We start from the raw sequence: 40,893 nt of genomic DNA on the forward strand, positions 1-40,893 counted from the left end.
AATGCCAACACTGCCGCCTGTATCATGCCAACAAAATCATCCTGCCCCGCAGCAGACTTGACTGCCTGGAAAAGCGCATTGCCGATCATGCCTCCGACGACCGCGCCTGCCGCCAGGAAACTGCCGATCCGCATTTCCACAAGGCGGTTCTTTCTCTGGCGAAATACGGAGATCAACGACATAGAAAGCACTGTCAGGCCCGACAGAAAGCTGATCGTGCTGACGCTCATAATGCCCATGGCGTCCAATGTCGGTTTTATGATGACGCCGCCGCCAATCCCACAAATGCCCCCTACCATGGAGGCAAACAGACAAACCAAAAAAATCAACACTTGCATAGTAACCGACCTCGATTCAAATCATGCCGCGGCCAGCCTTGCTGTCCGCGGTCCGGAGCCAGGGTGCCGCTGCGCGGGCAACAATGCAGCCAATATCGGAGATGCGCTTCGCAGTTGCCTTTCGCAGCCTACATATTTGTACTATTTGTTGTAAACATAGAACACTTTTAGGTCCATGTCAATACGAAATAGTCTCCGCCGCTCAATTTGCCGGCAGCACAGCAGCCTTACAGCTTTTTTATATGGGTCCCTGCGGATTTCAACATCAGTTTTTTCTTTCCCGCCTGGTCGAAGGCCACCTCCACCAGCGCGTCGCCGCCCATGGGGCGGACGGACAGAACCGTGCCCCTGCCAAAGGCAGTATGCTCGATCACATCCCCCTGGCTCAGCTGCATCAGAGGCGCGGAGGGTGCGGCGTTCTTCCGCACAGACTGCAGGGGCCGTTGGACCGAGGGCTTCGTCGCCGTATCCCGGTAGCTGCGAATGGTGCCGCTGCTCCAAGAGCCGCCTGAATCGGGTCTGGCGGTGCGCTGCCGGCCGCCAAAGCCGCCGTAGGACGCGCCGCCCTCCCAGCGGTCGCCGCCGAAAGTGCTGTCTCCCTCCATGCCGCCGAAATGTGGCTCCGGCTTGCTCTCCCAGCGCATGTTGTCTTCCGGGATCTCATCCAGGAACCGGGATGCCTTGTTGGCGCTGGTACGGCCATACAGCATCCGCTGGCGGCAGTTGGTCAATGTCAGCTTCTCCTTGGCCCGGGTCATGGCCACGTAGCACAGGCGGCGCTCCTCCTCCAGTTCCTCCTGGTCGTACTGCGCGGAGGAGCCGGGGAAGATGCCCTCCTCCATACCCACCACGTAAACCACGGGGAATTCCAGGCCCTTGGCAGAATGGATGGTCATCATGGTGACGCAGTTGTCATCGGCCTCCATACTGTCCAGATCCGTGTACAGGGCGATCTCGTTGAGGAATCCAGAGAGGGTCGCGTCCTCTGGATCCTGCTCCAAAAAGCCCAGGATATTGGATTTCAGCTCCTGGACGTTTTCAATGCGGCCCCGGCTCTCCATATCGTTCTTGTCCTCCAGGGCCTTCACATAACCGCTCTGGCCGCACACAGCGTCGTAGAACTCCGGCAGGGCCAGGGATGCCCCCGCCTTTCGCAGTCCGTCGATCAGGTCCGCAAATTTCAGCAGCTTGGCGCTGGCGGCCTTCAGCTCCGGGAAGAGGTCCGCATTGCGGATGATCTCATACAGGGACGCGCCCTGGCTCTCCGCAATGGCCGCCACCCTGTCCAGGGTGGTGGCGCCGATGCCCCGGGGCGGGTTGTTGATGATCCGCCGCAGCCGCAGGTCATCCAGGGGATTGTTCAGCACGCACAGGTAGGCCAGCATGTCCTTCACCTCGGCCCGGTCGAAGAACTTCATGCCGCCCACCACCTTATAGGGGATGCCGTTGCGCTTCAGGGCGTATTCCAGAGCGTTGGACTGGGCGTTCATGCGGTACAGCACGGCGGTTTCCCGGAAGCTCCGCCCCCGGTTGACCCCCATCAGGATATCCCCCACCACATAGTTGGCCTCGTCGCTCTCGTTGAAGGTGGTCTTGACTGTCACCACATCGCCGCTGCCGTTGTCCGTCCACAACGTCTTGCCCTTGCGGCCCAGGTTATTTTTGATGACAGCGTTGGCAGCGTCCAGGATATTCTGGGTGGAACGGTAATTCTGCTCCAAACGGATGACCCGGGCGTTCTTGTACTGCTGCTCAAAGCTCAGGATGTTCTCGATATTGGCGCCCCGAAAGCGGTAAATGGACTGGTCGTCGTCGCCCACCACGCAAAGATTTTTCCTCCCCCCCGCCAGGAGGCTGGTCAGCAGATACTGCAAATGGTTGGTGTCCTGATACTCGTCCACCAGCACGTAGCGGAATTTGTTCTGGTAATAGGCCAGCACCTCTGGCTCCTGCTGGAGCAAGGTCACAGTGTGGTAGATGATATCGTCAAAGTCCAGGGCGTTGGCGGCCCGGAGTTTTTTGGCGTAGGCGGCATAGACCTTAGCAATGCGGGACATCTTCCAGTCCATCTCATTGCTGTGCTTGGCCGCAAACGCCTCCGGGCTTTCGTACTGGTCCTTGGAGCTGCTGATGACGCTGAGGATGCTCTTGGGCTGGAAGGTCTTTTCATCCAGATTCTGCTCTTTCAGGATGTCCTTGATGACCCGTTTGGAATCGTCAGTATCGTAAATGGTGAAATCCTTGTCAAAACCGATGCGGTCGATGTCCCGCCGCAGAATGCGGACACAGGCGGAGTGGAAGGTGGAGGCCCAGATGTCGTTGGCCTGGGGACCCAGGCGGGCTGCCAGACGGTCCTTCAGCTCCCCTGCCGCCTTGTTGGTGAAGGTGATGGCAATGATCTCCCAGGGGCGGGGCACATCCACGGCGCACAGGCGGCGGGCCCGGTCGATCTCAAAGCTTTCCGGGTGTTCCGGAAATGCCTCCAAAAAGGCCAGGTCGTCCTCTGTGGCCCACCCAGGGACCTCCTCGGAGTCGCTGCCCCGGCCATAGGTCAGCAGGTTATACACCCGCTGAATCAGGACCGTGGTCTTGCCGCTGCCCGCCCCCGCCAGCAGCAGCAGCGGTCCCTCAGTGGTCATGGCCGCCTTGCGCTGCATGGGGTTCAGTCTGGACAAATCCCGGGCGATGACCGCCCTTCTGGCGGCGATGTAGCGTTGGTTAAAATCTGTCATATGTTCACCAGTTTTCTCTAGTCTTGCCGTCTATTTTAGGACAAAATCCCGGCGGGGTCAAGGGGCGTTCCCACTATTGCCATTTCCCGGATTTTGTGGTATAGTCAATAAACTCGAAAACAACTTTGCTGTTTTTCAGCAGGCATTGTCCGCTGCGCAGAAAGCGCATGATCCCTGACTATGGGTCCCTGATCAAGGCTGCTAAACGTCCGTCACAGTGCATTTGCGCTGTGATACTTGAAAAACAATTTTACTACTCGGATTATTTGATGATACAGTGTAAAAAAATTGCAAGGAGGCGCTTCTATGTATGAGCTGATCCAGACGGCCCCGCGCACCTATTACATCCTGTGCCCCGCTAAAATGGGCATCTGGAAGCTGAACGACACTGATGTGGTCCTCATCGACAGCGGCAGCGACAAAGACGCGGGCCGCAAGGTCCAGAAGCTTCTGGACGCCCAGGGCTGGACGCTGAAGGCCATTCTGAACACCCACGCCAACGCCGACCACAACGGCGGCAACGCCCTGCTCCAGCAGCGGCTGGGAGCTCCGGCCTTCGCGCCGGGCATCGACGCCGCCATCACCTCCCATCCCATTCTGGAGCCGGCATTTTTGTATGGCGGCTACCCCTGCAAGGCCCTGCGGAACAAATTCCTCCTTGCCCAGCCCAGCGACTGCCGGCCCCTGACGGCAGAAAACCTGCCGGATGGCCTCACTATGCTGCCCCTTCCCGGCCACTTCTTTGATATGTGCGGCTTCCAGACCGCTGACGGCGTGTGGTTTTTGGCGGACTGCCTGTCCGGGGCCAACATCGTGGAAAAGTACCATGTAAACTTCATCTACGACGTAGCGGCCTATCTGGACACCCTGGACAAAGTGTGTGCGCTGGAAGGGAAAATGTTCATCCCCGCCCACGCTGAACCCACGGATGACATCCGCCCCCTGGCAAAGCTGAACCGGGCCAAAGTACTGGAGATTACGTCCCTTCTGTTGGATCTCTGCCGGGAGCCGCTGTGCTTTGAGGATGTTCTGCAAAGGGTCTTTCAGCACTATCAGCTGACCATAGACTTTAATCAGTATGTGCTGGTAGGCAGCACCATCCGCTCCTACCTCTCCTATCTGCTGGACCAGAACGCGCTGGCGGCGGAATTTTCCGACAGCCGTCTGCTCTGGCGCACGGTCTGATGTAAAAAATGACAGAAGCTCACGCTTCTGTCATTTTTTTGTAACTCTTTTGTGGTTGACAAACGTCTACCAATATGATATGGTGTAGGTAGACAGATGTATACCGAAGGAGTACTTTCATGAAGATCAATTTATCCGACAGCGAATGGAAGCTGATGAACCGCCTGTGGGCGCGCAACCCTATGACCATCACAGAACTGACCGCCGCTCTGCGGGATGACACCGGCTGGAGCAAAAACACCATCATCACCATGCTGTCCCGGCTGGAGGCCAAGGAGGCCGTCCGCCACCGAGATGGCGTCCGGGCCAAGCAGTACTTTCCCGTCATGGCCCGGGAGGACGCCGCTCTGGCGGAGACAGAGAGCTTTTTAGACAAAGTATACAACGGCAGCCTGGGGCTGATGATGAGCGCCATGGTGGAGACCCATGCCCTGACAGCGGCAGACATCGCGGAGCTGTCCGCCATTTTGGAAAAGGCAGGAGGTGCTGAGGGATGAAAGAGGTCCTGTTGACATCCTCGGTTTTGATCCTGGCCCTGCTGATGCTGCGGCGGGTATTCCGCAGGACCATCTCCCGCCGGATGCAGTACGCCCTGTGGGGGCTGGTGCTGCTGCGGCTGCTGGTGCCGGTGAACCTCCCTGCCATAGAGCACAACGTGCTGACGGCGGCAGAGCCCGCCCAAGCCCAGGTGGCTCAGCAATTGGAGCAGCCGCAGGTCTATGTGCCAGTGGCCCGGGAACCGCTGTCCCAGCACCCCACCGCTCCGGACACGATCCCTGAAAAAGCAAACACGCCGGAGGCTCCCAGCGTCTGGGTCGCATCCACCGATGAAACGGCGGTGCGGTATCTAAAACTAACCACCAGCGATATCCTGACTTACATCTGGTACGCGGGGGTCGCCGTGATGTCCGTGTGGCTGCTGCTCTCCAACCTGCGCTTCCGCCGCAGGCTGCAGAAGAACAGAACGCCTTACACTGTGGAAGGCTGCAAATACCCCGTCTATCTCTGCGCCGGACTGCCCTCCCCCTGCCTATTCGGGCTGTTTCGGCCCGCCATCTATCTGACCCCCGCCGCCGCGGCCTCGCCGGAGAGTCTGCGGCATGTGCTGGCCCATGAATCGACCCACGCCCGCCACTGGGACCCCCTGTGGTCCGCCCTGCGGTGCGTGTGTCTGGCGGTGTACTGGTTCGACCCCCTGGTGTGGGCGGCAGCCTACGCCAGCAAGACCGACGGCGAGCTGGCCTGCGACGAAGGCGCCATGAAGTTGCTGGGCGAAACGGAGCGCATCCCCTACGGACGGACGCTGCTGTCCTTGATCCCGGTGCGGCGGGTCTCCGACCCCCTGCTGTCCGCCACCACCATGACGGCGGGCAAGCGGCAGCTGAAGGACCGCATCGCCCGCATCGCAGAGAACCGGCAGACCACGGCCGCCGCCCTGTTTTTGGTGCTGGCTCTGGCGGCGGTGGTGTGCGCAGTGACCTTCACCGGGGCCAAAAAAACGGCGGAGCCAACGCCGCTGACCCAGGAGGAGCTGGCGGGTTTCAATGACCGCTTCTTCGGCGACGAAGAAAACGCCGGTTTCCGTTGCCAGTTCCTTACTTCCCTGTACGAAAAGCCGGAGGACATCGACCTCTATGAGCTTCTGTACAACGGCACCGGCCTGCCTGAGGAAACAGACGAGGCGGCGATCCGGCAGGCCATTGCCGCCAAACATCCAGCGTATACCGACATGGGGATCGACATGACCTATTTCAGCACCTCCGTTCTCAATACGGTCCTGGAGCGGTATTTGGACCTGTCCCTGATGGAGACCAGCCAGACCGGGATGATCTCTTTCTCATATCTGCCGGACTACGATGTCTACTATCACTTCCACGGCGATACCAACGCCATTTCCCCAGCCCTCTACTCCTTTGCCGCCGGGGAGCGGGAGGGCGACCTGGTCAAACTCTACTACGAAGCCGATGGAATGTATTGGAACGGCGATTTTGCGGAGGGCTGGGCCTGTCTGACCCTGCGGGAGGTCCCCGGAGAATTTGAGGATGGCTTCCCCTACCGCTTCGTCTCCCACCAGCTCTGTGAGCGGCCGGAGCACCTGCTGGGCCAGCTGCGGGTCCTCACCGGCCAGGAACTGAAGTTTTTCAACGAGGAATTTTTCAACAACGACACTGTGAACGGCACGGTGGGCATGAACATCCGCAACCAGTTTCTCACCTCCCTGTATACGAAGCCGGAGGACATCAACCTCTTTGAGCTGTTCTACTGCGGCACCGGGCTGCATGACAGTATGACCGAGGAGGAATGGCGGCAGGTGGGCAGCTTTGGCTCAGATGGCGAGGAGATCTGCCCCACCGACAAGCTGTCTGTGGAGAGCATGGACCGGGTCCTGCTGGAAAATACCGGATTGACCCTGACGGAGACCCAGCAGACTGGCCTGGAGTACTTCCAATACCTGCCGGAATACAACGCCTACTACAATACCCACGGGGACACCAACTACTTCTACGGCGTTCAGATTACTGCCGGAACCCGGGAGAACAACACTATTCGCCTCTACTATCCTGACAGCAGCGCCCGTTATGACTGCGACTGGCTGTGTGTCACCCTGCAAGAGCAGGAGGATGGAACGTATTGGTTCCTCTCCAACCAGCCCAGCGAGAAACCCGCCATTCCCACAGTCCTACCGGAGGGGGAACCGGTGCTGACCATTCCTCTGACGGACCTGGCCCCCTATGAGCCGGAGGCTGTGGCTGTGGAGCGCCGCAGTAATGACTGCGCCGCCCGGGGCGGCGGCTGGAGCATCGACGCTGAGGACGGCAGCTCTGTGAGCCTCCGCCCCTACCTCTCCACCGACGGGAATCTCTACGCTGCCATCCTCTTTGACGAGGCGGCGGGGCGGGACGGCCCCAGCGTCTGGGAGGCGGGCTGCTTCTTCACCTTCCCGGAGGGCAACTCCATCGCGGACGGTGAGAGCACTGTCAATACCTCCTTTTTCAGTGACCTCTTCGGCCACAACGGCTGGCAGGTCAGCTACCATGGTCAGCTGGATGAACACACCGGCACCACCTTCACAGACTACTACTATTTCCAGGATGAAGCAACGCCAGTGCTGCTGGCCCGGACCCACGGTTTGGATCCCACCATCATGGACCTGGACGGCGACGGCGCCAACGAATTGGTCAACGCAGACAACCAGCTGTTCTTCCAGCGGGATGGCAAGCTCTATGAGGCGGACATCACCGCGCTGCTGGAAGAGCACTGGCCGGAGATGACCTGGTGGGATTACACCATCCTGGACACCGACAGCCGGTGCCTGATACTCCGGGGCTTTGTGGAGATGCCGGAGTGGGGCGAAAACGGACAGGCGGATTTCACCCGCTACGTCTACTTCGACGGCGAAAACCTACTGTTGTACAGCGGCCTGGAGGAGACGGAGGACCACGCGGCCCTCAGCGTGCTGCGGGGCAGCGTCCCGGAGCAGGTGCTGGCCGACGGCAAGGCGGCGGCCCAGGCGGACTATGACTATGTGAAAGGGAACAAGGCGTATGTAGACGGCCTACAGAGCATCGACGACTGGCGGGTCTCCTATTTGAAGCAAGAATGCGTTTTCACAGAGTTCTCCTGCGGCCCCATCGAGGTCTACAGCCTGGGCTACCAATTCCACGCGGCGGAGCCGGGCAAGGTCGTTCTGGCCGGCGGGATGTACGTCCAGGAAGACGGTTGGGTCGGCGGCTTCACCGGCTTTTTGAAGGATTCCACATACATGGCGTATCAGGTCCGGGAGGACGGCTCCCGGGTCCGGCTGGAGAGCAACCTGGCCTTCGATACCAGTGTGGACAGCGTCGGCTTCCGGGCAGACCTGTGCCGGACACTGCTGAACAACGGGCTGATCCAGCTCTCAGAGCTCTCTGACCAGGACCTGCTGTATCTGTTCTGCTGCTGGTCTCCCGCCAGCTTCCTCAACGAGATGGGCGAAAGCCCGGCGGCACAGCAGGACGCGGTATATGCCGCGCTGGCCGGTTTCCAGGAAAGCGGCACTCAGGAGGAGCAGAGCTATTTGAAGGATGCCCTACAGACCCTGGGCTGGACGCAGCGAAATCTGACGGAGGCGGGCCAGGCGGCCTATCAGCGGTTCCAGGACATCCTGTACGCCGGCCAGGACTGGGGCGTTCCCTCGGAGGAGCTGCTCCATCAGACCATCCTGGACTACCGCAGCAGCCGGACCGCCCGCCGGTTCGACTTCTACGCCGAGGCCCATGAGGTCCTGGATACCAGCGTCTCTGAAAACAGACGGCAGTACACCTTCTACACCCTGGTATACTACAACGCCTACTCCATCACGGACGGCGCATGGAAGGCAGAGACGGGCGGGTGCTTCCCCGCCGCCATCACCTTCGCCGTCCAGACGGACGGCAGCTGGACCCTCAGCGATTACCAGGAGGAAACACAGGGCGGCGATATCGACCGGCTCTTTCCCGCCGGTGTGGCGGATGTGATCCGGGATGACAGGCACATCACGCAGAACCTGGCGGCTCTGTGCGACGAGGCGGCGGAAACCTTTGCCGCCACAGAAAAAGCGAAGGTCCAGTTCTCCTGGCAGCCCCTGGAGACCACCGCCGATCCCATGACCTATACGGAGCGCTGGAACTGGTGCAAGGCTGGCGGCGACACGGAGGGCAGCCCCCGCTTTGCCGTCAGCACCGCGCAGGCAGACGAGGCCCGACATATGGTCTACGCTGGAAACCTGACCGGCGTATCCCCCCTTGCCTCCGCCTGGAAGCAGCTCTTCCTCCGCTTCCCGGACGGCGCTCTGGCGGAGCTGCCGCTGCCCAGAGCGGATTTTGCGGGGACCTCCTTCATGGATACCGCCGTCTTTGCCGATGGGAAATTTATTTACAGCGTCAGCTTCCCCTCGGAGCAGCGGGGAGACGGTGACGCCCTGATCCATCTGAAGGGCACCTACCGGTATGAAGTTGATCTGGAAAACCGGCGGGTCACACTGACGGTGCTAGACACCTGAAAGAATCGCGGAATTTCCTCTTCCCTTTTCCTCCTGTTTCGGGTATACTTGTACCATCCGAAACAGGAGGAATCTTTTTATGCAGCAGCTTTTTCTTGTGGCCGCCATCATCTGCTTCGGCATGGCCGCCATCAAATTTGTCACCGCCCGCATGACGCCCAACCGTGCCCTCGCCCAGCAAACGGAGGAAAACGCCCCAGGCACCCTCTCCCCTGACGCGGCCAAGGCCCGAATGGAGGAAAATCCAGGTCTGCTCTTACTGGATGTGCGGACCCAAGAGGAATACGACCAGGGCCATATCCCCGGCGCGGTGTGCTTCCCCAATGAGGAGATCACAGCGGACATGCCCGTCGTATTCGACAAGGACGCGGAGATCATCGTTTACTGCCGCTCCGGCCGCCGCAGTGCGGAGGCCCTGGAAAAGCTGCGGGACATGGGCTATACCAACGTGTCCGACCTGGGCGGCATTCTGGACTGGCCCTATGAGACCACCACGGACTGAATCCGAGATCCCACCCTGTAACAAATTTATTTAGGAGGCTCTATAACATGGACATCAACATCAAGGAAAAAATCGAAGAACTGGTGGAGCGCATCACCGCGGACAAGAACCTGACGGCACAGTTCCAACGGGACCCTGTCAAGGCGGTGGAGGGCCTGATCGGTGTGGACCTGCCTGACGACGTGGTGGAAAAGCTGGTGGCCGGCGTCAAAGGCAAGATCTCCCTGGACAAGGCGTCCGGCGCGGTGGATATGCTGAAAAAGCTGTTTTAAGCTGCGGGATACGTACATGAAAAAGCGTCTGCCGAAATCAATCGGCAGGCGCTTTTTATAGTGGGAAACTTTCCGGTCACGGCTGGGTCAATAGGACCAAATTGCGCTCAAAAATGAAATTCTGAACGCTGTACAGCACCACGATCTGATCGATGCCGTTCTCTGCCGCGTACCGGGCGGCGGAGGCCCGGTACTGCCGCAGGTCCAGCAGGTGGACCTCCGCAAAGCGCTGGGCCAGGAAGGGGGCCAGGGAGTCGGCGTAGCTGTCCCGGATCAGCAGGAGCCTTCCGGCGCTGTCCGGCAGGCTTTCGTTTCTGATGACGCACAAGGGCTGGTTGCCTCCTAAAAAGGCGGAGTATTTGTCCTTGGCGCTGAGATAGGAGGTATCATACAGGGGCGCTTCCTCCGCCTTGCCCGTTTTCCAGGAGGTGACGGCAAGACCCTCCTCCGGAGCCCAGAACTCCATGGTGTCCGGGGCAAGCCAGTGGATGCCGGACTGGGAGTACAAGGTCCCGTTGAAGTCCGTGCTGGCGGTTTTCGGTGTAAAGTTATTTTCCTTGAACGGTTCTCTGCCCAAAGCCTCCAGCAAGGCGTTGGCCCCATAAAAGGCCCCCAGCGTGGTCCAGTGATGGTCGGTGTTGTAGAAGATCTGCTGACCGGCATGCACCGTCAGGACCGTTTGAAAGTCGATATCGCTTTCCGTCAGCAGGGCTGTCTGGTCCCAACTCTCTGCGCCCTCCGGCAGCTTGTCCTTCCACACCTCCGCCGCCGAGGGGATCAGGCCCAGCGTCACGGGGACCTCTGCCATCTCCTCCAGGCGCTGGATGTAGGAGAGGTTCCTCTCCACCAGCTCCGGGTCCGGCGTCTCCACTTTGGAGATCAGGGTATCGCCGCAGAGGTACACACCGTTGAATTCCCGCTTGCCCAGGAGGTATTCGCTCCGGGCCTTCAGGCCCGTCCAGCCGTCCCGCAGGGGGAACTGGTCGGCGAAGTACTCCTCCACCGCCTCCGTGTAGCTGCCGTCCTTCAGCGTTTCCCAGGAAAAGGCGGGCCTTTGGGCCAGGGTGCGGTTCTCCGTCTCCGACTTGGCCCGGTCCGGCAGCGCGATGTGCCACGCCAGCAATCCGCCCAGGAACAGGCAGAAAAATGCCGTCAGGAAGCGGCTGTATGCTTTTGTCATGATGCCTCTTCCCCTTTCAGAACCGAAAATACAGGAACGGGTTGTAGCTGCCGTCCACCAGGTAGGCGGTGCAGAGCACCAGGCTCAGGGCCATCAACAGCGGCGTCAGGACCTTCCGCGCCCGGTCCGGCAGCTTCCGCCAGCCGTCCCGCCCCAGGGTCGTGGACGCCAGGAGCAGCGCCAGGAAGGTAACGGCATAGCTGCGGAGCCGGAAACCGTCCGCTCCGCTCCAGAGAGGCGCGCCGCCGAAGCAGGCGGCCAGATACCGTCCGCAGACGCCCAGGTCCTCTATGGCGAAAATGCCCCAGCCCACAAACACCACGCTCAGAGTGTACAGGTGCTTGAGCCAGACAGGCGTTTTGACCAGGACGCTTTTCAGCACATATTTCTCCAGGATCAGCCATGCGGCGAAATACAGGCCCCACAGGATGAAGTTCCAGCTGGCGCCATGCCAGAAGCCGGTGCAGAACCAGACGATCAGGATGTTCCGCAGGGTTTTGGCCGTGCCGCCCCGGTTGCCACCCAGGGGGATATACAGGTACTCCCGGAACCAGCTGGTCAGGGACATATGCCACCGCCGCCAGAACTCCGTGACGGAGGCGGAGAGATAGGGATAGTCAAAGTTCTCATTGAACCGGAAGCCAAAAATTTGGCCCAGGCCGATGGCCATATCGGAATAGCCGGAAAAGTCGAAATAGATCTGGAAGCCGAATGCCAGCAGGCCCATCCAGCCTCCCAGGACCGACAGGGTCCCGGCAGATTGGGCCGCCAGCTGCTCGTCCCACAGCGCGCCGATGGAGTTGGCCAGCAGCACCTTTTTGGCAAGGCCCACGCAGAATCGGCGGACCCCCAGGGCAAAATTTTCCGTGGTGTGGACCCGGCGCTCCAGATCTGCCGCCACGGTCTTGTATTTTACGATAGGGCCAGCGATGAGCTGGGGAAACATGGTAACAAATGCGCCGAAGCTGATGATGTTCCGCTGCACCGGTGCGTCTCTTCGGTAGACGTCGATGGTGTAGCTCATGGTCTGGAAGGTGAAGAAAGAGATGCCGATGGGCAGTGGGATGCCCAGCAGAGGGATGCTGATACCGGGGAGCAGGCTGAGGTTCGCCGCCAGAAAGTCCCAATATTTGAAAAAGCCCAGGAGCAGCAGGTTGAATATCACGCTCTGGCCCACGAACCAGCGGGCCTTTTTGTCGTCGGCCCGGTATTTCTCCACCAGCAGGCCGTGGGTATAGTCGATGGCGATGGAGAGAAACATGATGAGGATGTAGACCGGCTCTCCCCAGCCATAGAAAAACAGGCTCACCAGCAGCAGGACCAGATTCCGCCACCGCAAGGGCGCCAGGAAATAGACTGCCAGTGTCAGCGGCAGATAGACAAATAAAAATGTCAGGCTGCTGAAGATCACCCATTCTCCCCCTTTTCAAACGTCAGAAAGACAGCCGCAGTTTCCCGCGGCTGTCCGCTCAATTCTTACTGAAACTGCTGTTCAAAGCTCTCCGCGATCTCGCTCTGATGCTCGGCGGAGGCGATCATGGCCACATAGTTCCCCTTCCGGATCACCTGGGCGTCCTTCCAGGACTCGATGGATTCCGGATACCAGGCGCCGCCGGGGTTATTTTCGTCGCCCACCTGATAGTCGATGCGGGCCTGGAATATCTCTTCTGCCTTATCCGCGTCCTCCTCCGTCTCACACTCCACAAAGGCCAGTTCGTTGACGATAGCGCTCATCATAGGCATTTTCAGCACCATCTGTTTTGCGGCAAGGTCGCTGATGCCGGGATAGTAACTCTCCAGCATCTCCCCCTCGATGTCCACCATATATTCATCATCCCACGCATACTTCTCCGCCAGACCGGCGTAAAAGCTGTTCAGCGCTACATCGGCGGTCTCGGACGTGTTGTCATCGCCGGCTCCGCAGGCGGTGAGACTCAGCAGCGCCAGGGCCGCTAGCAGCAGGATCGTTGTTTTTTTCATGTCAGGCTCCTCTTTCTTTTTGATTCATTGACCTTCAGACGCAGCGAAAGGCCGAAAAGTTTCCCTACGCCCAGTATCTCCGAAAATCTTTCTTTCATAAACTCTCTCTTGCATTTATACAGGAACCGCGGTATGATTTCAACAACAGATTGTTACTTTTTCAAGAAAGCAGGTAATTTTTTATGTACAGCTTCCGAAACGATTACAGCGAGGGCGCTCATCCCAAGGTCCTGCAGGCCCTGACCGATACCAACCTGGAGCAGACGGTGGGCTATGGCACGGACCCCCGCTGTGAGGCCGTCCGTGTCCTGATCCGCCGCCTGTGCCAAGCACCTGATGCCGATATCCATTTCCTCGTGGGCGGGACCCAGACCAATCTGCTGGCCATCGCCTCCCTGCTGCGGCCCCACGAAGCAGTCATCGCCGCCCACACTGGCCACGTCAACGTTCATGAGACCGGCTCCATCGAGGCCACTGGACACAAGGTCTGCACCGCCTTCTCCCCCGACGGCAAGCTGACGCCGGAGCTGGTGGAGTCTGTGGTCAGCGGCCACGGCGGCGAGCACATGGTCCTTCCCCGTCTGGTATATATCTCCGACACCACGGAAATCGGCACGATCTACACCAAGGCAGAATTGCAGGCCCTGCGGGCCTGCTGCGACAAGCATGGCCTGTTCCTCTTCCTGGACGGCGCCCGCCTGGGTTGCGCCCTCACCGCCCCGGGCAACGATCTGACCCTGCCGGACCTGGCCGTCCTGACCGACGCCTTCTACATCGGCGGCACCAAAAATGGCCTTCTCTTCGGTGAGGCGCTGGTGATGAACACCCCCAATCCGTATTTCCGCTGGCACATGAAGCAGCGGGGCGCCATGCTGGCCAAGGGCCGGCTGCTGGGCGTCCAGTTTCAGGCTCTGCTGGAGGATGGGCTGTATTTCGATATCGCCCGCCACGCCAACGAGATGGCCCTCCGCCTGCGGGACGGCGTAACCGCCCTGGGATATCCCTTCCCAGTACCTTCTCCCTCCAACCAGCAGTTCCCCGTACTGCCCAACCGGGTCGTGGACGCCCTGCGGGAAAAGGGCTACGAGTTCGAGACCGACCACGCGGTGGACGTGGATCACACCTGTGTCCGCTTCGTCACCAGCTGGGCCACGCCGGAGAGCGCCGTGGATACATTTTTAAAGGACCTGGCGGACTGCCAGTGAACACAGTCCCCGGCGGTAAAATACCGCCGGGGATTTTTGTGTGTTTTTCCATTTTCCGTTGTACAATAGAGTAGAGAAGAAAGGAGGGGACGACATGACCGACACGGAGCTGCTGGCAAAGTGGCAGACTGACCACGACGCCGGTATGGAAGCCCTGCTGGCGCAGTATGCCCCCCTCCTGCGTTATGTCATCGGCGGCGTCCTCCGGGACCGGCAGGACGCGGAGGACTGCTTCTCCGAAGTATCCCTGACCCTGTGGCAGAAGCTGGACAGCTACGAACCGGCAAAGGGCGGCTTGGCCGCCTGGCTTACTGCCGTGGCCCGGAACACCGCCCTGAACCATCTGAAAGCCCGCCTCCGCCGGGAAAAACACCAGCCGGACCCACCGCCGGAGGTCCCCTCGCCGGAGGAAGCCCTTCTGCGCCGGGAGCGGGCGGAGCTGCTGCGGCGGACGGTGGACGCGCTGCCGGAGCTGGACCGAATGGTCTTTTACCGCCGCTACTACTATTTGCAGCCTGTGGGCCGGATCGCCGCGGAGCTGGGCCTGTCCCAGCGTGCGGTGGAAGGACGTCTCTACCGTCTCCGCCAACGGCTGCGGGAAACGCTGGGAGGTGACGACGCATGAATCCTTGGGACGATTTTGACTGCACCCTGGCCAATGCGCTCAGCGATCTGCCGCCCTCCCAGGAAACCATCCGGGACGTGACCCCCTGGCGGACCGCCATCGACCGGATCGTTTTGGGCCTGTGCCTGACCTGCTTCTCCCTGAATTTTCTGTACCTGCAATACCTGCTGCCCGCTGTGGGCGTCATCCAAACCTACTTGGGCTTCCGGACCCTGCGGAACGCCAACCGATGGTTCCGATTGGCTTGGTACGCCAGTATCTGTAAAGCTGTTTCACTTTATGCAAATCTCATACTGGCCGCCACACCATGGGAACCCGCCTCTGCCCTGCTCAAGACTGTTCTCTCCATTGCCTGCATGCTGTTGCTGCTGTTGGGGCTGCGGCAGGGCCTCCGCCAGATCGCCCGTCCCTTCGGGGCGCGGCGAGACCCGGTGCTATGGGCGCTGGTATGGTATCTGGTCCTGATGGCACTGGCGCTCCTGCGGCCAGAACCGGGCTGGCCCACCTTCATCCTGCTGATTGCTGCATTCGTCCTCATTATCCGCTCCCTGTGCAAGGTCCGTGACCAACTGGAGACCTGCGGCTATACCATGGAAGCCGCGCCGGTCCGCCTCAGCGCGGAGCGGGTCCTGGCAGCCTATCTTGGCTCTCTGGCCTTGGCGGTGCTTCTGGCGGCTGTCCTCTCCTGCCGCGCTCCCCTAGCTGGAGCACCTGTCGAACAAAATTTCGACTCTCATGAAACCGCCGCCATCCGTCAGGAGCTGACGGATCTGCACCTTCCCGAGGCTGTGGTAAACGCCCTGCCGCCGGAGGACCTGGCCCGCCTCTCCGGCGCGGTGGAATCCACGGAGGCTGTGGGCGGTCTCCCCCTTGGGAACGTGGGCGAGGATGAACACCAGAACCAAGTGTTCGCCCTGCTCTTCCCCGACGGCAGCGTACAGCTCCTCCACGTCTTTTCCGCTGAACCGGATGGCACGATCTGGCAGAACAAGCTATCTCTCCGCTGCGACGCCAGCTTGTCGGAAGTCACTGGACGTTTGTTCTATACCCACGGCGGATCGGCCATGACCGCTCCTCTGGCCTTTGAAGAACCCGATGACATCAGCGGCATCGACTTCTTTGGGGAGACTTATCAGCAGTTTCGGGCGGAATCAGCTCTGTTCAGCTGGCCTGCCGCCAGCCAGGACCGCTGGGGCTATGTCATCGCCCGGGTCGATCAGGCGGCTAACCCCAAAACGACCTTTTCGGAGATCTTGACGGTCTCTTCCGCCTCCATGCCCCGTTATCCCTATCAGCAACCCACGGGCAAGGAATGGCGCTATGGCCGCCAATTCTACTATGGCAACGGCGCAAGCCTGCTCTGGAAGGCTGATGAAGAACGTTCCTAAAAAATATCCGCCTCTCTGGAGGCGGATATTTTTTATCGAATTTTTGTTCGATTTTCTCTTGACAAAAACATTTGTTCGATATATAGTGTGAATAGAACAAAAGTTCCACGAAGGAGGAAATGACAATGACTGGCTGGACTCTGTTTTTCATGTTGGTGGGCGTGGCATTTTTGACCGCTCAGCTGTTTCGTATCGTTGAGGCCATCGAGCGTCCCGCCCGGCGGCCCCGCCGCCGCGCCGTGGCCCGGTAAGCTGACAGTCTATGGATGTTCTGGAAAAGCTGACGATCCTGACGGACGCCGCAAAATATGACGCCGCCTGCACCTCCAGCGGCGGAAACCGCAGGGCCAAGCCCGGATACATCGGCAATACCTCCGCTTCTGTGGCAGGCTGCTGCCATACCTTTTCTGCAGATGGACGGTGTGTAACGCTGCTGAAGGTTCTGATGACCAACCGCTGCGTGTACGACTGCAAATACTGCGTCAACCGGCGCAGCAATGACACCAGGCGGGCGGCCTTTACTCCAAAAGAGCTGGCGGACCTGACCATTCAGTTTTACCGCCGGAATTACATTGAGGGGCTGTTCCTCTCCTCCGGCGTGTTCCGCAGCCCGGACTACACCACGGAGCTGATGATCCAGTCCCTGCGGCTGCTGCGGGAGCAGTACCGCTTCAATGGCTATATCCACGCCAAGGCCATTCCCGGCACGGCTCCGGAGCTGGTGGAGCAGCTTGGCCTACTGGCGGACCGTTTGAGCGTCAATATCGAGCTGCCCTCGGAAGCGGGCCTGCGGGCGTTGGCTCCGGATAAGACCAAGCATGCTATTCTGGCGCCTATGCGGCAGATCCAAGCCCGAAACCAGCAAAACAAGGAAGAGCTGGTGAAGTACCGTCACGCGCCAAAATTCGCTCCCGCCGGACAGAGCACCCAGCTGATCGTCGGGGCTACCCAGGACTCCGACCGCCACATCCTGCGGCTGACGCAGGGACTGTATGACCGCTACCGGTTAAAACGCGTGTTCTACTCCGCCTATGTGCCGGTGGTGGAACACGCATTATTGCCCTCTAAGGATATAAAGCCGCCCCTGCTGCGGGAGCACCGGCTGTATCAGGCGGATTGGCTGCTGCGGTTTTACGGCTTCCGGGCCGAGGAGCTTCTGGATGCGGACCATCCGGACTTTGACCCTCGTGTGGACCCCAAATGCAGCTGGGCACTGGCCCACCTGGACTTTTTCCCCGTAGAGGTCAACACGGCGGACTATGAAACGCTGCTGCGCATCCCCGGCGTGGGCGTCACCTCTGCCCGCCGCATCCTGTCCGCCCGCCGGGCTGGGCGGCTGCATATCGACGATCTGAAAAAGCTGGGAGTCGTCATGAAGCGGGCGCAATACTTTCTCACTGCATCCGGCAAGATACCAGATGGCCTTCGTTTTACGCCGGACAGCCTGCTGCGGGGGCTGATCGCCGCAGAGCGGCCTCTCCTGCCGCAGCAGGAGCTTGTGCAGATGTCCCTGTTCGATCCAGCTGGATAAGGAGCTTCCCATGACGGAAATGGTGTATTATTATGACGGCAGCTTTGATGGCTTTCTCTGCTGCATCTTTGACAGCTATGCCAATCACGAGCCTCTCACCGCCATATTTCCAGAGGAGGATTCCGCTCCCACACTGTTTGCATCCAGGTACATTCTCACCGATCCGAGCCACGCAAATCGAGTGCTTAGAAAAATTGTAAAGTGTTCTCCCTATACAGCTGATCTGCTACGAAAGGGCTTTCTCTCCTGCCTGCCGGAAAAGGAGCTGTATCTGTACCGCCTGGTGGTAAAGCTTCTGCGGGAGGGGCCTGGCTTCCTGAGAAATTTTTCTGACGAGACCCTGTATCCCGTGGCCAAGGCCGTGCGCCATCTGATGGGTGAGGCGCATCTATTGAAGGGCTTTGTGCGCTTTTCCGACCTGGGCGGTGTTCTGGGCAGCGAGATCGAGCCGAAAAACCGGGTCCTGCCGTTGCTTCGCTGTCACTTCTGCTCTCGTTATCAGGGAGAGAAATTTTTCATCTACGACCGCACCCATCGAGAGGTGCTGCTCTATGCCTCCGGCAAAGCGGTCATCTGTCCCCTGGCAGATTTTCAAATGGCGCCGCCGGATGAGACCGAAGCCGCCTACCGGATCCTCTGGAAGCGGTTCTACGACACCATCGCCATCAAGGAGCGGTACAATCCCAAATGCCGCATGACCAACATGCCCAAGCGGTACTGGGGGACTATGACGGAGTTCCAGGACGCAAGCTACTTCAAGGCTCAACGCTCTCCCGCAGATGCTGCAATCCCCGGCGCTCCAGCCGGGATATCTGTACCTGGGATACCTGGAGAACACGGGCCGTCTGCTCCTGCGTCAGCCCCTTGAAATAGCGGAGCAAGATCGTCATCCGCTCTTTTTCCGGCAATTGGTCGATGGCCTCCCGCAGGGCGATCTTTTCCACCAGGGCCTCCTCCGGGGCCTCCGTGCCCAGCATGCCCTCCAGTGTGAGGCCGTCCGCTGTCTCTTGCTGCAGAGATTCTGGTGCGCCAGTGGCCAGATCGATCTTGGCGATTTCCTCCGCGGCCAGTCCTGAGGCCTCTGCCAGCTCCGACAGGGCTGGCTCCCGGCCCAATTCATGGCGCAGGCGCTCCCGCAGCATGTAAAGTGTTTGTGCTTGCTCGCGCATGCTGCGTCCCACTTTTACTGCTCCGTCATCTCTCAGAAAACGCCGTATCTCCCCGGCGATTTTCGGCACGGCATATGTGGAAAAGCAGGTGCCATAGTGAAAATCGAAGCCTTGCACCGCCTTTAAAAATCCCAGGCAGCCCAGCTGATACAGGTCGTCTGGTTCCACGCCCCGACCATAATACCGCCGTACCACGCTCCAGATCAGGCCGTTGTTTTCAAGCACCGCTTGCTGACAGGCATCCCGGTCCCCCGCCTGGGCCGCCCGCAGCAGCTCCAGTGCGGCGCTCATTTTCCGGCTTTCATCCGGGGGGCCAGCTTCTTCTTCATCGTCACCGTGGTTCCCCGGCCCAACGCGGAACGCACTGTCAGCTGATCCATAAAGCTCTCCATAATGGTAAAGCCCATGCCGCTGCGCTCCTCTCCACCAGTAGTGAACATGGGCTGTCGGGCCTTGTCCACATCCGGGATGCCCCGTCCCCGGTCCTTCACCGTCAATTCCAGCACATTTCCCGGGCAGATCCTGGCCTTGACCAGCACCTTGCCGATGGACTCCGGGTAGCCGTGGACAATGGCATTGGTCACTGCCTCGCTGACGGCTGTTTTGATGTCCTCCAATTCGTTCAGCGTGGGGTCCATCTGGGCTGCGAAACAGGCCACTGCCGCCCGGGCAAAGCCCTCGTTGCTGCTTCGGCTTGGGAATTCCAGTGTGACCTCATTGGATGCCTTTGTTTTCATTATGTAAACCTCCTCATTTAATTGTAACCAGCCGCCCGATGGCCGCCGCATCCAACACGCGCCGGGCCTGGGCCGGTACATTGCACACACATACGTTTCCATCCAGCAGCTGCATCCGCTGCTGCGCCCGCAGGATCAGGGCGATCCCTGAGCTGTCCATAAAGGTGACGCCGGACATGTCCAAGACCAGATTTTTCGGCAGCGCAGCATCCACCGCCTGCTCCAGCTCCCGCAGCGCATTCCGGGCGCCATGGTGGTCCAAATCTCCGATGAAGGTGAGCATCAGATTCCTGTCCGCGCTCTTGGCCTGTATTTCCATAAGTTTCGCCTCTTTTGTCAAAATTTTCGCTGTCAGAACGGCCTCGCGGCCTATGCTGCTGAAACAAAAACGCCGCAAGGCAGTTTGCCTTACGGTGATGATAGCATGTCTCACGCCGGCTTTCTGTCGAAAGCCAGCGGATGGCTTGTATAAATTTCCATTTACGTAGGGCGTAATCCTTTCCGCAGGCGCTTGTGACCAGTAGCTTGCATGTCCCGCCCCCTCATATGATACTTTCTTTCCAGATCCCGCACTTTTCACATCACTGCTTTTCCATCCCCAAAACGCAAAAAGCGCCTGCTTTGTGCAGGCGTTTTTTCTACTTCATCAATTCCGTGGCACAGTTCTGTCCGTGGGCCATCTCCCAGATGCCCCGGATCCCACAGCGCACCATGCTGGCCACCGCCGCGTCGGTATAGAAAGCCATATGCTGGGTCATGATGACATTGCGGAACTGATGGAGATAAAACCAGTTTCGATTTGGCAGGATGTCCACTCTGTGGTCGCCGTGGATGATCCCCTCCTCCCCCTCGGAGGTGTCCATACCCAGGGTGCCGATCTTCTGGCTCTCGACGCCCTCCACCAGCGCCTCGATGTCCATCAGCTCGCCCCGGGAGCAGTTGATGAGCACCACGCTGTCCTTCATGCGGGCGATCGTCTCCCGATCGATCATATGACGGTTGCTGTCCAACAGAGGCATGTGGAGGGAGATCACGTCGGACTGCTCCAGCAGTTCTTCAAAGGTCACATACTCTGCCATGCCCTCCACCTCCGGATTCCGGCGCAGGTCGTAGGCCAGGATGCGGCAGCCAAAGCCGGACAGGTTGCGAATCACCTGCGCACCGATCCTGCCGGAGCCGATGATGCCGATGGTCAGATCCTTCATCTCCCGGCCTTGGAGGCCGTTCAGAGAAAAATCGTTGACCTGTCCCCGCCACAGCGCCTGCTTGTAATGGCGCAGGCACATGAGGATCATCATCACCGTGAAATCCGCCACGCCGTTAGGGTCATAAGCGGCATTGCAGACCCGGATGCCCAGCTTTTTCGCATGTTCCAGGTCAATGTGGTCATACCCCACCGTGCGTGTTGAGAGATATCGCACCCCCAGAGCGTACCACGCGTCCAGCAGCGCCCCATTGATGCGGCCCTGGCCCAAAATAGACACGCCCTGACATCCCTCCGCCAGTTGGGCGGTATCCAAAGAGGGAACTTCCTCTGCTAATGTCAGCTCGACCCCCAGGGTCCTGCCATGGGCCTCCAGCTCCGCCAGTTCGTCCTGCCGGGCCTCATAAACCATGATCTTCATGTACGCCATCCTCTCTTTTTATTCTTTTTGATTGTAGATCCAAAAATCAGGGATTGCAACCGCTGATTTTTCATATTAAAATAAGACTAGCTTATGCAGGGAGGCGTGAAATGAACATCAATCAATTGAAATATTTTGTGGCGGTGGCGGAGCAGCGAAGCTTCACCAAGGCGGCGAACCAGTACTATCTCTCTCAGACCGCCATAACCCAGCAGATCCACGCCCTGGAAAGTACCCTGGAGGTCCAGCTGCTGGACCGCAACACCCGGCCTGTGGCCTTGACCCCTGCCGGGACCATCTTTTTGCAGGAGGCCAAGGCGATCCTGACCCGGATGGACACCGCTGTCAGCCGAACAAAAGACGCCTCCACCGGACTGGTCGGCTCCATCCGCATCGGCTATGCCAAGGGCTATGAGCGCAGCGACCTCTCCAACAAGCTGCGGGCCTTTCACCGGGCCTACCCCAACATCCTGCTGACCTGCTTCCGCTGTGACACGGACCGGCTGGCGGCAGGGCTGCTGAACAGCGAGTTCGACATCATCTTCGGCTGGGACAGCACCAATCTCCGCCAGGATCCCCAGGTGGAGACCCGCCTGATGGAGCGGGCACGCCTGGTGGCGGCGCTCTACGGCGGCCATGCCCTGGCCCAGCGGACCAGCCTGCGGCGGACTGAGCTGAAAAACGAGCGCATTTTGTACATGACCCCTTCCAGCACCGGAGATTCCTTCGGCGACGCCTATTTTATGCAGCTGTACCAGCGAGCCGGATACCAGCCCAATATCCTGCTGCGCTCCAACGACACGGAGAGCATCCTGATGATGGTGGCGGCAGAGGAAGGCGTGTCCATTCTGCCCGCCTACTGTACCGATAAGCTGGACCACGCAGACAATCTGGTGTTCGTCCCTCTGGAGGGCGAGGAAGAGCATGAGGAGATCCTGGCCATCTGGCGCCGCGAGGACGCCAGCCAGGCGCTGCGGCGTTTTTTGGACGCACTGTAAAAATAGCGGACAGCCGGCCCAAAATGGGCCGGCTGCCTGTTATTTCAGCGGCCGCAGGTGCAGCAGCACTTGGCCTCTTCGTAATTCTCCGGGACCCGAACGGTGTTGGGCGGGAAAAACTCGCCTACCGGGAAAGAGATGTTGCGGAAGATGCAGCAGGGGTCCTCCTTGTCACTGCCGCAGGAGCACTCCTTGTCGGGCATGCAGTAATCGTACACCGGCACCAGCAACTGAGAATCCCGCTCCAGGCGCACGATGGAAAACTGGCCCAGGGTCACATAGATGCGGCGGCTGTCATCGCCGCTGGACAGCTCTCCATCAAAGCAGCTGTTGACAAAGGTGGGCACCTCGCACAGCTCACAGTCGCAGTCCCGCTTGCCGCAGCAGTCCAGAATGCGGGCATCCAGCACAATGGGGTCCACGGCCTCTACCACGGCGATGGGCGCATTGGCCCGCTTCATCATCTGCAGGTCCGGTTCTCCGACCCGCAGCTCCGAGGAGAATATCTTGGCGTTGCCTTCGCTGCCGAACAGGATGGCCCGCTTGTCAAACACACACAGCCCCTCTACGGTGACCGGCGCGGGGCAGCTGAGATACGCCTGCAGGGTCACTTGATAGAAAAAGCGCATATCCACGGTGTAGAAGCCCCGGTTGAAGCTGACAGGCTCCACATCCACGTACACATACAGCAGCTTGGCGCTGCCGCCCTTCACAGACAGGGCGCGGTTGATGACATCCACGTACTGCATCTTCGGATAGAACCGCAGATCCTCAATGCAGTCTTTATCACGACAGGAGTCATAGATCTTCCTGGTATGGATGCAAACCGCCTCCCGGATGCCGCTGGAATCCTCCACGGGACCGGGGATCACTTTATCGGGCATTGCAATACCTCCTAATAAGTAGCTGGCGAAAGGACGAAGCCTTTCAATCCAGTGTATGCGTCCCGGTGCCGGAGGTGCAGCCCCAGTCTGAAAAAGAGACCGGACACCGCCGTGCCCGGTCTCTTTTGGTATCAGCCAATGGTCAATGTACTGGCGCGGGGGCTGATGATGCAGACATAGGTATTGCCCTGGCCCAGGGTCAGCGCGGTGCCGTCCTCCAGGGAGTACCGGAACTGATTGTTCCGGCCGCCTTTGCTCCACTGGATCGGCACACACTTGCCTCCGCAGAAATAGGTGCCTTTCCCAGTGCCGGTCAGCTTCACATCAATGCGCCCCGCCGTATCGCCGGAGATCACGGAAATAGAAGTCTCCAGCACCAGCAGGTTAGTGACAGCCACCTGCTCGCCGGTGTTTCCATCGATATGCGCCTTACCGTACTGCCCCACCAAGTATTTGCCGCTGGCGGCGTCATAGTCAAAGGTCCCTGTTTTATAGTTGGAAAATTTCAGTGTCACATGCTCCGCCGCCGTGCCATTGGCCGGGGTCCCGTCCTCAGCGAACTTCTGGATATAGGAATAGCCCGCTTCGTGCTTGGTGCGGAAGTGGCCCTCATCCAGATATGCCTGGATCTTTTCTCCGGTAGTGACCAAAGTGTGCTCATAGTTCATAATCTTGCGGCGCTCCGGGTCCCGCCAAAAGATCTCCGCGTCGGAGCCGCCGTTGACGCCGTCCATATTGTCCACGCCCCAGGCGGGGATGTCCTGGTAAGCCGCCGGACTGCCACCCGCATGGACCAGCAGGGCGTCATGGCCCAGGGCCACTTCCAAATAGTAGGACCTGGTGGAACGGATGCTGCCCAGGGTCCCCACTCCCTCCAGGGTCTGGTAGATGCCCAGCATCCGGGTTATCCCACCCTCAGCAGGGATCTCATAAATGATATCCGCCTGACTGACGCCCAGCTGAGGCTGCGCCGCTTTCAGATTATTCAGCATCACCGCCACCGGGCGAAGCTCTTCATATTCCGGCTCCATAGGCAGGCCCGTCAGCGGATTCGTCCCAGCTGGGACATAAGGCTCCGGCAATGGCTCCTCAACAGGTTCCGGCTCCACCACAGGCACCTCAGGCACCTCCGGAGCCTCCGGCTCCTCCTCTTTTCCGCACCCCGTTACAGTCACCAGCATCATGGCCGCCAGTATTCCTGCAAGCATCCGTTTCCTCATCCGGTCGCCGCCTTTCCATAGATTCTTTATGTACTATGATACCAACGCGCACGGAAACCGTCAAGGCAAATTCCAACGACTTTCGACCGGATCTCACATCTCCTTCTGATACCGCCCCATCAGCCAAACCTCCAGAAAGCACTTCATCAGGAATGCCCCGATCACCAGCAGCGTGACCCACAGGGGCGCTCCCAGCCCTATGGAGAGCCAGGCCCCAACCATCAAGGTCCATTGCAGCACCTCTCCCGACACGGCCTGCGCCCGGCGGCGGATCGCGATGTTCCGCTCGTCGCCGGCTTCGATCTTCGCCTGCTTCATCCTCCTGGGGTCTTTTTCCTCCCAGCGGCGCATCCGCCAATTGGAAAAGCCAAATCCAAACAGTCCCGCGCCCACACCCGTCAGCATACCGCCGGCAGAGCGGGGCAGAGTGTCTCCCAGCAGCAGGCTCACAACCAACGCCATAGCCCCCAGGACCCACAGGACCAGATAAACTTTCGTCTTTGCTCTCATATTTGCTCCTCCTCGTAAATGAATATGTCCTCAATGGTCAGTTCAAAGTATCGGGCGATCTTAAACGCCAGCAGGATCGACGGGTTATACCGCCCGTTTTCCAGAGAACCAATGGTCTGACGGGAGACCTCCAGAGCCTCCGCCAATGTTTCCTGCTTAATCCCCCTGGCCTTTCGCAGCTCCTCCAAACGGTTTTTCAAACGATCACGCTCCTATTCCACGATGTAAAGCTAGCTTTCCATATCTGTACCATAGCAGGTCGGAGGCCAAATGTCAAGTATACTTTCCATATTTTTTTGCAGGGGCCTCAACTTCACACTACCCAAACCGGCAAAAATGATGTATAATACAAAGCACATGCGAACAAGGAGGCTTTCCCATGGCAGGACGCGGTTTTATTCACGACAAATTGGAGATCAAATTTCTCATCCTATACATCGCCGCCCGGGTCATTGAGCCGATCCCCTTCGACACAGTGCTGGATCTGACCATGTGCGACGACGCCATCGACTATTTTGATTTTTCCGAGTGCTTAGCGGATCTGGTGAAAACAGAGCATCTGACCCTCTCCCCCGAGGGGCTGTACGCCATTACCGACAAGGGGCAGCGGAACAGCCAGATCTGCGAGACCAGCCTTCCCTACTCCGTGCGGCTGCGGTGCGACAAGAACCTGGACATCTGGAACCGAAAGCTGCGCCGGAAGAGCCAGGTCCGGGCTACCACGGAGCAACGGAACAACGGGACCTACACCGTGCGGCTCTGTCTGGACGACGACATGGGCAGCGTGATGGACCTGAAGCTCATGGCGGTCCGTCCGGACATGGCCAAGGTGCTGGAGAGCCGCTTCAAGGAAAGTCCAGAGCGCATATACAGCCAGATCATGAACCTTCTGCTGGATGACGGCGAAAGCAGCAAAAAATGACCGTGTATCAAGATGAGAACGGCCCGCCCCAATGGGGTGGGCCGTTCCGTATACCAACTCCTTGTAGTCCCCCGCACCTGCGAGCACAGAAAGGATCCCGCCCCCATTGGGGTCGGGATCCTTTTTCACAGGATTTGCTGGAGCGCGTCCAGGTCACCGGACTGGATGTCTCTGATATGGGCCGCAATCCTTTCCAGAGGCTGATCCCACCATTTCAGCGCCAGAAGGCCGTCGATGACCTCCTGCGGAAAGCGCTTTCGGATGGGCCGGGCCGGAACGCCGCCGACGATGGTATAGGGCGGCACGTCTTTCGTCACCACCGCCCGCGTCCCAACAATGGCGCCGTCTCCAATGGTGACGCCGGCCAGGATCACAGCCTCATAGCCGATCCATACGTCGTTCCCGACCACGATATCCCCCTTGTTGTCCCATGCCGCCACAGGAGACATGTCATGCTCCCAAGCCTCATAGAACAGCGGGAAGGGATAAGTGGACAAAGAGCGCAGCGTGTGATTGGCGCTGTTGAACAGGAACTTCGCCCCACAGGCGATAGAACAGAATTTTCCGATCACCAACCTATCGTGGTTAATTGGATACTGATATAGGACATTATTTTTCTGAAACTCCCGTGGATCGTGAAGGAAATCATTATAAAATGTGAACGCGCCGATCTCAATGCTGGGAGCATCCACCACATTTTTCAAATATACGGTCTGATGGTCTCCCGTTCTGGGATAAACCGTTTTACTGTCTGGAACCGTCATTTCAAAGCTCCTCCCTTGAAATTATTTTTAGACGATCCCAGCCATGGCTTGGCAGCGCTTCACCACCACACACTTCCCTTCTTTATTTCACCACCACATTGGCTTCGCCCAGCGTTTCCTGCGCCTCTTCCACTAACGCCTTATGGAGCAGGACGCTGCTTCCATAGACCTTTCGGGTGTCCGCCATGACCATTTTCACCGGCGTGGTCCCGGGGAACATGGAAAACACCAGCTTCATATGCCGTACTGCCGGATCATCCAGACTGGGGAACTTCAGGAAGAGGGTCTCTCCCTTCAGCAGCTTGTCCCCCTTATGCTGCGGCGCGGTCTCCGGCGGCAGGCCGCCGTCCACGGTGGACAGCGGATAGGCGGAATCGCACATGAGCTGGGGTGCCTTTTCGTCCCGGACAGACAGCCGCCCCTTTACCACTACCGCCTGGTTCTCCCGCAGGTAGGCGCCGCAGGTATCCAGGACCCGGGAAAAACACAGCAGCTCTATGGAGGCAGTGTCGTCCTCCACCACCACATAAGCCATCAGGCTGTTGTTTTTCGTAGTCTTTGTCTTGCTGGAAGTCACCACGCCCGCCAGCGTGACCCGCTGACCATCGGCAAACCGGGTCGGACCGTTTTCCTGGGCAAAGTCCTCTAAAATCGCGCCGATAGTGGGGGCGTTCAGCTTTTTCACAGTATCCCGATACTGGTCCATGGGGTGGCCGGAGAGATACAGACCCGTGGTCTCCTTCTCCATGGTCATCAATTCCTGTGCAGTAAACTCCGGAACATCCGGCAGGGGGATCTCCTTCACAGCCGTTGTGCTGCCGCTGATACCGGAAGCCATAGAGAAGAAGTCCATCTGGCCCTCCAGGTTCTGCCGCTGCTGGGCGGCGGTGGAGTCCAGGACCTTCTCATAGACCTTGATGAGCTGAGACCGGCGGGCGCCGAAGCTATCGAACGCACCGGAGCGAATGAGGTTTTCCACCGCCCGCTTGTTCATCTCGCTGCCCATCATCCGGCTGCAAAAATCGTTGAGAGACGTAAAGGGCGCGTTTTCCCGCTCCCGCATCACCGCCTGGATAAAGCCCCGGCCGATGTTCTTGATGGCCACCAGCCCAAAGCGGATGCCTCCCTCCTCCACCGTAAAGCGGTCGGCGGAGCGGTTGATGTCCGGCGGCAGCAGAGCGATGCCGCAGTCCTTGCATTCGGTGATATACCCGGCGATCTTATCGGAGTTGTCCAGCACGCTGGTCAGCAGCGCGGCCATATACTCCCGGGGATAGTGGCACTTGAAATAGGCTGTCTGATAGGCCACCACCGCATAGCTGACAGCGTGGGCTTTGTTGAAGGCATAGTTTGCGAAGTCGTAGATCTCCTGATAAATGGCCTCCGCCGTAGCCTCTGGAATACCGTTGGCAACACAGCCTGTAATGTTTCTCTCCTTATCACCGTGGATGAAGGCGTCCTTCTCCTTCTGGATCTGGGCAGCCTTCTTTTTGGAGATGGCCCGACGCACCATATCCGCCTGGCCCAGGGAATAACCGCCCAGCTGCTGGAAGATCTGGATCACCTGCTCCTGATAAACGATACATCCATAGGTGACGGACAGGATGGGCTCCAGGGCCGGATGGCGGTATTTGATGAGCTTGGGATCCTGCTTGCAGGCGATGAACCGGGGAATGGAGTCCATGGGGCCAGGGCGGTACAATGCAATAATAGCGGTGATATCCTCGATATTCTGAGGCTTCAGGCCCACACACACGCCGGTCATGCCCGTGGATTCCATCTGGAATACACCGGAGGTCTGGCCCCGGGAGATCATCTCAAAGGTCTCCGGGTCGTTCTCCGGGATGTGATCCAACCGGAAATCCGGCTGGTACGCCTGCACCATTTTCACCGCGTCGTCCAGCACAGTCAGGTTGCGCAGGCCTAGGAAGTCCATTTTCAGCAGGCCCAGCTCCTCCAGCGTGGTCATGACATACTGGCAGACCACCGCTTCGTCGTTCTTCGCCAGCGGCACATATTCATAGACCGGCCGCTTGGTGATGACCACGCCGGCGGCATGGGTAGAAGCGTGACGGGGCATCCCCTCCAAGGCTCTGGCAGTGTCGATAAGCTTTTTCACCTGCGGGTCATTGTCGTAAGAATCGCTGAGGGGTTTGGAGAGCCGCAGGGCGTCATCCAGGGTGATGTGCAGGGTGTTGGGCACCTGCTTGGCGATGACGTCCACATCGGCATAAGGGATATTCATGACCCGGCCCACGTCCCGGATCACGCCCCGGGCCGCCATGGTGCCGAAGGTGACGATCTGGGCCACATGATCGTCGCCATACTTCCGGCGAACATAGTCCACCACCTCGCCCCGTCGGGTATCGCCGAAGTCCATGTCGATATCCGGCATGCTCACCCGCTCAGGATTCAGGAACCGCTCGAAGTACAACCTGTACTCCATAGGGTCAATATCCGTGATATAGAGGCAGTAGCTGACCATGGAACCCGCCGCACTGCCGCGGCCCGGTCCCACCGGGATGCCAACGCTTTTAGCGTACCGCACAAAGTCGGAGACGATAAGAAAATAGTCGGTGAAGCCCATTTTCTCGATCATATCCTGCTCGTACTGGAGCTGCTGCCGGTACTGGTCATTGTCTCCGTAGCGCTCCTGGTAGCCCTCGTCACACAGTTTTTTCAGATAGGAAAAGCTGTCGTAGCCGGGCGGGAGCTGGAATTCCGGCAGGTGGTATTTGCCGAAAGTGAACTCCAGATCGCACATGTCCGCGATTTTGGCGGTGTTCTCCATAGCGTCCTCGTAGTCCGAGAACAGCTCCGCCATCTCCGCCTCGCTGCGGAGATAGAAATTCCGAGGCTCATACCGCATCCGGTTCTCATCGTCCAGTGTCTTGCCGGTCTGGATGCACAGCAGCACATCGTGGGCCTCGGCATCCTCCCTGCGGAGATAATGGGCGTCATTGGTGCAGACCAGCGGCAGGCCCGTCTCCTCATGGATACGCAGCAGATAGCGGTTGACGACGGCTTGGTCCCGGATGCCGTGGTCCTGCAGCTCCAGGTAAAAATGGTCCGGTCCAAAAATCTCGCTCAGCTCCAGGGCGTAATTTTTGGCGTTTTCATACTCCCCGTTCCGCAGCATCCGGGGGATCTCCCCCGCCAGGCACGCAGACAGTGCGATGAGGCCCCCGCTGTGCTCCCGCAGCAGGGCCAGGTCGATGCGGGGCTTGATATAAAAGCCCTCCGTCCAGGCCATGGACACCATGTAGGAGAGGTTGCGATAGCCCTCCTCGTTCTCGCACAGCAACACCAAATGGCGGCTCTCGGCGTCGAATTCATGGATCTTGTCAAACCGGGAGCGGCCTCTGGGAGACACATACACCTCACAGCCGATGATGGGCTTGACTCCCTCCGCCTGGCAGGCGCGGTAAAAATCGATGACGCCGTACATCACGCCGTGGTCTGTGATGGCACAGGCATCCTGCCCCATGGACTTCACGATCTTCGGCAGATCCCGGATGCGGCACGCGCCGTCCAGCAGGCTGTATTCCGTATGCACATGTAAATGGACAAAGGCCATAGCGCCCTCCCTTATTCCTCTTTCTTATCCTCTTTCAGCTTCTCCCCACAGTGGGGGCAGTCATCAGGGACCGAGGGAAGCCGTCCCTGCGTCAGGCTCCCGCCGCAGTGGGGACAGCGGACAGACACAAAACCAAACAGCAAACCGCCAAACGTGGCGGCCAGCCCCGGGATCCCCAAGATGAAAACCAGCGGTCCCACGCCCTCTTGTCCCCCCAGGAGGGCCAAAAGCATACAGGCCAAGCCGCCAAAAAAACAGCCCATGGCAGATCCTCTGCGCCTTGTGACAGTCCATTTTTTCTTTTATAGCTTCTCCGCCCGCTCCGCCAGCAGCTCTTCCACCAGCTCCACCGCTGTGACGACCATGATCCCGCAGTGGTCGGTCACGCCCAGGCGCTGGGCGGCGGGAGCGGCGCCGGCGGGGATCGTTTTGTTCTTCAGCAGATCCCGGCACCGCAGAGCGCCGAATTTTCCGCTGAACCGCTTTTGCAGCTCCCTGGCGAGGCGGCCCGCCTGTTTTTTGCTGCCCATGGGATCGTTGGGGTCCGCCGGGGTCAAGATCCCCAGGGTCATCACAGCCCCGCTGATGGCGCCGCACAGCTCTCCCATGCCAGCGCCGCCGCCAAATCCGCCGCCGATGTCAAAGCTGGCCTGCTCTGTGAGGCCCGTCAGATCCGTGAAGGCCGCCAGTACACTCTGGCAGCAATTGAAGCCTTTTTTATGCAATTCCAATGCCTTTTCGCAGCGATCCATAGCTGTTCTCCTATCTGTGATGAAAAATCACTTTATTTTTACAATCCTCTGGCCAGCTCCATCAGCTTTCGCAGCCGGTGATTCAGGCAGGATTTGGTCACCGGCGGGTCAAATTCCTCCGCCAGCTCGCTGAGGGTCAGCTCCGGATTTTCCAGACGGAGGGCCGCCGTCAATTGCAGCTTGTCCGGGAGCTGGTCCAGCAGGCCCGCCCGCTGCAATCCCCGGATAGCCTCTAATTGCTCCTGGGCGGCCTCCACCGTCTTGTCCAGATTGGCGCTGTCGCAGTTCAGGCGGCGGTTGACGCTGTTCCTCAGGTCCTTTTCGAGCTTGGCGGACATGATCTTCATAGCAGCCACCGGCGCGCCGATGAGCGTGAGGAAATCCTCGATCTGGTCGCTCTGCTTGAAATAGGTGATGAAGCTGCCGCTGCGGGAAAGGCTCTTGGGCGGATATCCGCTCTCCCGCAGCAGGACTTCCAGCTCCCGATTGGCCTGGGCGTGGGAGGTGGTCAGCTCCAGGTGATAGCGCTTCAGGGGGTCCGTGATGCTGCCGCCGCCGAAAAACACCCCCCGCAGAAAGGACGCACGGCAGCAATCCTCCTCCAGAAGGCCGAAGTTGATGTGGAGCACCAGGTTCTGCCGGGGATCATAGCCCAGCAGATTGATGATGCGGTCCAGCTTTTTCCGCTCCGTGATCTGAAAGACCAGCTTGCCCGCCTGCTCCGGTTCCGGCTGCCGGTCAAATTGCAGGTGGAAGGCCCGTTTGAACAGCTTGGGCAGCCGGGCGGCAAAATTGCGGTTTTCCGTGATGATCCGGACCTCTGTGGAATTGAAGGTATTGCAGTACAGCAGAATACCATAGGCCTCCGCCCGGGCGCAGCACAGCTTCTGCACCGGCAGGCGGCACAATTCATTTTTCGTATCAAAGGAAAAGGACATACTCACTCCTCAATGGCAAGGCGATCCGCCCCGTCTCAAGCGGTCAACACCGGCTCGCTCGTAAGGATCTCCCCCTCTGTTTCTCCCAAACGTCGGATCTTGCAGAGGTCCACCGCCGTTTTCCACATGCTTTATGGCTTCTTTTCGACCCGGTAGGCGTCTGCCTTGTAATCGCCCGCGATACGGACGCTGCGCTCGGCGTGGAGCAGGATCAGTTCCCGGGCCAGATGGTCGGGATGGTGGCGAACATAGCCGTTCTCCACCGTGGCCACAGGACGGCTGATGACCTCTACCCCCAGCTTCTTACAGAGCTTTTCGTCCGCCAGCAGAGGTTCAGCACCCTCTTCCGCATACCGGGCGGCAACGCTTTTGGAAATAGGGGAAGAATTGGCCAGACACAGGTCGAACAATCCCTGAGCCGAGTGGTGGAACAGAGCGGCGATGTGGTCGGAAACGGTGTAGCCCTCCGTCTCCCCCTCCTGGGTCATGATGTTGCAGACATAGACCTTCAGAGCGTGGGACGCCTGGATGGCCTCCACGATGCCGTCTACCAACAGATTGGGGATGATGCTGGTGTAGAGGCTCCCCGGCCCCAGGACGATCATATCCGCCTCGGCGATGGCACTCACCGCCTCCGGCAGGGCTTTGGGGTATTCCGGCAGCAGGCGCACCCGCTTGATGCGGCAGTCCTCCTCCTTCTTGCAGTGGAAGATCTTGGACTCCCCCACCACGGTGGCTCCGTTTTCAAACTCCGCTTCCAGGCGCACGTCCGCCGTGGTGACGGGCAAGACCCGGCCGGTGATGGCCAGCACCTCGCTCATGCGGCGCACCGCGTCGTCAAAAGAGGATGACACGCCGTTCAGCGCCGCCAGGAACAGGTTGCCGAAACTCTGTCCCGCCAGCGATCCATCGGTGAAGCGGTAATCCATCAGCTGGCGCATCAGCGGCTCCGTGTTGGCCAGCGCCGTCAGGCAATTGCGGATATCCCCAGGCGGGGGCATCCCCAGGTCCTGGCGCAGCATGCCGGAGCCGCCGCCGTCGTCCGCCACCGTGACGATGGCGGAGATATTTTCCGTATAGCGCTTCAGGCCCCGCAGCATGGTGGAAAGGCCGTGCCCGCCGCCAATGACGGCGATCCGCGGCCCTTTGTTCCGCGGAACACGATAAATTCCGTCCATATGGCTCCTTTCTCTCAGCCGCTCCGGCTCATATCCCGGTGATTCTCTGCCGTTTGATAGCCTTGCTGGCGGATAAACTCCGCCAGGGCGTGGGTCACCGCCACGGAGCGATGGCGGCCGCCAGTGCAGCCCACGGCGACGACCAGGCTGGTCTTTCCCTCCTCCGCGTACAGCGGCAGGGAAAAGGCCAGCAGCTCCTCCAGCCGCTTCAGGTAATCCCCAGTCTGGGGGAAGCTGAACACATAGTCCGACACCGCCTGATCCAGGCCGGTGAGGGGCCGCAGCTCCTCGATGTAAAAGGGATTGGGCATGAACCGCACGTCAAACACCAGGTCCGCATCCAGCGGCAGACCGTGCTTGAAGCCGAAGGACATGACGCTGACGGTCATGCCGCCCTTCTCCCCCGCCGCGGCAAAATAGCTCAGCAGCTCGCTCCGCAGCTGGGCGGTGGAAAGATGGGTCGTGTTCACCACGATATCCGCCCGGTCCCGCACCGGCTGCATCAGCTCCCACTCCCGCCGGACGGCCTCCGGCAGAGAATCCGACCGGTCCCGCAGCGGATGGCGGCGGCGGGTCTCCTTGTACCGCTGGATGATGACCTCCGGCGACGCTTCCAAAAACAGCATGCGGCACAGGCCGTCCATGGCCTTCAATTTATCCAGCACATCGAACAGCTCGTCAAAGGAATTGGCCGTCCGTACGTCATAGACCAGCGCGACCCGGTCATAGCGCCCGTTGCTGACGGCGCAGAACTCCGCAAATTTCAAGATCATGGCGGCGGGCATGTTATCCACGATGTAAAAGCCCATATCCTCCAGGAAGGAGGCCGCTTTGCTTTTTCCCGCGCCGGAAAGCCCGGAAATGATGAGGATTTCCATATAAACGCCCTCTTTTATGCAGTCTCAGCGAACGATCTTCACTTCTGGCTCCAAACGGACGCCAGAGGCGTCAAAGACCCGCTTCTGGATCTGGCGGATCAGCGCCAGCACATCGGCACAGGTGGCGCCGCCCCGGTTGATGACAAAGCCTGCGTGCTTTTCGCTGACCTGGGCGCCGCCCACCGTCAAGCCCTTCAGGCCGCACTGGTCGATCAGCGTTCCGGCAAAATATCCCTCGGGCCGCTTGAAGGTGCTGCCCGCGCTGGGCCATTCCAAAGGCTGGCTGGCCTTGCGGCGGTCCATCAGCTCCCGCATCCGCTCCCGGATGACCGCCGGGTCTCCGGGAGTCAGGCCAAACACCGCGTACAGCACCACTGCCTCCGGACTGTCTGTCAGCAGGCTGCGGCGGTATCCAAAGTCCATCTCGCCGCAGGAAAGGTTTCGGATGCCCGCCTCAGGGAAGAGTATGGATACGCTCCGAATCACCTGGCACATCTCGCCGCCGTAGGCCCCAGCGTTCATACACACAGCGCCTCCCACGGTGCCGGGGATGCCATGAGCAAATTCCAGTCCTGTCAGACCCTGCCTGCAGGCAAAGTCCGCCAGCCGGGCCAACGGCACGCCGGCCTCCGCCAGAACGGCGTTCTCTCCCACCGCCTCCAGCCGGGTCAGCCCCGCCGAGGTATCGATCACCAGCCGGTCCAGGCCCTCGTCAGGCGGCAGCAGATTGGTTCCGTTGCCGATGACCAGAGGCCGCGCTCCGCAGGACGCAGCCCGGTCCAGCAGCAGCACCAGCTGCTCCCGGGTGTTTGGAAAGGCCATCCGCCGGGCGGGACCGCCCACCCGGAAGGAGGTGTGGCGGCTCATCGGCTCCTCGTTCACGATCTTCAGATCCGGCAGATAGTCCGCGATCCATGCATCCAGTTCCGTATACCAGTCCATCCAAGGACCTCCTCACATATGGTCTGCCGGGAACACGCGGCTCCAGCGGTGTTCCGCGGCTATGCCCGGACGATCCGGGCCGCTGGTCAGCGCTTGCCGCCGTCGGCCCGCAGATCGACCCGGCGGGCCAGCTCCTGAGCGGCGTTGAAGCCGAATTTGCGGTGGCGGTTATTCATCGCCGCCACCTCCACGATGCTGGCCAGGTTCCGGCCGGGCCGGACCGGGATCGTAACGATGGGCACCTGAACGTCCAGGATCTGGGTAAAATGGTCCTCGATGCCAAGGCGGTCATAGAATTTTGTCTGATCCCACGGCTCAAAATGGACCACCAGGTCCAACTGAGACTCCACCTTGATGGCACGCATGCCGAACAGCTGCCGCAGATCAATGACGCCGATCCCCCGCAGCTCTAGATAACAGCGGATGACCTCTGGCGCGGTACCGATCAGCTGGTCGGAGATGCGGCGCAGCTCCACCGCGTCGTCCGCCACCAGGCGGTGGCCCCGCATGATCAGCTCGATAGCCGCCTCACTCTTGCCAACGCCGGAATCGCCGGTGATCATCACACCCTCGCCGTAGATGTCCAGGAGAACACCGTGGCGGGTCACGCAGGGGGCCAGCATCCTGTTGAGGTAATCAATGGTGTGGCTGGTGAATTCCACCGTGGTCTCCTGGGTCCGCAGCAGAGTCTTGCTGTGCTCCCGGGCGCTTTCCATGCACTCTTCAAAGCAGTCCAAGCCCCGGGAGATGACCAGGGCGGGAATGTCATACAAGAACAGGTTGTCAAAGCATTTCCGGCGCTGCTCTACCGTCAGGCCCTTGAGGAACATGACCTCTGCCTTCCCGATGACCTGCAGGCGCCGCGGGTCGAAATAGTCATAAAAATCGTGGAACTGCAGACCTGGGCGGTTTACGTCCGTAATCGTCAGCATGGCGGTCTCATATTCTCCGCCCCGATTCAGTACCTCTAAATGAAAGGCCTTTACAAAATCTGTGATTTTCAAGCCTCTGTCGTGCATGCTCTCTCCCTCTCTTTCCGCGGGCCGGGACCGGTCCGCCTATCCTTCGCCGCCGTGGGAACACCCGGCCGCGCGGTCAAAAAATCTCTTGGGGTCTATTCTTTTGTATTATATATGAATTTCCCTGATTCCGCAACACCTTCGCCGATTTCTCCCTATACCCTTTGTGTTATCGGCAGGCCCTATGTCGATTTCACTGTCTCCTTGCAATGATCTATAAAGCAGGATATAATGGTTTCAAAACGGCAGCTCGGGAGCTGGGGGCGTTATTATGGAGGAATTGTTGGTTTATGCGATTTTGCTTTATGAGGAATTAGTAACGGAAAATGAATATAACAAACGGCTGGATGAATTATTTCTCAACGACCCTAAAAATGATGACCTGCTTTATTTAGAATGGGAAACGGACATTAAAAAAGCTGTCACTTATGTGAGAACAAACTTTGATTACAATCGTCTTGACGTTGAGCGGCTCGGCAGGATTTTAATGCGAAAATTAAAGGAGATTTATGCGGATTGCTCGGATATAAAATATTTTGCAAGTCGAATGTTCAGCTTATGGGAAAGCCTGCCCGGGAACATTCAGAACATAGAACCCTTCTGGACTCTAAGTTATGCTGATGAGCCCTTATCATGGGGAGACGAAGAGCAGACCAGAGACATGTATGAGCGTATGCTGAATTACTATAAGGATGAGGATGAAGTTCACATAACAATTCCTGTTTTATAGGGCTGTTCGGATTCAGCAGGAACCTTCCTCTGTCAATTCAACGAAGTGAGGTTCGCTTGTGCCTAAAACGGCACAAAGAGTAAAAGAGGGGACCAGGTTCCGCCTCTGGCAAAAAACTTCATTTTTCTGAAAATTCTTCTTGCATTTTCAGAATATTTCTGGTATCATACCATTTGTGCCTGTGAATCGCGGCATGGTTAGTACGCAACAGCAAGGAGGTGCAACGGATGGCAAAGTGCGAGTTTTGCGACAAGGGCGTGACCTTTGGTATTCAGGTCTCCCACTCTCACCGGCGTTCCAATCGTTCCTGGAAGCCCAATGTGAAGCGTGTGAAGGCGATCGTCAACGGTTCTCCCCGCCATGTGTATGTTTGTACCCGGTGTATGCGTTCCGGTAAGGTCACCAGAGCGATCTGAATCGTGCAAACAAAGATCCCGGACTTCGGTCCGGGATTTTTCTTTTTGTAGAAAATCAGAGCGCCGCGACAAAAGCCGCGGCGCTCTGTGATAGTTACAACCAGGCAGTCTCCAGCAGTTCGTCCTTCTTGGCGCGGGTCATCAGTTCCGCCACCACATCCCGGGCGCTCTTGCCGTTGTACAGCACCTCATAGGCGCAGCGGCAGATGGGCATGTCCACCTGCTCCCGCTCCGCCAGCTGATGGATGCTCTCAGCGGCGTAATAGCCCTCCACCACAGCGCCCACCTCTTCCATGGCCTGCTGGACGGTCTTGCCCTGACCGATCAGGATGCCCGCCCGGTTGTTCCGGGAGTGCATGGAGGTGCAGGTGACGATCACGTCCCCCATGCCCGCAAGACCGCCGAAGGTGCGGCGGGTGCCGCCCAGCTGCTCCCCCAGGCGGGTCAGCTCCGCCATGGCGCGGGTCATCAGCAGGGCCTTGGTGTTGTCCTGATAGCCCAGGCCCGTGACCACGCCGCAGCAGAGTGCCACCACGTTTTTCAGGGCCGCCGCCAGCTCCACGCCGATGATGTCATAGCTTGTGTAAATGCGGAAATAGTCGTTCATGAAAGCGTCCTGCACAAACCGGGCCGCCGTCCGGTCCGGGCAGGCGGACACACAGCCGGTAGGCATCCGAATGCCCACCTCCTCCGCGTGGGAAGGGCCGGAAAGGGCAACCACTTTACAGATATGATTAGTGGTCTCCTGGAGCACCTGGCTCATACGCAGGTTGGTGTCCCGCTCAATGCCCTTGGAGACGGACACCAGAACGCTGTCCTGCCGCAGATAGGGTGCCAGTCTATTCCCCGTCTCCCGGACGGCAAAGGAGGGCGCCGCGCTGACCACCAGGTCCGCGCCCTCCAGGCAGCTCAGGTCTCCAGTGATCTTCAGGCGATCCGGCAGGCGGACGCCCTCCAGCAGCGGATTCTCCCGAGTCCGGGTCATCTCCGCCGCCTTGGCGCTGTTATGGGACCACAATGTTACGTCATGCCCGTTGTCGCAGAGGACCATGCTCAGGGCCGTGCCCCAGCCACCGCTGCCTACCACCACTGCTCTCATGGCCATTCCTCCTATTTTTTATGATGGAAGCTAAGTTTATTCTCATTTCCCTGGATCAGCCGCTTGATATTGCCCCGATGCTGCCACACCACCAATCCTCCGCAGGCAAAGGCCAGGATAACAATGACGGGATCGGGATAGCAGTACCAGGAGATGAAGGGAAAGCTGGCCCCGGCCCAGAGAGAGCCAAGGGACACATACCGGGTCAGGATGGTCAGGATCAGAAAGCCGCCCCAGACCACCAGGGCGATGCGCCAGTCGATCATGATGGCGATGGTGCCGCCGGAGAGAATGCCCTTGCCGCCCTTGAAATGGAACATGCAGGGGAACATATGGCCCAGCAGGCAGAAGAGGCCGGCCCAGTATTTTCCAAACAGCGCCGCCTCAGGGTCCAGACTGGAAAACGCCCACGCGCTCAGCAACAGAGCAATGACTGCTTTCAGCACGTCACACAGGATCACCACAGCGGTCAAGGGACCGCCAAAGGTCCGGTAAAAATTGGTCAGCCCGGCATTGCCGCTGCCGTGCGTGCGCACGTCGTCCCGCAGGATATACTTGGAGACGATGACCGCACCGTTGAAGCAGCCCAGGAAATAGGATGCCGCAGCAGTGACCGCCGCCGCCAGCACCATCTGGTCCACAGCGGGCATGACATAGATATATCCACTTCCTCCGCCGCTCAAAAGCATCGCCATTGCTCACTCCTCCTTGTCGCCCTTCTGCCGGATAGAGATGACCACAGGCGTGCCCTCCAGGCCGAAGGTATTGCGGATGCAGTTTTCCAGATACCGCTTATAGGAGAAGTGGAACAGCCGGGCGTCATTGCAGAATACCACGAAATGGGGCGGGCGAATGCCCACCTGGGTCATATAGTAGATCTTCAGGCGGCGGCCCTTGTCCGTGGGCGGCTGGACCCGGGTCTGGGCGTCCGCCAGCACGTTGTTCAGCATGCCGGTGGTGATGCGGAGGCTGGCCTGGTTGGAGACATAGTCGATCAGCTCAAAAAGCTTATCGACCCGCTGGCCGGTCTTGGCGGAGATGAACAGGATGGGCGCGTAGGGCATGAAGGCCAGATCCTGGCGGACCTTCTCCCGCATGTGGTCCATGGTCTTGCCGTCCTTCTCCACCAGATCCCACTTGTTGATGACGATGATGCTGGCCTTGCCCGCCTCGTGGGCCAGGCCGGCAACCTTGGTATCCTGCTCCGTCACGCCCTCGGTGGCGTCGATCATAATAAGGCACACATCGCTGCGCTCGATGGCCATGGTGGCCCGGAGAACGCTGTACCGCTCGATGTCCTCCTCCACCTTGGACTTTTTGCGGATGCCCGCGGTGTCGATGAACACGAAACTGCCCTGTTCGTTTTCAAAGCGGGAGTCGATGGCGTCCCGGGTCGTGCCGGCCACGTCGGAAACGATGACCCGGTTCTCCCCCAGGATCTTGTTCACCAGGGAGGATTTTCCCGCGTTGGGCTTGCCGATGACCGCCACCTTGATGGCGTCGTCCTCTTCTTCCTCCTGGTCCTCCGGCGGAAAATACTGGACACAGGCGTCCAGCAGGTCGCCGGTGCCGTGGCCGTGAATGGCGGAGACGGCGATGGGGTCTCCCAGCCCCAGGTTGTAAAACTCGTAAAAATCTGGATCCACCGCGCCGGTGGAGTCCATCTTGTTCACCGCCAGCACGATGGGCTTGCCGCTCCGCAGCAGCATGCTGGCCACCTCGTGGTCCGAGGCGGTAAGTCCGGTCTTGATGTCCGTCAGGAACACAATGACCGTGGCGTTCTCAATGGCGATCTGGGCCTGGTCCCGCATAAAGGACAGGATCTGGCTGTCGGCCCGCGGCTCAATGCCGCCGGTGTCGATCAGGGTAAAAGGGCGGCCATTCCAGTCCGTCTCCCCATAAATGCGGTCCCGGGTCACACCGGGGGTATCCTCCACAATGGAAAGCCGTCTGCCGATCAGCTTGTTGAACAGCATGGACTTGCCCACGTTGGGCCGTCCCACGATGGCAACGATGGGTCTCATCGGCTCTCACATCCTTTCTGAGTTTCTCAAAAATGTATTTATATTATATCCGGCAGCCGTCTGGATAGCAAGTTAAAAAATCCCTACCCCATTTCATGACCAGCCCGGTGCTGATTTGATGATGGGTGTTCCAATCCATGACCACGGTGGTGATATTCTGGATAAAAACATCATAGCCGGCCATATCATCGCCGGAATCGTCCTATCCATGCAGCCAATCATACTACCGTCCCTGCGGGCGATATAGTCGTCCGAGCCGGCGGCAGTAAACACTGCCGCTTGTCTCGCACCCCTCTTCCGCATGGTGGGCAAAAAGCAAGGAGGGAAGATCCTCTTCCCTCCTAAGCAAGCTTTCAAATCCTTATTTCGCGACGACGGACTTGACGGTCTTGACCTCGCGGCCATTGTAGCTGCCGCACTCCTGGCACATTCTGTGAGGCAGGTGCAGCGCACCGCATTTCGGGCATTTGACGAGGCTGGGGGCCGCCAGCTTCCAAGTGGAGCTGCGCCGCTTATCGCGTCTTGCTTTGGATACTTTTCCCTTAGGTACTGC

41 protein-coding genes (1 of these 41 only partly in view) are annotated in these 40,893 nt (G+C 59.2%); 15 read left to right on the forward strand and 26 right to left on the reverse strand.

What is annotated here, in order from left to right:
• Together Q0Z69_RS05845 and Q0Z69_RS05850 are read right to left on the reverse strand one after the other, a co-directional pair.
• Window positions 1–338: the start of a sulfite exporter TauE/SafE family protein gene (locus tag Q0Z69_RS05845; protein WP_298030723.1), read on the reverse strand. 451 nt of this gene lie to the left of the window's left edge; only the first 338 of its 789 coding nucleotides appear in the window; it begins with the start codon at window positions 336–338; the stop codon falls past the left edge of the window.
• Window positions 339–565: 227 nt separating this feature from the next.
• Window positions 566–3,070: an ATP-dependent helicase gene (locus Q0Z69_RS05850; protein WP_298030724.1), complete on the reverse strand. Its 2,505-nt coding sequence runs from the start codon at window positions 3,068–3,070 to the stop codon at window positions 566–568.
• Between the two features lie 306 nt (window positions 3,071–3,376).
• Here Q0Z69_RS05850 and Q0Z69_RS05855 point away from each other — a divergent pair, with 306 nt between their 5' ends.
• The 5 genes from Q0Z69_RS05855 to Q0Z69_RS05875 all read left to right on the forward strand — a co-directional run bounded on the left by Q0Z69_RS05855 (window position 3,377) and on the right by Q0Z69_RS05875 (window position 10,049).
• The gene (locus Q0Z69_RS05855; protein WP_298030725.1) at window positions 3,377–4,255 is read left to right on the forward strand and encodes an MBL fold metallo-hydrolase; all 879 of its coding nucleotides are present in this window, start codon (window positions 3,377–3,379) and stop codon (window positions 4,253–4,255) included.
• A gap of 119 nt (window positions 4,256–4,374) precedes the next feature.
• Window positions 4,375–4,752, forward strand: a complete 378-nt coding sequence (locus Q0Z69_RS05860; RefSeq protein WP_298030726.1) for a BlaI/MecI/CopY family transcriptional regulator — start codon at window positions 4,375–4,377, stop codon at window positions 4,750–4,752.
• Entirely contained in the window at window positions 4,749–9,275 is a 4,527-nt protein-coding gene (locus Q0Z69_RS05865) for a M56 family metallopeptidase (RefSeq protein WP_298030727.1), read from the forward strand. Before Q0Z69_RS05860 ends, Q0Z69_RS05865 begins: the two co-directional genes overlap by 4 nt.
• 79 nt (window positions 9,276–9,354) lie before the next feature.
• Window positions 9,355–9,777 (forward strand): rhodanese-like domain-containing protein, encoded by a 423-nt coding sequence (locus Q0Z69_RS05870; protein ID WP_298030729.1) that lies wholly within the window; start codon window positions 9,355–9,357, stop codon window positions 9,775–9,777.
• Window positions 9,778–9,824: 47 nt separating this feature from the next.
• Complete coding sequence (locus Q0Z69_RS05875; protein WP_298030730.1) at window positions 9,825–10,049, forward strand: hypothetical protein; 225 nt, start codon at window positions 9,825–9,827, stop codon at window positions 10,047–10,049.
• 76 nt (window positions 10,050–10,125) lie between these two features.
• On the opposite strand, the gene Q0Z69_RS05880 is transcribed toward Q0Z69_RS05875, so the two are convergent.
• The 3 genes from Q0Z69_RS05880 to Q0Z69_RS05890 all read right to left on the reverse strand — a co-directional run bounded on the left by Q0Z69_RS05880 (window position 10,126) and on the right by Q0Z69_RS05890 (window position 13,209).
• Window positions 10,126–11,229, reverse strand: a complete 1,104-nt coding sequence (locus tag Q0Z69_RS05880) for a DHHW family protein (protein ID WP_298030732.1) — start codon at window positions 11,227–11,229, stop codon at window positions 10,126–10,128.
• Between the two features lie 16 nt (window positions 11,230–11,245).
• Window positions 11,246–12,640, reverse strand: a complete 1,395-nt coding sequence (locus tag Q0Z69_RS05885; RefSeq protein ID WP_298030734.1) for an MBOAT family protein — start codon at window positions 12,638–12,640, stop codon at window positions 11,246–11,248.
• A 65-nt stretch (window positions 12,641–12,705) separates the two neighbouring features.
• Window positions 12,706–13,209, reverse strand: coding sequence for a DUF4358 domain-containing protein (locus tag Q0Z69_RS05890; protein WP_298030736.1), 504 nt, complete (start codon window positions 13,207–13,209; stop codon window positions 12,706–12,708).
• 182 nt (window positions 13,210–13,391) lie between these two features.
• On the opposite strand from Q0Z69_RS05890, the gene Q0Z69_RS05895 reads away from it, so the two are divergent.
• From Q0Z69_RS05895 to Q0Z69_RS05920, 6 genes are all read left to right on the forward strand, one after another.
• Window positions 13,392–14,414 (forward strand): low specificity L-threonine aldolase, encoded by a 1,023-nt coding sequence (locus tag Q0Z69_RS05895; protein ID WP_298030738.1) that lies wholly within the window; start codon window positions 13,392–13,394, stop codon window positions 14,412–14,414.
• A 94-nt stretch (window positions 14,415–14,508) separates the two neighbouring features.
• Window positions 14,509–15,039, forward strand: coding sequence for an RNA polymerase sigma factor (locus Q0Z69_RS05900; RefSeq protein WP_298030740.1), 531 nt, complete (start codon window positions 14,509–14,511; stop codon window positions 15,037–15,039).
• Entirely contained in the window at window positions 15,036–16,427 is a 1,392-nt protein-coding gene (locus Q0Z69_RS05905) for a hypothetical protein (protein ID WP_298030742.1), read from the forward strand. The genes Q0Z69_RS05900 and Q0Z69_RS05905 overlap by 4 nt, the downstream gene beginning before the upstream one ends.
• A 125-nt stretch (window positions 16,428–16,552) precedes the next feature.
• A complete protein-coding gene (locus Q0Z69_RS05910) occupies window positions 16,553–16,678 on the forward strand; it encodes a hypothetical protein (RefSeq protein ID WP_298030745.1) in 126 nt (41 codons plus the stop codon).
• 11 nt (window positions 16,679–16,689) lie between these two features.
• The gene (locus Q0Z69_RS05915) at window positions 16,690–17,958 is read left to right on the forward strand and encodes a putative DNA modification/repair radical SAM protein (RefSeq protein WP_298030747.1); all 1,269 of its coding nucleotides are present in this window, start codon (window positions 16,690–16,692) and stop codon (window positions 17,956–17,958) included.
• A 10-nt stretch (window positions 17,959–17,968) separates the two neighbouring features.
• Complete coding sequence (locus tag Q0Z69_RS05920; protein ID WP_298030749.1) at window positions 17,969–18,826, forward strand: TIGR03915 family putative DNA repair protein; 858 nt, start codon at window positions 17,969–17,971, stop codon at window positions 18,824–18,826.
• Here Q0Z69_RS05920 and Q0Z69_RS05925 read toward each other — a convergent pair.
• The 4 genes from Q0Z69_RS05925 to Q0Z69_RS05940 form a co-directional block, all read right to left on the reverse strand.
• The gene (locus tag Q0Z69_RS05925; RefSeq protein ID WP_298030751.1) at window positions 18,714–19,418 is read right to left on the reverse strand and encodes a sigma-70 family RNA polymerase sigma factor; all 705 of its coding nucleotides are present in this window, start codon (window positions 19,416–19,418) and stop codon (window positions 18,714–18,716) included. The two genes, Q0Z69_RS05920 and Q0Z69_RS05925, sit on opposite strands and share 113 nt — an antisense overlap.
• Window positions 19,415–19,864, reverse strand: a complete 450-nt coding sequence (gene spoIIAB, locus Q0Z69_RS05930; protein WP_298030753.1) for an anti-sigma F factor — start codon at window positions 19,862–19,864, stop codon at window positions 19,415–19,417. Before spoIIAB ends, Q0Z69_RS05925 begins: the two co-directional genes overlap by 4 nt.
• A gap of 13 nt (window positions 19,865–19,877) precedes the next feature.
• Window positions 19,878–20,183, reverse strand: coding sequence for an STAS domain-containing protein (locus tag Q0Z69_RS05935; RefSeq protein WP_298030756.1), 306 nt, complete (start codon window positions 20,181–20,183; stop codon window positions 19,878–19,880).
• 319 nt (window positions 20,184–20,502) lie between these two features.
• Window positions 20,503–21,489, reverse strand: coding sequence for a D-isomer specific 2-hydroxyacid dehydrogenase family protein (locus Q0Z69_RS05940; protein ID WP_298030759.1), 987 nt, complete (start codon window positions 21,487–21,489; stop codon window positions 20,503–20,505).
• 110 nt (window positions 21,490–21,599) lie between these two features.
• Here Q0Z69_RS05940 and Q0Z69_RS05945 point away from each other — a divergent pair, with 110 nt between their 5' ends.
• Window positions 21,600–22,487: a LysR family transcriptional regulator gene (locus Q0Z69_RS05945; RefSeq protein ID WP_298030761.1), complete on the forward strand. Its 888-nt coding sequence runs from the start codon at window positions 21,600–21,602 to the stop codon at window positions 22,485–22,487.
• Window positions 22,488–22,531: 44 nt separating this feature from the next.
• Here the strand turns inward: Q0Z69_RS05945 and Q0Z69_RS05950 are convergent, their stop codons facing one another.
• The 4 genes from Q0Z69_RS05950 to Q0Z69_RS05965 all read right to left on the reverse strand — a co-directional run bounded on the left by Q0Z69_RS05950 (window position 22,532) and on the right by Q0Z69_RS05965 (window position 25,301).
• Entirely contained in the window at window positions 22,532–23,371 is an 840-nt protein-coding gene (locus tag Q0Z69_RS05950) for a hypothetical protein (protein WP_298030764.1), read from the reverse strand.
• A gap of 131 nt (window positions 23,372–23,502) precedes the next feature.
• On the reverse strand, window positions 23,503–24,591 hold the full coding sequence (locus tag Q0Z69_RS05955; RefSeq protein WP_298030766.1) for a DUF3048 domain-containing protein: 1,089 nt from the start codon (window positions 24,589–24,591) through the stop codon (window positions 23,503–23,505).
• A gap of 93 nt (window positions 24,592–24,684) precedes the next feature.
• Window positions 24,685–25,101, reverse strand: coding sequence for a hypothetical protein (locus Q0Z69_RS05960; protein WP_298030770.1), 417 nt, complete (start codon window positions 25,099–25,101; stop codon window positions 24,685–24,687).
• Window positions 25,098–25,301: a helix-turn-helix transcriptional regulator gene (locus Q0Z69_RS05965; RefSeq protein ID WP_298030772.1), complete on the reverse strand. Its 204-nt coding sequence runs from the start codon at window positions 25,299–25,301 to the stop codon at window positions 25,098–25,100. Before Q0Z69_RS05965 ends, Q0Z69_RS05960 begins: the two co-directional genes overlap by 4 nt.
• A gap of 179 nt (window positions 25,302–25,480) precedes the next feature.
• Here Q0Z69_RS05965 and Q0Z69_RS05970 point away from each other — a divergent pair, with 179 nt between their 5' ends.
• Window positions 25,481–26,023, forward strand: coding sequence for a DUF4364 family protein (locus Q0Z69_RS05970; RefSeq protein WP_298030774.1), 543 nt, complete (start codon window positions 25,481–25,483; stop codon window positions 26,021–26,023).
• A 125-nt stretch (window positions 26,024–26,148) separates the two neighbouring features.
• Here the strand turns inward: Q0Z69_RS05970 and Q0Z69_RS05975 are convergent, their stop codons facing one another.
• The 9 genes from Q0Z69_RS05975 to hprK form a co-directional block, all read right to left on the reverse strand.
• Window positions 26,149–26,787 (reverse strand): CatB-related O-acetyltransferase, encoded by a 639-nt coding sequence (locus Q0Z69_RS05975; RefSeq protein ID WP_298030777.1) that lies wholly within the window; start codon window positions 26,785–26,787, stop codon window positions 26,149–26,151.
• A gap of 82 nt (window positions 26,788–26,869) precedes the next feature.
• A complete protein-coding gene (locus tag Q0Z69_RS05980) occupies window positions 26,870–30,364 on the reverse strand; it encodes a DNA polymerase III subunit alpha (protein ID WP_298030779.1) in 3,495 nt (1,164 codons plus the stop codon).
• Window positions 30,365–30,375: 11 nt separating this feature from the next.
• The gene (locus Q0Z69_RS05985) at window positions 30,376–30,627 is read right to left on the reverse strand and encodes a hypothetical protein (protein WP_298030780.1); all 252 of its coding nucleotides are present in this window, start codon (window positions 30,625–30,627) and stop codon (window positions 30,376–30,378) included.
• Window positions 30,628–30,666: 39 nt separating this feature from the next.
• Window positions 30,667–31,116 carry a C-GCAxxG-C-C family protein gene (locus Q0Z69_RS05990; RefSeq protein ID WP_298030782.1) on the reverse strand — a complete coding sequence of 150 codons (450 nt, stop codon included), beginning with the start codon at window positions 31,114–31,116 and terminating at the stop codon, window positions 30,667–30,669.
• 38 nt (window positions 31,117–31,154) lie between these two features.
• The gene (gene whiA, locus Q0Z69_RS05995) at window positions 31,155–32,054 is read right to left on the reverse strand and encodes a DNA-binding protein WhiA (RefSeq protein WP_298030784.1); all 900 of its coding nucleotides are present in this window, start codon (window positions 32,052–32,054) and stop codon (window positions 31,155–31,157) included.
• A gap of 131 nt (window positions 32,055–32,185) precedes the next feature.
• The gene (yvcK, locus tag Q0Z69_RS06000) at window positions 32,186–33,232 is read right to left on the reverse strand and encodes a gluconeogenesis factor YvcK family protein (RefSeq protein ID WP_298030785.1); all 1,047 of its coding nucleotides are present in this window, start codon (window positions 33,230–33,232) and stop codon (window positions 32,186–32,188) included.
• Window positions 33,233–33,246: 14 nt separating this feature from the next.
• Entirely contained in the window at window positions 33,247–34,110 is an 864-nt protein-coding gene (rapZ, locus tag Q0Z69_RS06005) for an RNase adapter RapZ (RefSeq protein ID WP_298030788.1), read from the reverse strand.
• Between the two features lie 24 nt (window positions 34,111–34,134).
• Window positions 34,135–35,052 carry a UDP-N-acetylmuramate dehydrogenase gene (gene murB, locus Q0Z69_RS06010; RefSeq protein ID WP_298030789.1) on the reverse strand — a complete coding sequence of 306 codons (918 nt, stop codon included), beginning with the start codon at window positions 35,050–35,052 and terminating at the stop codon, window positions 34,135–34,137.
• Window positions 35,053–35,138: 86 nt separating this feature from the next.
• A complete protein-coding gene (hprK, locus tag Q0Z69_RS06015) occupies window positions 35,139–36,071 on the reverse strand; it encodes an HPr(Ser) kinase/phosphatase (RefSeq protein WP_298030792.1) in 933 nt (310 codons plus the stop codon).
• Between the two features lie 271 nt (window positions 36,072–36,342).
• On the opposite strand from hprK, the gene Q0Z69_RS06020 reads away from it, so the two are divergent.
• Together Q0Z69_RS06020 and rpmB are read left to right on the forward strand one after the other, a co-directional pair.
• Entirely contained in the window at window positions 36,343–36,801 is a 459-nt protein-coding gene (locus Q0Z69_RS06020) for a hypothetical protein (RefSeq protein ID WP_298030795.1), read from the forward strand.
• A gap of 227 nt (window positions 36,802–37,028) precedes the next feature.
• The gene (rpmB, locus tag Q0Z69_RS06025; RefSeq protein ID WP_298030797.1) at window positions 37,029–37,217 is read left to right on the forward strand and encodes a 50S ribosomal protein L28; all 189 of its coding nucleotides are present in this window, start codon (window positions 37,029–37,031) and stop codon (window positions 37,215–37,217) included.
• 94 nt (window positions 37,218–37,311) lie between these two features.
• Here the strand turns inward: rpmB and Q0Z69_RS06030 are convergent, their stop codons facing one another.
• From Q0Z69_RS06030 to rpmF, 4 genes are all read right to left on the reverse strand, one after another.
• Window positions 37,312–38,316 carry an NAD(P)H-dependent glycerol-3-phosphate dehydrogenase gene (locus Q0Z69_RS06030; protein ID WP_298030799.1) on the reverse strand — a complete coding sequence of 335 codons (1,005 nt, stop codon included), beginning with the start codon at window positions 38,314–38,316 and terminating at the stop codon, window positions 37,312–37,314.
• Window positions 38,317–38,327: 11 nt separating this feature from the next.
• On the reverse strand, window positions 38,328–39,011 hold the full coding sequence (gene plsY, locus Q0Z69_RS06035) for a glycerol-3-phosphate 1-O-acyltransferase PlsY (RefSeq protein ID WP_298030801.1): 684 nt from the start codon (window positions 39,009–39,011) through the stop codon (window positions 38,328–38,330).
• Window positions 39,012–39,014: 3 nt separating this feature from the next.
• Window positions 39,015–40,340: a ribosome biogenesis GTPase Der gene (gene der, locus Q0Z69_RS06040; RefSeq protein ID WP_298030803.1), complete on the reverse strand. Its 1,326-nt coding sequence runs from the start codon at window positions 40,338–40,340 to the stop codon at window positions 39,015–39,017.
• A 361-nt stretch (window positions 40,341–40,701) separates the two neighbouring features.
• On the reverse strand, window positions 40,702–40,893 hold a 192-nt coding region (gene rpmF, locus Q0Z69_RS06045), incomplete at its 5' end, for a 50S ribosomal protein L32 (protein WP_298030805.1).

Source organism: uncultured Dysosmobacter sp. (genome assembly GCF_947631165.1).
Lineage (GTDB): Bacteria > Bacillota > Clostridia > Oscillospirales > Oscillospiraceae > Oscillibacter.

Bases quoted from the DNA above. Each gene is read 5' to 3' on its own strand.
- Q0Z69_RS05875 (WP_298030730.1), top strand. From the start codon at position 9,825: ATGGACATCAACATCAAGGAAAAAATCGAAGAACTGGTGGAGCGCATC.
- Q0Z69_RS05990 (WP_298030782.1), bottom strand. From the start codon at position 31,116: ATGGATCGCTGCGAAAAGGCATTGGAATTGCATAAAAAAGGCTTCAAT.
- Q0Z69_RS05940 (WP_298030759.1), bottom strand. From the start codon at position 21,489: ATGAAGATCATGGTTTATGAGGCCCGGCAGGACGAACTGGCGGAGCTG.
- whiA (WP_298030784.1), bottom strand. From the start codon at position 32,054: ATGTCCTTTTCCTTTGATACGAAAAATGAATTGTGCCGCCTGCCGGTG.
- spoIIAB (WP_298030753.1), bottom strand. From the start codon at position 19,864: ATGAAAACAAAGGCATCCAATGAGGTCACACTGGAATTCCCAAGCCGA.
- Q0Z69_RS05975 (WP_298030777.1), bottom strand. From the start codon at position 26,787: ATGACGGTTCCAGACAGTAAAACGGTTTATCCCAGAACGGGAGACCAT.
- Q0Z69_RS06020 (WP_298030795.1), top strand. From the start codon at position 36,343: ATGGAGGAATTGTTGGTTTATGCGATTTTGCTTTATGAGGAATTAGTA.
- Q0Z69_RS05925 (WP_298030751.1), bottom strand. From the start codon at position 19,418: ATGAGCGCCGCACTGGAGCTGCTGCGGGCGGCCCAGGCGGGGGACCGG.
- Q0Z69_RS06030 (WP_298030799.1), bottom strand. From the start codon at position 38,316: ATGAGAGCAGTGGTGGTAGGCAGCGGTGGCTGGGGCACGGCCCTGAGC.
- Q0Z69_RS05860 (WP_298030726.1), top strand. From the start codon at position 4,375: ATGAAGATCAATTTATCCGACAGCGAATGGAAGCTGATGAACCGCCTG.
- Q0Z69_RS05900 (WP_298030740.1), top strand. From the start codon at position 14,509: ATGACCGACACGGAGCTGCTGGCAAAGTGGCAGACTGACCACGACGCC.
- yvcK (WP_298030785.1), bottom strand. From the start codon at position 33,232: ATGGACGGAATTTATCGTGTTCCGCGGAACAAAGGGCCGCGGATCGCC.
- Q0Z69_RS05850 (WP_298030724.1), bottom strand. From the start codon at position 3,070: ATGACAGATTTTAACCAACGCTACATCGCCGCCAGAAGGGCGGTCATC.
- Q0Z69_RS05880 (WP_298030732.1), bottom strand. From the start codon at position 11,229: ATGACAAAAGCATACAGCCGCTTCCTGACGGCATTTTTCTGCCTGTTC.
- Q0Z69_RS05915 (WP_298030747.1), top strand. From the start codon at position 16,690: ATGGATGTTCTGGAAAAGCTGACGATCCTGACGGACGCCGCAAAATAT.
- Q0Z69_RS05855 (WP_298030725.1), top strand. From the start codon at position 3,377: ATGTATGAGCTGATCCAGACGGCCCCGCGCACCTATTACATCCTGTGC.
- Q0Z69_RS05960 (WP_298030770.1), bottom strand. From the start codon at position 25,101: ATGAGAGCAAAGACGAAAGTTTATCTGGTCCTGTGGGTCCTGGGGGCT.
- rpmB (WP_298030797.1), top strand. From the start codon at position 37,029: ATGGCAAAGTGCGAGTTTTGCGACAAGGGCGTGACCTTTGGTATTCAG.
- plsY (WP_298030801.1), bottom strand. From the start codon at position 39,011: ATGGCGATGCTTTTGAGCGGCGGAGGAAGTGGATATATCTATGTCATG.
- Q0Z69_RS05970 (WP_298030774.1), top strand. From the start codon at position 25,481: ATGGCAGGACGCGGTTTTATTCACGACAAATTGGAGATCAAATTTCTC.
- Q0Z69_RS05895 (WP_298030738.1), top strand. From the start codon at position 13,392: ATGTACAGCTTCCGAAACGATTACAGCGAGGGCGCTCATCCCAAGGTC.
- der (WP_298030803.1), bottom strand. From the start codon at position 40,340: ATGAGACCCATCGTTGCCATCGTGGGACGGCCCAACGTGGGCAAGTCC.
- Q0Z69_RS05890 (WP_298030736.1), bottom strand. From the start codon at position 13,209: ATGAAAAAAACAACGATCCTGCTGCTAGCGGCCCTGGCGCTGCTGAGT.
- hprK (WP_298030792.1), bottom strand. From the start codon at position 36,071: ATGCACGACAGAGGCTTGAAAATCACAGATTTTGTAAAGGCCTTTCAT.
- murB (WP_298030789.1), bottom strand. From the start codon at position 35,052: ATGGACTGGTATACGGAACTGGATGCATGGATCGCGGACTATCTGCCG.
- rapZ (WP_298030788.1), bottom strand. From the start codon at position 34,110: ATGGAAATCCTCATCATTTCCGGGCTTTCCGGCGCGGGAAAAAGCAAA.
- Q0Z69_RS05945 (WP_298030761.1), top strand. From the start codon at position 21,600: ATGAACATCAATCAATTGAAATATTTTGTGGCGGTGGCGGAGCAGCGA.
- Q0Z69_RS05955 (WP_298030766.1), bottom strand. From the start codon at position 24,591: ATGAGGAAACGGATGCTTGCAGGAATACTGGCGGCCATGATGCTGGTG.
- Q0Z69_RS05910 (WP_298030745.1), top strand. From the start codon at position 16,553: ATGACTGGCTGGACTCTGTTTTTCATGTTGGTGGGCGTGGCATTTTTG.
- Q0Z69_RS05980 (WP_298030779.1), bottom strand. From the start codon at position 30,364: ATGGCCTTTGTCCATTTACATGTGCATACGGAATACAGCCTGCTGGAC.
- Q0Z69_RS05865 (WP_298030727.1), top strand. From the start codon at position 4,749: ATGAAAGAGGTCCTGTTGACATCCTCGGTTTTGATCCTGGCCCTGCTG.
- Q0Z69_RS05950 (WP_298030764.1), bottom strand. From the start codon at position 23,371: ATGCCCGATAAAGTGATCCCCGGTCCCGTGGAGGATTCCAGCGGCATC.
- Q0Z69_RS05905 (WP_298030742.1), top strand. From the start codon at position 15,036: ATGAATCCTTGGGACGATTTTGACTGCACCCTGGCCAATGCGCTCAGC.
- Q0Z69_RS05870 (WP_298030729.1), top strand. From the start codon at position 9,355: ATGCAGCAGCTTTTTCTTGTGGCCGCCATCATCTGCTTCGGCATGGCC.
- Q0Z69_RS05920 (WP_298030749.1), top strand. From the start codon at position 17,969: ATGACGGAAATGGTGTATTATTATGACGGCAGCTTTGATGGCTTTCTC.
- Q0Z69_RS05935 (WP_298030756.1), bottom strand. From the start codon at position 20,183: ATGGAAATACAGGCCAAGAGCGCGGACAGGAATCTGATGCTCACCTTC.
- Q0Z69_RS05985 (WP_298030780.1), bottom strand. From the start codon at position 30,627: ATGGGCTGTTTTTTTGGCGGCTTGGCCTGTATGCTTTTGGCCCTCCTG.